The organism is Kitasatospora sp. NPDC036934 (assembly GCF_055608425.1).
In genome coordinates, this window is the sequence record NZ_JBVJQR010000033.1 from 1 (window position 1) to 57,671 (window position 57,671).

A 57,671-nucleotide genomic window follows, 5' to 3' on the forward strand; every position below is an offset into this window, starting at 1 on the left:
GAACCCGGAAGCTAAGCCTCACAGCGCCGATGGTACTGCAGGGGGGACCCTGTGGGAGAGTAGGACGCCGCCGAACAATTCTTCAGAAAAGCCCCTGATCCTTTTGGATCAGGGGCTTTTCGCATTTCCGGGCCAGTCAGATCAACCGAATCAGTCGGATCATCCCGAAAGGGTGGGTGTTGCTCCTACCACCGTCAGGTGGTCCTAGGTCTACCCCGGAATTGGGGTGCCACGGCCAGTGTCCCGAGCGGGTCGTTCGTGAACACTGAAGAGGACGATCGGTACCGGCATCAGGAGCTTGCGTGACGACAGAGACCCGTACGAGCGGCACGTCCGTGCGTGCGCAGACCCAGGAGGCCTTCCGGGCCGGTGGCCAGGGCCTGGGCCGGCTGGCCCAGGTGGTGCTGGCGGCTGTGCCGGGCTTCGTGCTCCCGGTGGGGGCGGCCGTCATCGCGGGGGTGGTGACGGCCCGGTTCCTGCAGTACTACTACCCGGTCTCCCTGGTGGCCCTCGCGGCCGCCGCGGTCGCGGGCTCCGCGGTGGCGGCCGCGTGCGTCCGCCGGACGGCGGACCGCACCCGCCGGTTCCTGGAGCGCTGGTACGACATCCGGCTGCCGGCGGTCTACCAGTCGATGCCTGAGCTGGAGCTGGACGACCGCGGGCACTGGTGGACGGGCTACTCGTACCACCGCTCGCGGGCGGTCGCGAAGTACGCGCAGCTGATCCACTGGGGCCTGCGGGACCGGACCACCCGGGCCGAGATCCTCTGGCTGATCGTGAACCCCGTCCTCGTCGCCGCCCTGGCCGGCGCGGTGGGCCTGTTGCTGGTGCTGGGCGCGGCCTTCGCGCTGGGCGGGGCGGTGCCGACCGTCGGGTTCGGCCCGATCAGCGCGCGGATGACACGCGTCACGCTGAGCCTGCTGGTCGGGGGTGGCATGGTCCTGGTCGGGATACTCCTCGCCCCGTACGCGGTGCGCGGTTACGCGGAGGCCGCCCGCCGGGTGCTGGATCAGGACGGCCGGGCGACGCACGCCCAGCTGACCAGGCGGGTGGCCGTGCTGACCGAGACCCGGGCGGATGCGGTGGGCAGCCAGGCGGCCGAGCTGCGGCGGATCGAGCGTGACCTGCACGACGGCGCCCAGGCGCGGCTGGTCGCGATCGGGATGACGCTGGGCACCATCGAGCACCTGATGGAGACCGACCAGGCGGCCGCGCGGGAGCTGCTGTCCGAGGCGCGGCAGTCCTCGGCGCGGGCGCTGCAGGAGTTGCGAGACCTGGTCCGCGGCATCCACCCGCCGGTGCTCGCCGAGCGCGGACTCGGCGATGCGGTCCGGGCGTTGGCGCTGGACGGCGCGCTGCCGACCGAGGTGTTCGTGAGCCTGCCGGACCGCCTGCCGGCCCCGGTCGAGGCGGCGGTCTACTTCAGCATCAGCGAGCTGCTGGCCAACGCGGCCAAGCACTCGGGGGCCGACCAGGTGTGGGTGGACATCCTGTACCGGGCCGGGATCCTGCGGGTGACGGTGACGGACGACGGTGTGGGCGTGGCGGATCCCTCGCGGGGCACGGGCCTGCGCGGGATCGAGCGACGATTGGGTACCTTCGACGGTGTCCTCGCCATCGACAGCACGTCGGGCGGTCCCACCACCATCACCCTGGAGTTGCCGTGCGAGTTGTCCTCGCCGAGGACCTCTACCTCCTTCGCGAAGGCCTGACCCGGCTGCTGGAAGCACACGGCTTCACCATCGCGGCCGCCGTGGAGACCGGCCCCGAGCTGCTGGAGGCGCTGTTGACCCACCGCCCGGACGTGGCGGTGGTGGACGTCCGACTGCCCCCGACGCTCACCGACGAGGGTCTCCAGGCCGCTCTCCAGGCACGCCGGGAGATCCGCGGCCTGCCGGTGCTGGTGCTCTCCCAGCACGTCCAGCAGTTGTACGCGCGGGAGTTGCTGGCGGACGGCACCGGCGGGGTCGGCTATCTGCTGAAGGACCGGGTGTTCAACGCCGGGCAGTTCATCGACGCGGTCCGCCGGGTGGCGGCCGGTGGTACGGCGATGGACCCGGACGTGATCGCCAAGCTGATGCAGACCACCTCGCGCCGTCCCGGTCCGCTGCTCGGACTGTCCCCGCGCGAGCGTGAGGTGCTGGAACTGATGGCCGAGGGCTGTTCCAACTCGGCGATCGCCGCCCGCCTGGCGGTGAGCGACGGCGCCGTGGCCAAGCACATCGCCAACATCTTCGGCAAGCTCGGGCTGGCCCCCGACGAGGACGCCAACCGCCGGGTGATGGCGGTGCTGGCCTACCTCAACGGCACGGCGGGGCAGAGCCACTGACGGCCCGACCGGCCCGACCGGTCCGGGCGCAGGCACCGGTACGGCCGGTACGGTGACACTCCAGGCTGCGGAAACGCTGAAACACGCGTACGAGTAAACTCCGGTGGGCCGAGCCCGGAGGCCGCTCAGCCGTCCGGCGGCCCGACTGGCGGGAACCGGCAGCCGAGGCGCGTACGGCAGCGCCGACATCCAGGGGTTGATAGACGTAATGGCACGCCCAACGCTCACCAAGGCCCATCGCGGCCTGCTCGGCCTGGTCGCGGCCGGCGCCTGCATCATCTCGGGCATCGGTTTCGCAGGCTCGTACAACGCGGTGCGCGAGCTGGCCCTGGAGAAAGGTTTCGGTGCCTTCTCCTACGCCTTCCCGATCGGCGTCGACGCGGGCATCGTGGTGCTCCTCGCCCTCGACCTGGTGCTGACCTGGCTGCGGATCCCGTTCCCGATGCTGCGCCAGACGGCCTGGCTGCTGACCGTCGCCACCATTGCTTTCAACGCTGCCGCCTCCTGGGGCGACCCGCTCGGCATGGGGATGCACGCAGTCATCCCGGTGCTGTTCGTCGTGGTGGTCGAGGCCTCCCGGCACGCGGTCGGTCGGATCGCGGCGATCACGGCGGACCGTCACATGGAGTCGGTCCGGGTGATGCGCTGGCTGCTCTCCCCGGTGCCGACCTTCCGGCTCTGGCGGCGGATGAAGCTCTGGGAGCTCCGCTCCTACGAGGAGGTCATCCGGCTGGAGCAGAACCGGCTGGTCTACCGGGCGCAGCTGCGCTTCCGCTACGGCCGGGGCTGGCGCCGCTCGGCCCCGATCCAGGCGCTGCTGCCGCTCAAGCTCGCCAAGTTCGGTGTCCCGCTGGACCCGTCGCTGCTGGACCGGCTGGACGAGGAGGCCCGCGAGCGGGAGGCCAAGGAAGCGCTGACGGAGCAGCAGTCCCAGCAACTCGAGGCCCAGCCCCAGCCCCAGCAGAACCACGCGGCCGCGGCCATCGCCGAGGTGGAAGCGGCTCCGGTCCAGGAGCCGCAGCAGCCGCACACGCAGCGGGCCCTGCCGCCGCAGCAGACGCAGACACGCACGCCGATGCAGCCCCAGCCCCAGCCCCAGGCCCAGGCCCTCGCGCCTCATCCGGAGCCGTCCCAGGTCGCGGATCAGCCACAGCCGCAGGCTCCCGCCTCCGCCACGGTCCCGCCGGTGCCCGTCGAGGTGGCCGGGCCGGTGCTGGCGAAGCTGGCCGCAGTGCGCCGACGCGCCGAGAACGAGCCGGAAGCCGAGCCGGAGGAGGCCCCGCAGCAGCGCGGTGAGGAACTGGACGTCTGGGTCGCGCGCCAGGTCCGTTCCGGCGGTCAGCGGCCCGATGCCGCCCCCGTCAACTCCGCGGCACCCGCCACGCCTGGCGGCCGCGCACCCGGCCAGTCCTCGCCCTGGTTCGCCGCTGCGGCCCCGGCCGTCGACGAGTCGACCCCGGAGCTTGCTTCTGCGCCCCAGCCCCAGCACCCCCAGCCGCAGGACCGGCCGGACCAGGGCCGGCAACCGACCCGTGCCGGCCAGCCCGAACCCGCTCCGGCGCCCGCGCACCTCGACGTCGACGTGGCGTACGAGGGCCTGCTCTCGTACATCGACAACCACGGCCACCAGCCCGACGCCCAGCGCCTCGCCGAGTGGCTGACCACGGAGTACGGCGTCACCGGCAAGGGGCCGGAGGGCTCGGTCCACCCCAAGGAGGTAGCCGACCTCTACCCGAAGCTGAACGCGCGCTTCCAAGCCGCCGGGAGGGACTGAGCCCGCGCTGACACCCCGCGTCCACCGCTCGGTCGGCCATTGACGGCCGTCCCCGCCGGAGCTACCGTCACCTCAACAATTTGTTGAAGTGCTGGTTCGGCATGGAGGAGCGCGGATGTCGCAGGTCGAGGTCGACGGAACCGGACCGACGGGCGGGGCCTCCTTCTCCGCCGCCGCCCGCACCGCCGTGGAGGCGCTGCTCGCCCCGGTGGACGCCGACCTGGCGCGCCGCTACCCGGGCGACTCCGGTACCCGGCAGCCGGTCCACACCGTCTACGTTCCGGCCGACGCCTTCCGCGCGGACACCGTACGGGAGTGGGGCCGCCGGGCCCTGGAGGCCTTCGACACCCATGCCGGCACCCCCGCCGAGCTGGCCCGCGCCCTCGGCGTGGCCGACGACGAACTGCTCGCCGACGTGCACGCCCGGGTGCGCGCCAAGCTGGAGCGCGAGCCGGTCGAGGACCTGCGGATCGACTTCGAGGACGGCTACGGCCCCCGCCCGGACGCCGAGGAGGACGCCGCCGCCGTCCGGGCCGCCGAACTGGTCGCCGCCGCGGTGGCCGAGGGCGCCGCACCGCCGTACCTCGGCATCCGGATCAAGTGCATGGAGGAGCCCGTCCGCGCCCGCGGCATCCGCACCCTGGAGCTGTTCCTCGCCACCCTGCTGGCGAACGGCGGGCTGCCGGAGGGACTGGTCCTCACCCTGCCCAAGGTCACCTACGCCGAGCAGGTCACCGCGCTGGTCCGTCTGTTGGAGGACTTCGAGCACCGGGCCGGGCTGCCCGCCGGCCGGATCGGCTTCGAGATCCAGATCGAGACCACCCAGGCGATCCTCGGCCCGGACGGCCGGGCCACCGTCGCCCGGATGATCGAGGCCGCCGAGGGCCGCGCCACCGGCCTGCACTACGGCACCTTCGACTACAGCGCCTCCTGCGGCGTCAGCGCGGCCCACCAGAGCATGGACCACCCCGCCGCCGACCACGCCAAGGCGGTCATGCAGGTGGCCGCGGCCGGCACCGGCGTCCGTCTCTCCGACGGCTCCACCAATGTGATCCCCACCGGCTCCACCGAGCAGGTGCACGCCGCCTGGAAGCTCCACCACGACCTGGTCCGCCGCTCGCTGGCCCGCGCCTACTACCAGGGCTGGGACATGCACCCGGCGCACCTGCCGACCCGCTACGTCGCTGTGTACTCCTTCTACCGGGAGGGCCTGGCGGCCGCCGCCGCCCGGCTGGCCGCCTACGTCGCCAAGGCGGGCGGCGACGTGATGGACGAGCCCGCCACCGCCCGGGCGCTCAGCGGCTACCTGTTGCGTGGCCTGGACTGCGGCGCCGTCGACCCGGCCGAGGTCACCGCGTTGACCGGTCTGGACCGCGCCCAGCTGGACGCCCTGGCCGGCCGCTGAGTCCCCGGCCGCGCGCCAACTAGGCTGGCGGGTGCCGCCCCCGACCACGGGGCGCGCACCGCCAGCCGTCGCCGTTCCCGGGAGAACCACCGCGTCATGTCCGCCACGCCGGAACCGACCGCCAGGCCGTACCTCACCATCCGGCGGGCCGGCAGCCACGAGACCGAGATCAAGAAGTCCCGCTTCATCTGCCACCTCGCCCGGGTCTCCGACGAGGACGAGGCACAGGCGTTCATCGCCGGCGTCCGCAAGCAGTACTGGGACGCCCGGCACAACTGCACTGCCTTCGTGGTCGGCGACGACCAGCGCCGCGAGCGCTCCAGCGACGACGGCGAGCCCGGCGGCACGGCCGGGGTGCCGATGCTGGAGGTGCTGCGCCGGCGCGGCCTCACCGATACCGTCGCGGTGGTGACCAGGTACTTCGGCGGGATCAAGCTCGGCGCGGGCGGTTTGGTGCGGGCGTACGGGAACGCCGTGTCGCAGGCGGTCGACGAGGTCGGCCTGCTGGAGCGGCGGCCGGTCGCGCTGCTCGCGGTGACGGCGGACCACGTGCGCGCCGGGCGGGTGGAGAACGACCTGCGGGCCGCCGGGTACGCGGTGAACGACCTCGCCTACGAGGCGGCCGGGGTGCGGATCGAGGTGGGCGTGCCGGAGCCGGAGGTGGCCGGGTTCCACACCTGGCTGGCCGAGGCGACCGGCGGAACCGCGGTCGCCGTGCCGGCCGGCCGCACCTACGTCGAGGTACCGGTCTGAGCCGTGGGCTCCGTGGGCTCCGCGTGCTCTGCGGGCCGCACCTGTTCCGCAGGCTGTGCCCTCCCCGCCTGGGCGGCGGGTTCCGGCCACCCGTCCGGCCGGATCGCGATCGGCCCGGTCCGGCCTCCGGTGGGGCCTGATCGACCCGCGCTGCCGCGCAACCTGGGTCGCTCCCCGTAACCGAGCGGCCGCGCCACGCGGAAGACGGCTTGAACAGATTCACTCGAACGTAGTGTCGTGGCCCGGAGTTGGAACTTCCGCTCCCGGCCGTGGCGTTTCCTGGGCAAGGATCCGGCGGAACCGGACGAAAACCATCGATGGAGGACAACGGACCCCACCCCGCACCACGGAGGTATGCGCATGACCTCAGATCACTCGCCGTCGCTCGCCGGTGCCGACCTACCCGGCCTCCGAGGCCCCGCGACGCCCTACCGGATGACCGTCACCACTGCCCTCCCGCACGCCGAGGCCGTCGCCCTGGCCGACGAACACCTCGCCTCCTGGCTGAAGCAGGAGGGCTGCGAGGAGCCCCCGCCCGCCCCCGGTGCCACCGCGGGGACGTCCCCCGTCGCCGAGCGCCTGCGCCTGGGCGAGCGCGTCCTGTTGGACCGGGACCACGGACCGCTGCGCGGCGGCCCGGGCGCCGGCCGCTACGACCGCCGTCGCCTGCGCACCCCGGCCCCGCACGGCACCCGACAGCTGACCCTCACCGTCGCCACCGGGGCCGGCGGCCCCACCTGGGTCCGGCTGGAGGCCGAGACCCACCACACCGGCAGCGGTGTGCGCACCCCCTGCCGGGTGCCGGTGCCTGAACTCGCCCGCACCCTGCTGCCGCTGCTCGACGCCGCCGACGGCCCGGCCGCCGTCCACCCCGCTCCCCGGGTGATCACGGCCGACGAGGTGGACGCCCTGATCGACGAGCTGTGCGACCCGGAGCGCCGGCTGCCCACGGTGGTCGCCAGCGTGCCGGTGAACCTCCCGCTCGACCACTGGGTCGAGGAGGTCGTCCGCCCGCTCTGCCGCCAACTCCCCGGCCTCGCCACCGCGTACGTGCTGGACCCGGGCGCCCGCACCGGGTTCAACGTGGCGCTGGAGTACCACGCCGTGTACGGCGGCGCGGTGCGCACCTACCTGCCCGAGGTCGACCCGGCCTCCCGGCAGGACGGCGCCCGACATCCGGTGCTCGCCCGGGGCCGAATAGAACAGGACCTCCGCCGCGCCGCCGGGCTGCTCGCCCGCGAGCCGCGCCGCCTCGCCGCCGACCAGCCGCTGCCGGCGCCGCTGGCCGCCGTCCCGGTGCTGCGCGTCCCGCCCCCGCAACTGCGCCCGGCCGCCGACCTGGTCGGGGAGACGGACACCCGCGGGGAAACCACCGCGAGCACCGTCCCGACCCCCACCTGCCCGACCCTCGCAGTCCCGGCCCCCACCGGCCGGACCGACCCCGCCGCCGAACTGGCCGCGCTCGCCCGCGAGGAGCAGCAGGACCGCGCCGAACAGCAGGCCAGGGCCGACGAACTGGAGCGGGTCCGACGCATCCTCCGCCTCGAACGCCGCGACCGGGGCCAGTCCAGGGACGGTCACGAGGGCCGCCTCCGCACCGGCACCCGCGGCTCCCTGGCCGGCCGTCACTGCAGCGGACCGGGCGGCGCCCCGGCAGCCGGCCGCCCCGCCGCCCAGTCCTCCGGATGCCCCGGCAAGCCCGCGACCTTCACCGAACTCCTCGCCAGGATCGGCGAGTTCCCCCTGCTCTCCTTCACCGGGGACCAGAAGAACGCGCTCGCCCTGGACGGACTCCAGTGCGCCGGAGCCGGCTGGGCCCGGCTGGCCTGGGACGGCCTGACGGCGCTCCAGGAGTACGCGGAGGCAGCCGTGCGCGGCACGGCCGGCGGGGACTTCAAGCAGTGGTGCGAGCACACCCCTGACGGCTGTCACCGCTTCCCGCCGCGCAAGGCGGTGCGCGGGGAGTCCCGGACGGTGTTCAGCCACACCAAGTGGAAGCGCGAACGGATGCTGCCGGTGCCGGAATGCGTCGACGCCTCCCGGCGCGCGTTCATGGGCGCGCACCTGCGGATCGGCGGCGGCCGCACCGCACCCCGGCTGCACTATCTGGACGACTGCTCCGGCAGTGGCCGGATCTACGTCGGCTACATCGGCCTGCACCTCACCAACACCCGGACCAACTGACGGGCTTGGCTGACCGCTGCGCCCGTTCGGTGGACAATGTCCGGCAGGGGCGGGGCCGCGGTCCGGTTTCTCGCCCCGGGCAGGTGCCGGACGAGCATGGGGGAACGACGACCGATGCAGTACTCAGCAGACGGCCAGTCCGACGGCACCGCCACCGTCCAGTTCCCCCAACCGGGCTTCCTCGCCTCGGTCTTCCGCGACCTCGGCTCCGACCAGGGCCCGGAGTCGGACGATGCCTCGGGCGGGGCCGCCCCCGAGCGCCCCGGCCCGGGGGCGACCGGGGACGGCCCGGCCGCCCCCGCCGGATCGCCGGCCTCCGGCTCCGCCGACCCGGGCCCCGCCGGTCCCGACCCCGACGAGGCCCTCGCGGCCCATGCCAGGGCCGCCGCCCTCACCCACCACCGCACGCTCACCGTCCAGGCCGAGCACGACCGGCTGGCCGACCTGCTGCGGCGGGCCGCGCTGCCCGTCTCGGCGATGGACTTCGAGAGCCAGCTGCGCCACTACGAGCCCCGCCCCTACCCGGCCGACGGCCCGGACGCCGCCGACGGTGCCGAGCCCCGCTGGGAGGACTTCGCCCCCGCCGAGCCGGCCGCCGCCGACCCGGAGAGCGGCCCGTCCCGCCGGTTGCTGGACTCCGGCTACCAGCGCGAACTCGCCCGGGCCCGGCTCACCCACCAGCGCACCCTGCGCGAGTGGCGCACCCGCCGGGCCGAAGCCGGCAGCCCGGCCGCCGGGGAGTCACGGCGCGCCCACGAGGCGGCAGAGGAGGCCCGGGCCCGCGCCGTGCGCGAGTACAACGAGAGCCTGGAGGAATGCCGGCGCGCCTACCGGCTGGCCGAGCCGGCCGCCGTGGAGTCGCTGCTGGAACGGGCACTGGCCGCCGCCGAGACCGCGACCCAGGACCTGCCGGCCCCCTGTCGGGCGGTCTTCCGCCCGCTCACCCGCACCGTCGTGCTGGACCTCGACCTGCCCCCGCTCGACCTGGTGCCCTCGCTCACCGGCTACCGGCTCGCCCCCGACGGCGACATCGTCCCGGTGCCGCGGCCGCCTGCGGACCGGGCCGCCGACTACCTGCGGCTGGTCGCCCGGCTCGCCCTGCGCTCCCTGCAGGCCGCCGACGCCGTGGACACCGACGAGATACTCGCCGGCGTCGTCCTCAACGGCTGGCTGCGCGAGCCCGGCGCGGCCGAGCCGCTCTGCCTGCTCAGCGTGGACGCCGACCGCGACGCGCTGGCCCGCACCCGGCTGCTGCCGCCGGAGACCCCGTACGAGGACCGCGACGACGAGGGCGTCTACGCCGACGCCGAGCGGGACGAGGCCCTGGTCCGGCTGCGCCAGCTCGGGGCCGCCGTCACCCCGGACCCGTACGCCCGGGCCGTCGTCCAGCCGACCGCCCGGGCCGGTGCCGCCGTCCCGGCCACGTCCGACCTGTCCGCCAACGAGTTCGCCCAGCTGGTGCGCGACCTGCTCACCCGGGGCGGGCTCGCCGAGTGGAGCGTGCGGCTGCGCGGTCCGGCCGGGCTGGTGGCCACCGGTGAGGGTGCCCCGGGCAGCGCGCTGCCCGGCCGCTGGGTGGTCTGGGCCTCCCGGGACACCGCGTCGGTCACCGCGGAGCAGATCGAGACCCTGGCCGAGGCGGTCCGCGAGGAGTCCGCCGAGCGCGGCCTGCGGCTGACCACCGGCGGCTTCGCCGACGAGGCCCTGGACCTCACCGCCGAGGAGAGCCACCGGCACATCCACCTGATCGACGGCGACGGCGTCCGCGAACTCGCCCGCACCCACCTCGGCCTGCCGCTCGCCGCCGGTCACTGATCGGCCCGGCCCGCCCCACCCGGCCCGCGCCGATCCGCCCCGGCCTGCCTCGATCCGCCTCGACGGGAGTTCACCCCGGCGGCCCACCCGGCGGGCGCCCCTCCAAGTCCGGACCAAGGCTGAGGGGACCGGGCCGAAGGGACCGCAGCCGAGGAACGGCCCGGTCAGCGGTACCCCCGGGCGATCACCGTCGAACGGACGTCCGGTACGGTCGGCGGTCGGCCCGGCCACGGGCGGACCCCAGGGGGAGAGGAATGGGCAGAGCGCTCGGCAGACCACACGTCGTCCCCGGCCACCCGGCGGACCCGGCGGGCCCGACCGGACCGGCAGGCCCGGCCGACCCGACGGCGGAGGGGGCCCGATGACCGCTGTCCTGGTCGCCGCCGGGGCGTTCCTGATGACGCTGATCGGCGGCTTCGTCGCCCAGCGCACCGGCGACCGTCGCCACCTGGTGCTGGGCTTCGCCGCCGGACTGATGCTCGGCGTGGTCGCCTTCGACCTGCTGCCCGAGGCCATCCACCAGGCACCCGGCGAGGTGCACGGCGTGCCCCAGGCGCTGCTGATGTTCGCGGGCGGCTTCCTCACCATCCACGTGATCGAGCGCGCCGTCGCCATCCACCGCAGCCACGAGGGCGAGTACGCCGCGCACACCCACGGCCACCAGCACGGCCACGCCCACCGCTCCGGACACCAGGGCGTCGGCATGACCGCCGCGCTGGCCCTGGTCGGGCACAGCGTGATGGACGGCTTCGCGATCGGCGCCGCCTTCCAGGCCGGCACCACGGTCGGCACCGTGGTGGCCATCGCGGTGGTCGCCCACGACTTCGCCGACGGCTTCAACACGTACACGATCACCCGGCTGTACGGGAACAACCGGCGCCGGGCGCTGACCCTGCTCGCCGCCGACGCGCTGGCCCCGGTCTCCGGCGCCGCGATCACCCTGGCCTTCACCATCCCGGAGCACCTGCTCGGCCTCTACCTGGGTTTCTTCTCCGGATTCCTGCTCTACCTGGCGACCTCGGACATCCTGCCCGAGGCGCACAGCCCGCACCCCTCGCGCAGCACCCTGCTGTGCACGGTGGCCGGGGTCGGCTTCATGTGGCTGGTCATCGGCTTCGCCAGCTAGGCCCCGTCCGGTCGAGCTCGCCGGGCCCGGATCGGCCGGACAGGGACCTGGGCCATGTCCGGCGGGTGCCCGGGGAGCGAGCGCCAGCAGTTCCGCATCGCCGCCAGAGCCTCGGTGATCGCCGGCCGGCGGGAGGCCTGGGAGCGCCAGAGCGCGAACACCCGCCGACTCGGCTGCGAGGCGACCGGACGGGCCGCCACCCCGGCCGGGAGCGGGCCCCGGCCGAGCCGGGGCACAACGGCCATCCCCAGTCCGGCCGCCACCAGGGCGATCTGGGTCTCGAAGTCGCCGACCTGGTACCGAACGTCGGGCTCCTCACCGGCCTCGCGAAGGGTGGTGACCAGCCAGTCGTGGCAGATGTTGCCCGGCGGCACGCTGATCCAGCGCTGCCCGCACAGCCGTTCCACCGGCACCGCGTCCAGCGCCGCCAGTTCGTCCCCGGCGGGCAGCACCAGGTCCACCGGGTCCGTCCCGAGGTCCAGCCGGGCGACGCCCTCCTGCACCGGCAGCGGCACCGTCGGCCAGTCCTGCACCAGCGCCAGGTCCACCTCGCCGCGCGCCACCAGCTCCGCCGCCGGGTACGGGTCGCTCTCCAGCAGCCGTACGTCCAGCTCCGGGCAGCGCTGCCGCAGTTCGGCCAGCACTCCGGGCATCAGCCCGCGCGCCCCGGTCGCGAAGGAGGCCACCAGAAGCCGTCCGACCGCCCGGCCGCGCTGCTCCTCCAGCCGCACCTCGGCCTGCTCCACCAGTCCCAGGACGGTCCGCGCGGTGGCGGCCAGTTCCCGCGCCGCGTCGGTCAGCACCACGCCCCGGCCCTGGCGCTCCAGCAACACCGTGCGGGTCTCCCGTTCCAGCTTGGCGATCTGCTGGGAGACCGCCGAGGGCGTGAACCCGAGCGCGGCCGCCGCCCCGCCGACCGAGCCGTGCACCGCCACCGCGTGCAGCGCCCGCAGGCGCCCGAGATCCATCATGTAGCAACCCTAAAGTGTCCGATTCAGCAATCATCGCTGGTGCTACACGTTTCCGCGCCGCCATGCTCGACCCATGACCGCCACACCCGCCGCTCCGGCCGGCTCGACCATGCGCCCGCGCCACATCGCCCTGGCCGTCCTGGTGGCCGCCGTCTGGGGCCTCAACTTCGTCCTGATCCACATCGGCCTGGACAGCTTCCCTCCGCTGCTCTTCTGCGCCCTGCGGTTCGCCGTGGTCGCCGTGCCGGCGGTCTTCTTCGTCGGCCCGCCCAAGGTCGCCTGGCGCTGGGTCCTGGCGGTCGGTCTGGTCCTCGGGGTGGTCAAGTTCGGGCTGCTGTTCCTCGGCATGCACGCCGGGATGCCGGCCGGCCTCTCCTCCCTGGTGCTCCAGGGCCAGGCCGGCTTCACCGCGCTGTTCGCCGCCGTCCTGCTGCGCGAGCGCCCGGGCCGGCGGCGGCTGCTCGGTCTGGCGCTGGCATTCGCGGGCATCGCCCTGAGCGCCGTGGACCAGGGCCTGGGCGCGCCGTTCGAGGCCTTCGTCCTGGTGGTGCTGGCGGCCGTCGCCTGGGGCCTGTCCAACGTGCTCACCCGCAGGGCCGCGCCGCCGGACGCCCTGCGCTGGATGGTCTGGGTCAGCGCCGTCCCGCCGCTGCCGCTGCTGGCCCTGTCCCTGCTGGTCGAGGGCCCGGACGCGGACCTGCGCGCGCTGCGCGGGATGACCCTGGGCGGGCTCGGCGTGATCGGCTACGTCGGGCTGCTCTCCACCCTGTTCGGCTTCGTCGCCTGGAGCTACCTGCTGCGCGGCTACGACGCCACCGCCGTGGCGCCCTACTCGCTGCTGGTGCCGGTCTTCGGGATGTCCTCGGCCTGGCTTCTGCTCGGCGAGCGGGTCACCCCGACGGCGGCCGCGGCGGCCCTGCTGGTGGTCGCCGGGATCGGGATCACCGCGCTGCGCCCGGGGGCGCCGTCCGTGCCGGCGGCCCGGCTGCCAGGAAACGGGCCTCGGCCGCGCGCAGCACTCGCAGCAGCACCTCCTCGTCCCCGGGGCTGACCTCGCCGAAGTAGTCCTGCGCCACCTCGTCCCGGACCTGTCCGATCCGCTCCACCGCCGCGCGCCCGGCCTCGGTCAGCAGGATCCGGACGGCCCGCCGGTCCGCCGGGTCGGGGCGGCGCTCGACAAGCCCGGCGTCCTCCAGCGCGTCGACCACCGTGGTGGCCGAGCGCGGGGCGATGTGCAGCTGGTCGGCGAGGTCGCTCAGCCGCATCGCGCGGTCCGGCGTCCCGCAGCCGGGCACGTGGGCGAGCGTGCGCAGGGCCCGGGCCTGGCCGGGGGTGATGCCGTACGGCTCCAGCCGCCAGCTGGTCTGCCGACGGATCCGCTTGATCGCCCTGGTCATCGCGTCCGCGAGTTCGGCGGTGGTGCCGGGGGCATCGGGCCGGGGCCCGGGGGAGGAGTCCGCCGGATCGTCGGTCGGCGTGGTGGTCATCGGCGGTCTCCTCGGCTGGCGTCGGCCCCAGCGTATCGGCCGGTTCCGGGCGGGCGGCCGACTGGGGGAAGTGATCGGAGAAATATGTTGAGCTTAACTCAGTATCTGCGTTACGGTACCGGCGAGTGAGGGCACCCTAAGTCCCCTCCCCGCCCTTGGAGCACCCATGCCCGTTTCCACCGCCCGCGTCGCCACCGACCGCCCCGCCCGCTACGCCAAGCAGCTCGCCGCCCACATGAGCCGCCGGATCGAGACCTCCTTCTCCCCGGAGACCGGCCGCGGCACCCTGGTCTTCCGCGCCGGGACCGCCACCCTGGAGGCCCAGCCGGACGCGCTGCTGCTCACCGTCGAGGGCGAGCGCGAGGACCTGCCCACCCTGGAGGACGTCGTCGGCCGCCACCTCGTCCGCTTCGGCGCCCGCGACGAGCTGGTCGTCGAGTGGCACCGCGACAACGGCGAGGCCGGCCTCGTCCACCGCAACGAGGATGACGCCCCGGAGGAGGGCGCCACCGAGGAAGGTGCCACCGAGGAAGGTGCCACGGGCGAGGGCACCACCGGGGCCTGAGGCCCTCAGCCGCCGGGCTGGGGCAACCACCGGTCCAGCGCCCACAGCACCAGGGTGGCCAGGCACCAGCTGGCCATCACGTCCAGCACCCAGTGGTAATCGCTCCACACCAGTCCCGCGCCCACCCCGAGCGCCAGCGCCACCGCGCCCGCGGTCAGCCCCCGGGCCGTCCACCGCCCCGCCGCCCGCGCCAGCAGCAGCGCCGCCACGCCGTACGAGAACGTCGCGGTCGCGGTGTGCCCGGACGGGTACCAGCCCCACTGCCCCGGTACCAGCGGATCCCCGAGCGGGCCCGGCCGCGCGAACGCCGCCTTCGCCGGGACCACCAGCAGCGGGATCAGTGCCGCGGTCGCCGCGGCCACCGGCAACGGCAGCCACCAGCGCGCCGCCCCCGCCCGGCGCCACCACCAGGCGGCCAGTCCGCCGGCCGCCAGCAGCACCAGCACGGCCGGGACCCCGCCGCCCAGGTCCGACAGCAGCCGGCCCAGCTGGTCCAGCAGGGCGCTCGGATGGTCCCGGTGGGACGACCGGACGGCCGCGCGGACCGAGCGGTCCAGACCGAGCAGCGGCCCGTCCACCGCCACCTGCCAGGACACCGCCAGCAGCACCACGGCCGCCACCACCGGCACCGCCACCGACCGGGCCACCCGGCCCAGGACGGCGGACAGCCGCCCCGGAGCAGGGGGGAGAGCTCCGGGGCGGCTCTGATGATCGCCGTTCCGTGCGCCCCGGGGGGTGTGGGTCGGACGGTCGGTCGATCGGCCTTCGGTGTGTGCCGTCCCCTCCGGGATGGCCTGGTTGTCCTCGCGGCGCCCTCGCGGACCCACCCCTCGGGGAGGCTCCGCGGACGGCTCCGCCAATGGCTGAGGCTCGCTGTCCATCTGCGATGACACTACGTCAACCACCCTTCCGCACCGAGCGCCTCCAGCGATTCCGCACATCATCTTCACCCCGCCCGGGACCGTCTGCGGACGCCGCCTCCGACGCCGCCTCCGGACGTCCGGACGGCCGTGCGAACCGGCCCCGGCGGGCCCCGGCCAAACCGAACGGCCCGTGCGGACCAGAGGTCCCCACGGGCCGTTCAGCGCTGTCCGGACATCCCTCCGGAGGGGGTTCACGACCTGGTGGACGACACCGCTCAGACGGCGGCGAACGCGGCCTCCAGGATGTCCAGGCCCTCGTTCAGCAGGTGCTCCGGCATGACCAGCGGCGGCAGGAAGCGCAGCACGTTGCCGTAGGTGCCGGCGGTCAGCACGACCAGGCCCTCGGCGTGGCACGCCTTGGCGATCGCCGCGGTGACCTCCGCGTTCGCCTCCTTGCCGCCCGGCTTCACCAGCTCGACGGCGACCATCGCGCCGCGGCCGCGGACCTCACCGATGATGTCGAATTTCTCCTGCATCGAGCGCAGCCGGCCCAGCATGATCTCGCCGATCCGCTGCGCCTTGCCGACGAGGTCCTGCTCCTTCATGGTCTCGATGGCGCCCAGCGCGGCGGCGCACGCCACCGGGTTGCCGCCGTAGGTGCCGCCCAGGCCACCCGCGTGCGCGGCGTCCATGATCTCGGCGCGACCGGTCACCGCGGCCAGCGGCAGACCGCCGGCGATTCCCTTGGCGGTGGTGATCAGGTCAGGGACGATGCCCTCGTCCTCACACGCGAACCACTGGCCGGTGCGGCAGAAACCGGTCTGGATCTCGTCGGCGACGAACACGATCCCGTTCGCCTTCGCGTACTCCACGATGGCCGGCAGGAAGCCCTTGGCCGGCTCGATGAAGCCGCCCTCGCCCTGGATCGGCTCGATGATGATCGCGGCGACGTTCTCCGCGCCGATCTGCTTGTTGATGATGTCGATCGCCTGCGCGGCGGCCTCGGCGGCGCAGTTCTCCGCGCCCGTCAGCCAGCGGTACGGGTAGGCGACCGGCACTCGGTGGATCTCCGGCGCGAACGGACCGAAGCCCTGCTTGTACGGCATGTTCTTCGCCGTCAGGCCCATGGTCAGGTTGGTGCGGCCGTGGTAGCCGTGGTCGAACACCACGACGGCGGTGCGCTTGGTGTAGGCGCGGGCGATCTTCACCGCGTTCTCGACCGCCTCGGCGCCCGAGTTGAACAGCGCCGTGCGCTTCTCGTGGTCACCCGGGGTCAGCTCGTTCAGCTGCTCGGCGACGGCCACGTAACCCTCGTACGGGGTCACCATGAAACAGGTGTGGGTGAAGGCGGCCAGCTGCTCGCTCGCCTTGGCCACCACGGCCTCGGCGCTGTTGCCGACGTTCGTCACGGCGATGCCGGAACCGAAGTCGATCAGCGAGTTGCCGTCCACGTCCTCCAGCACGCCGCCGTTGGCACGGGTGATGTACACCGGCAGGGTGGTGCCGACACCGGCCGCCACCGCACCCAGCTTGCGGGCCTGCAGCTCCTGCGACTTCGGACCCGGGATCGCGGTGACCAGACGGCGCTCCTGCGGGAGCGGCGTTACGGCGCTCATGGGGTATCTCCAGACTTCTCGGCTCGGTGCTTCGCAGGCTACGGCCGCCCTCCCCGACCGGGCATGCGCCACTCGGTAGCACTGCGCCGTCCGACTTGTCCGGCACGGCCAGCACGGGCGCCACGACTACCCGCAGACCCCACTCCACTACCCTGAGCGCGGGCGTGTCGCCGGTACGGCGGCATGGGTATGGCGGCACCGACGGCGGTCGGGCCGGGCGGGCGAGGGAGCGGGGCCGTACATGGCACAGGACGGGTCACACCACCACGTCGAACACAGCACCACCAGACCCCCCAACCCCCTGCCCCACCAACGGCCCGCAACGGCACCCGGCGGGGCCTTCGACCTCGCCGCCTGGGCCACTGCCCCGCGCCCCGAAGCCGAACCGGGCGTCTACCGGCTCGGCTACCGCCGCATCGACCCGGAACGCGCGGAGGCGGCCCGGGTGCCGACCTGGCCGCTGCTGCTGCGGGCGGGGCTCAACGTGGTGGTGGGGTGGCTGGCCTTCGTGTACGGGGTCGAGCTGGCCAAGGACGGGACCACGATCATCGGCGTCCTCCCGTCGCAGTCGGCCTTCGTCGCCCTCTCCGTGGTGCTGACCCTCAACGTCCTGGTTCTCGCCGTGGTTATCAAGGTCTTCGGCCGCATGGGCCGCTGGCCCGAGGTCTGGCGCCGCTACGTCGCCCCGCTGCTGTCGCGGACGGTGACCCAGGAGGAGCCGGCCGAGGAGGCCGGGCCGGCGGCGGAGGCGGCCCGCGGGCTGGGTCCGTGGGACGGGTTGCGTCGGGGCGGGGCGGTCGAGGCGGCGGCGCGGCTGGACGGGGAGGCGGTCGGCGACGTCGACTACGTGCGGATCCAGCGGGCCTGGGAGTCCGCGCAGGCGGATCCGGTGTTCCTGCCCGCCTTCACCGAGCAGGTGGCCGCCCGGGGCGCGGCGGCCTTCGCCCATCCCTCCGAGGCCCGTGAGCTGCCGGGGCGGGTGCGGCGGCACGATCTCCTGCTCGGCCAGGTCTGCCTTGGTGTGGCGCAGGACGTGCCGAAGAACCCGTTGAGCCACCGGGCGGCGGACTTCGCGTTGGACCCGGCGGTGCTGGGCACGTCGCTGCTGGCGGTCGGCCCGGCCGGGACGGGGAAGACGGCACGGCTGGCCCGGCCGGTGGCGGAGGCGCTGTGCCTGCAGGCGCTGGCCGGGACCGCGTGCGCGGTGGTGGTCGGGGCTTCGGACGCCGACCTCGGGCCGGACGCCTGGTACGACGTGGTGATCGCGCCCGGCGACCCGGCCTCGGTGTACGGGCTGGACCTCTACGGTGCGGCGCAGGACCCGGACGAGGCCGCGGCCCGGCTGGCCGACGCGCTGCTGCCGGACGAGCTGACCGCGCGGGCGGAGAACGCGCGGACCGCGCTGCAGCAGGTGGTCGGTCCGTTCCACGCCGCGTACGGCCGCTACCCGGGGGTGCGCGAGCTGCGGGCGCTGCTGGGCGGTGATCCGGACGCGCTGGCGGCGCTGGTGAAGGCGTTGGGCGTGGCGGGCCGGCTGGCCGCGTACGAGCGGGACCTGGACCACCGGGAGCGGCAGCGCGGCCGGGCGGACGATCCGGGGTCGCTGTTGGCGGACCGGCTGGGGCTGCTGGAGCGGCCCGCCTTCGAGGGGGCGTTCGCGACGGACGGGACGGGCCGTCCGCCGTTCGCGATGCGGGTGCTGGACCATCCGCTGCGGGTGCGGGTGAAGCTGCCGGAGCGCAGTCACCCGGAGGCCGCCCGGATGCTGTCCCGGCTGGTGGTGGGGCAGTTCGTGCAGGCGGCCGGGGCGCGTGCGGACCGTTCGCTGTTCGCGGGCCTTGTGGTGGACGACGCCTCGGCCGCGCTGGACGCCGGCTCCGTCCGGGGCCTGCAGCGGATGCGCGGGGCGAACGCGGGTGCGGTGCTGCTGCTGCGCACCCTGGTGGACCTGCCGGAGGCGCTGCGGGCGCCGCTGTTCGGCGCGGTGGGCTGCCGGGTGGCCTTCCCCGGGATCGCGCCCTGGGACGGCCGGCTGTTCTCGGAGGCCTGGGGGACTCACCTGGTGCAGGAGACCGCGGTGACCCACACCCCCGACACCTCTGGCGGGGTGATGCGGCGGGCCGGGCGGCTGGGGCGGAAGGCCTTGTCGGGGACGACGGCGCAGACGGAGTCGGTGACGACGCGGGACGTGGAGCGGTTGCGGTGGTCGCCGTCGGATCTGGCGCACGCGCTGCCGGCCGGACACGCGGTGGTGTCGTTGACGGCGGTGTCGGGGGAGCAGGTGCCGCCGTTGCTGGTGGACCTGCGGGGGTGAGCCGGGGCGGGCCCGGAAGTCGCCTTCGAGGTGGATTCGGCCGTGCCGGTTGTCCGGGGCGTCCATAATGAAGGGGAGAGACCCTCACCAGTCCCACTGCCCTCTCCTCGCCCGGCCGCAACGGCGCGGTCAGGTCGACCCCCCCTTCGAAGGTGCCATGCCCCCCACACTCGCCTCCGTCGTCCGCAACAGTTCGCTCCACTTGACGGTGCTCGCCGGTGCGGACCACCTGGAGCGGCCGGTCCGCTGGGTGCACACCAGTGAGCTGGACGACCCCACGCCGTTCCTGGAGGGTGGCGAGCTGCTGCTCACCACCGGTATCAAGCTGGGCCGTACGGCGGCGCAGCTGCAGGCATACGTGCACCGGCTGGCCGATGCCGGGGTGGTCGGGCTGGGGCTGGGGGTGGGGCTGTCGCACACCGAGGTGCCGCAGCCGCTGGTGGACGCGGCGCAGCAGCGGGGGCTGCCGTTGCTGCGGGTGCCGGAGCCGACGCCGTTCATCGCGATCAGCAAGGTGGTGTCGGCGGCGCTGGCCGCGGAGCAGTACGAGGCGGTGACGACCAGTTTCGAGGCGCAGGAGGAGCTGACCCGGGCGGCGCTGGGCAAGGACGGCACGACGGCCGTGGTGCGTCGGCTGGCGGCCCGGCTGGGGGGTTGGGCGGCGCTGTACGACGGGTCGGGTGCGCTGTCGGTGGTGGCGCCGGACTGGGCGGCGCGGCGCGCGGGGCGGCTGGCGGCGGAGGTGGACCGGCTGCGACGGCGGCCGGCGCCGTCGAGTGCCGCCCTGCAGGGGCGGTCGCCGGGGATAGACACGGCGGACGAGGACTACGTGGTGGTCCAGTCGCTGGGGGCGGACCGGCGGGCCCGGGGTTTCCTGGCGGTCGGCACCGAGGACCGGATCACGCCGACCGAGCGGTACGTGCTGAACGCGGCGGTGGCGCTGCTGACCCTCACCCTGGAGCGCTCGCGCGAGCTGCGGCAGGCCGAGGAGCGGATGGGCGCGGCGCTGCTGCGGATGGTGCTGGCGGGTGAGGTGGCGACGGCCCGGCAGGTGGCGGTGGGGCTGTTCGGCGGGATGCCGGAGGGGACGATACGGGTCCTGGTGGCCGGGGCCGGGCCGAACGCGGATGCCGCGGAGGCGCTGGTGGAGCTGGGGGACCGGGCCGAGCAGGCGGGTGCCCGGGTGGGCGAGAAGCTGCTGGTGGCGCGGGAGGAGGGCACGCACGGGCCGCGGCTGATGGTGCTGGCGCCGGACAACGGCGCGGTGCACCGGGCCTGTCTGGGCGTGGTGGAGGAGCACGAGGGCCTGTCGCTGGGCGTGTCGGCGCCGGCCGCGCTGGAGGAGGCCGGTACGGCGTACGCCCAGGCGGAGCGGGCGTTGGCGGTGGCGCTGCGCGGTGGCCGCCGCTCGGTGGACCACGAGGAGGTCGGCGCGGGGTCGCTGCTGCCGCTGCTCGGGGAGGAAGCGGTGACGGCGTTCGCGGAGGGGCTGCTGCGGCCGTTGCGCGAGCACGACCGGACGGCCCGCGGTGACCTGGTGGCCTCGTTGCGGGCGTGGTTGTCCCGGCACGGGCAGTGGGACGCGGCGGCGGCGGACCTCGGGGTGCACCGGCACACGCTGCGCTACCGGATGCGCCGGGTCGAGGAGCTGCTGGGCCGGTCGCTGGACGACACGGACGTGCGGATGGAGCTGTGGCTGGCGCTGCGCTCGGGTGAGGAGTAGGCGCCCGGCTGGACGGGGTGGAGTGGCTCCGGGCCGGAACACTCCTGGTCGGCCAATCCGGTCGGCCCGCCGTCGCACCTACCCTCGGGTTCGGGTCCCACGCCCGTGGGCCGTACGACGACGAGGAGAGGGCCGGTACCACGGTGACCACCACGTACGATTTCTGGCTCGCCGGCCGCCGGGCGAGCGGCGACGCCGCCTTCGAGGTGCACAACAGCTGGGACGGCCGTCTGGTCGGCAAGGTCAGCGTTCCGACCGAGGCGCAGGTCGAGGAGGCGCTGGACGCCGCCGTGGCCGCGCTGCCGGTGTTCGCCGCCACCCCGGCGCACCGGCGGGCCGCCGCCCTGGACCACGTGGCCAGGCGGCTGGCGGAGCGCACCGAGGAGCTCGCCCAGCTGATCACCGCCGAGAACGGCAAGCCGATCAAGTGGGCCCGCGGTGAGGTCGGCCGCGCGGTGTCGGTCTTCCGCTGGGCCGCCGAGGAGGCGCGCCGCACCAACGGCGAGACGATGCGGCTGGACACCGACCCGGGTGGCGTGGGCCGTTTCGCGGTGGTGCGCCGCTTCCCGCGCGGTGTGGTGCTGGGGATCGCCCCGTTCAACTTCCCGCTGAACCTGGTCGCCCACAAGGTCGCCCCGGCGATCGCGGTCGGCGCCCCGATCATCCTCAAGCCGGCTCCGGCGACCCCGCTGTCGGCGATGGTGCTGGGCGAGATCCTGGCCGAGACGGACCTGCCGGCCGGCTCCTGGTCGATCCTGACCGTGCCGAACGACCGGATGCCGGCCCTGGTGCAGGACGCCCGGGTGCCGGTGATCTCCTTCACCGGTTCGGACAAGGTCGGCTACCAGATCATGGACTCGGTGCCGCGCAAGCACACCACCCTGGAGCTGGGCGGCAACGCCGCGGCCGTGGTGCTCGCCGACTGGTCCTCGGAGGCCGACCTGGACTGGGCGGCGACCCGGATCGCGATGTTCGCCAACTACCAGGGCGGCCAGTCCTGCATCTCGGTGCAGCGGGTGATCGCCGACGCGTCGGTGTACGACGCGCTGGTGGAGAAGGTCGTGGCCAAGGTCGGGGCGCAGGTCACCGGTGACCCGAACGACGACGCGACGGACGTCGGCCCGCTGGTCGACGAGAACGCCGCGAAGCGGGTGGAGTCCTGGGTGGACGACGCGGTCGCCAAGGGCGCCAAGGTGCTCGCCGGCGGGACCCGCGAGGGCGCGACCTACGCGCCGACCGTGCTGGCCGAGCTGCCCGCCGACGCGATCCTCGCCAAGGCCGAGGTGTTCGGTCCGGTGCTGTCGCTGCACCGGGTGGAGGGCGTGGACGAGGCCTTCGCGGCCGTCAACGACTCGCCGTTCGGCCTGCAGGCGGGCGTGTTCACCCACGACCTGCAGACCGCCTTCCGGGCCCACCGGGAGCTGGAGGTCGGCGGTGTGATCATCGGCGACGCGCCGTCCTACCGGGCCGACCAGATGCCGTACGGCGGCGTCAAGGACTCGGGGGTCGGCCGTGAGGGCGTCAAGTACGCGATGGACGACTACACCGTCGAGAAGGTCATGGTCCTGACCGGTCTCGACCTCTGAAACCGCTGAGATCTCAGAGTGTCCGATCGCCGGAGGGCCCGGTCCGCCACGGACGCTGTGGGCGGGTGTGACTGATCGGCTGCGCTGAGTGACGCCGGTCTCCGGGACTTGTCCCGGAGACCGGCGTTCGTCGTTGTGGGGGGTGCGTGGTGTCGATGCGTGCGGGTGGGCCGGGCGAGGTGCCGACGGGGACGGTGCGCGTGGTGCGGGCGGCGTTCCCGAAGGGAAGCCTGGCGATCCGGATCCTCCGGCGTGGGTTCAGCCGTCGTGCCCGGCCACGGCGGCGACGGCCTCCGCGACGGTGGCGTTGCCGGCGACCAGTTCCAGGGTCTGCCCGGCGGTGCCGGGCTCGCGCAGCATGGCGGCCAGGACGACGGCCACGTCGGCCCGGTCGACCGCGCCGGGGCCGGTGGAGGGGGCGAGCCGGACCAGGCCGGTGCCGGGGCCGTCGGTGAGCCGCCCGGGGCGCAGCACCGTCCAGTCGAGTGAGGTACGGGCGCGGACGGCGTCGTCGGCGGCGCCCTTGGCCCGCAGGTAGGTCTCGAAGACCTCGTCGGCCGGGTACTGGGCGGTGGCGTCGGCGCCCATCGAGGAGACCATCAGGTAGCGCCGGACCCCGGCCAGTTCGGCGGCGTCGGCGAGCAGGACGGCCGCGTCGCGGTCGACGGTGTTCTTCCGGGCGGCGCCGCTGCCCGGGCCGGCGCCGGCGGCGAAGACCACGGCGTCGGTGTCGGTGAGCAGGGCGGCGAGCTGCGGGGCGGTGGCGGACTCCAGGTCGAGCAGCAGCGGCTCGGCACCGACGGCGACCAGGTCCTGGGCGTGTTCGGGGCGGCGGATGATCCCGGCGGGTCGGTCGCCGCGGTAGGCGAGCAGCCGTTCGAGCCTCAGCGCGATCTGTCCGTGGCCTCCGGCGATGACGGTACGCATGGGTCCGACGGTAGCCCGAGGGGGCGGTGGTCGTCCTGGGCAAGGTCTCGGACAGGACACAATGGGCGCATGACTTCGCTCGCCCACCCGCAGCTGCGTTTCACGCCCACCGTGGCGGACCCCTCCGGCCCCCGGGAGCTGGTGATCCTCGGTTCCACCGGTTCGATCGGCACCCAGGCCATCGACGTGGTGCTCCGCAACCCGGACCGGTTCCGGGTGGTCGCCCTGTCGGCGGCCGGCGGCCGGGTGGAGCTGCTGGCCGAGCAGGCGCTGCGGCTGGGCGTGCACACCGTGGCGGTGGCCGATCCGGCGGCCGAGCCGGCGCTGCGCGAGGCGCTGGCGGCGGGGGCGGCGGGGCGTCCGCTGCCGGCCGTGCTGGTGGGGCCGGACGCGGCGACCGAGCTGGCCGCGATGGAGTGCCACTCGGTACTGAACGGCATCACCGGTTCGATCGGCCTGCGGCCGACGCTGGCCGCGCTGCGGGCGGGCCGGGTGCTGGTGCTGGCCAACAAGGAGTCGCTGATCGTCGGCGGCCCGCTGGTGAAGGCGGTGGCGAAGCCGGGCCAGATCGTGCCGGTGGACTCCGAGCACGCGGCGCTGTTCCAGGCGCTGGCCGGCGGCACCCGGGCGGAGGTCCGCAAGCTGGTGGTGACGGCGAGCGGCGGCCCGTTCCGGACCCGTACCCGGGAGCAGCTGGCCGGGGTGACCCCGCAGGACGCGCTGGCGCACCCGACCTGGGCGATGGGCCCGGTGGTGACGATCAACTCGGCGACCCTGGTCAACAAGGGCCTGGAGGTGATCGAGGCGCACCTGCTCTACGACGTGCCCTTCGAGCGGATCGAGGTCGTCGTCCATCCGCAGTCGGTCGTGCACTCGATGGTGGAGTTCACCGACGGTTCGACGCTGGCGCAGGCCAGCCCGCCGGACATGCGGATGCCGATCGCGCTCGGTCTGGGCTGGCCGGACCGGGTGCCGGAGGCGGCCCCCGGCTGCGACTGGACCAAGGCCGCGACCTGGGAGTTCTTCCCGCTGGACAACGAGGCGTTCCCGGCCGTGGAGCTGGCCCGTGAGGTGGGCACTCTGGGCGGAACGGCGCCGGCGGTGTTCAATGCCGCGAACGAGGAGTGCGTGGAGGCCTTCCTGAAGGGCCGCCTCGCCTTCACCGGGATCGTGGACACTGTTGCCAAGGTCGTCGCCGAGCACGGACAGTCCGACGGCCGGGTGGCCGCGTCGGGAACTTCCCTGACCGTCGAGGACGTCCTGCACGCGGAGGACTGGGCGCGCGCCCGGGCCCGCGAGCTGGCGGCGGGCTGACGGCGCCGACTCCGGCGGCGGTGCCCGGCGGGACACCGGTCGTGGCACGGCACGGATCGCGGTACGACGAGACGATGAGCGGAGCGGCATGACGGAGGGCCAGCGGTGGCAACGGTTTTGACGGTGGTAGGCATCCTGGTCTTCGTGGTCGGGCTGCTCATCTCGATCGCCTGGCACGAGCTCGGCCACCTCTCCACGGCCAAGCTGTTCGGCATCCGGGTGCCGCAGTACATGGTCGGCTTCGGCCCGACCATCTGGTCGCGCCGGAAGGGTGAGACCGAGTACGGCTTCAAGGCGATCCCGTTCGGTGGGTACATCCGGATGATCGGGATGTTTCCGCCGGGCGAGGACGGCCGGATCACCAAGCGGAGCAGCTCGCCCTGGCGGACCATGATCGAGGACGCCCGTGAGGCCTCCTACGAGGAGCTCCAGGAGGGTGACGAGAACCGGCTGTTCTACACCCGCAAGCCCTGGAAGCGGGTCATCGTCATGTTCGCCGGTCCGTTCATGAACCTGATCCTGGCGTTCGGGTTGTTCCTGACGGTGATGATGGGCTTCGGCGTCTCCATGGCGGTGCCGACCATCGGCTCGGTCGCCCAGTGCGTGGTCAAGGCCGGGCAGCCCACCGACACCTGCCCCACGGACGCGCCCAAGACCCCGGCCAACGAGGTGGGCCTGCGCCAGGGCGACAAGGTGCTCTCCTTCGACGGCGACCGGATCCGCGACTACGACCAGCTCCAGGCGGACATCCGGAAGTCGGCCGGCAAGCAGGTGGCGATCGTGGTGGAGCGCGGCGGTCAGCAGCTCACCTTCACGCCCACCATCGCCGTCAACGACGTGCAGAAGTACGACGGGAACGGCGTGCCGGTGAAGGGTCAGACCGTCCAGGCCGGGTTCCTCGGCTTCACCCCGAAGAGCGACACCGTCCAGCTCGGCTTCGGGCAGTCGGTCGACCGGATGTACGACATGGCCGAGAACGGGGTGAAGTCGCTGGCCGCGCTGCCCGGCAAGATCCCCGGCCTGTGGAACGCCGTCGTGGGCGACGCCCCGCGCGACCCGGACTCGCCGATCGGCATGGTCGGCGCCGCCCGGGTCAGCGGCGAGGTGTTCTCGTTGCACGAGTCGGCCACCCAGCGGATCGCGATCTTCGTGAACCTGCTGGCCGGCATCAACCTGTCGCTCTTCCTGTTCAACATGCTGCCGCTGCTGCCGCTGGACGGCGGCCACATCGCCGGCGCGGTCTGGGAGTCGGTCCGGCGCCGCTTCGCACAACTGTTCCGGCGGCCCGATCCGGGCCCCTTCGACGTCGCCAAGCTGATGCCGGTCGCGTACGTCGTGGCCAGTATCTTCATCGGATTCACCCTGCTCGTGATGGTGGCCGACCTGGTGAACCCGGTGAAGATCGGCTAGCGCGTTCGGGTACGGCGGGTGTGCTGGGCGCCCGGACCGTGCCGTACCGTGGAGGCCGGGTGCGCGATAGTCCGCGCGCCCGGCCTCGGCCGTCCCAACGGCCGGGCGGTCGACCACACCTCTACCCCGGGGAACCCTGCGCACATGACCGCGATCTCGCTCGGTATTCCGTCCCTGCCGCTCAAGCCGCTCGCCAAGCGCCGCTACTCCCGGCAGATCATGGTCGGCAACGTGCCGGTCGGCGGCGACGCCCCCGTCTCGGTCCAGTCCATGACCACCACGGTCACCTCGGACATCAACGCCACGCTGCAGCAGATCGCCCAGCTCACCGCGTCCGGCTGCCAGATCGTCCGGGTCGCCGTCCCCTCCCAGGACGACGCCGACGCGCTGCCGATCATCGCCAAGAAGTCGCAGATCCCGGTCATCGCCGACATCCACTTCCAGCCGAAGTACGTCTTCGCCGCGATCGACGCCGGCTGTGCCGCCGTGCGCGTCAACCCCGGCAACATCAAGGCCTTCGACGACAAGGTGGGCGAGATCGCCAAGGCCGCCAAGGACGCCGGGGTGCCGATCCGGATCGGCGTCAACGCCGGCTCGCTCGACAAGCGGCTGCTGGAGAAGTACGGCAAGGCCACCCCGGAGGCGCTGGTCGAGTCCGCGCTGTGGGAGTGCTCGCTGTTCGAGGAGCACGACTTCCGCGACATCAAGATCTCGGTCAAGCACAACGACCCGGTCGTGATGATCCAGGCCTACCGTCAGCTCGCCGCCGCCTGCGACTACCCGCTGCACCTGGGCGTCACCGAGGCCGGTCCGGCCTTCCAGGGCACCATCAAGTCCGCGGTCGCCTTCGGTGCGCTGCTCGCCGAGGGCATCGGCGACACCATCCGGGTCTCGCTGTCGGCCCCGCCGGCTGAGGAGATCAAGGTCGGCAACCAGATCCTGGAGTCGCTCGGGCTGCGCCAGCGCGGGCTGGAGATCGTCTCCTGCCCGTCCTGCGGCCGCGCCCAGGTCGACGTCTACAAGCTCGCGGAGGAGGTCACCGCCGGGCTGGAGGGCATGGAGGTGCCGCTGCGGGTCGCCGTCATGGGCTGCGTGGTGAACGGGCCGGGCGAGGCCCGCGAGGCTGACCTCGGGGTCGCCTCCGGCAACGGCAAGGGGCAGATCTTCGTCAAGGGACAGGTGATCAAGACCGTTCCCGAGTCGAAGATCGTCGAGACCCTGATCGAGGAGGCGCTCAAGCTCGCCGAGCAGATGCAGGAGGAGGGCGTCGAGGCCGGTTCGCCGACCGTCGTCGCTGCGGAGTGACCGCGGGCGGTCACGGCGCGGGGCGACCGTGGGTGACCGTGACCGCCGGGCGGCCCGCACAGGACCGCAGTGAAGTCTTCCGGAGGCGGGGCCGTCCGTTCGCGGACGGCCCCGCGGCCGTAGCCGGGTGGGGCCACGGAGTAGGGTGCGGCCAGAGTCGTCTCAGTGAGGTGCTGTCTCGATGATCGATCGAGGTGTGATGCTCCCCAGCTCCTTCCAGGCCGCCCGGGCACTGGCCACCACCCGTGTGCTGGAGCCGCCCGACCTCGCGGACGCCCTGGAGATCCTGCACCGCGACCCGGTCGCCAACGCCTTCGTGGCCACCCGGGTCGAGGCCGTCGGGCTGGACCCGTGGCGGCTCGGCGGGGAGATGTGGGGCTGGTACGACGGGGACGGCGTGCTCGACGCCCTCTGCTACGCCGGGGCGAACCTCGTCCTGGTCAACGCCGGGCCGCAGGCCGTCGCGGCCTTCGCGGAGCGGGCCCGGCGGCAGGGGCGGCGCTGCTCCTCTATCGTCGGACCGGCCGCCTCGACCGCCGCCTTCTGGGCACTGCTGGAGCGGAGTTGGGGACCGGCGCGTGAAGTCCGGGGCCACCAGCCGCTGTTGGCGACCTCCTCGCCGTCGGCGGAGATCGCGCCCGATCCGCTGGTGCGGAGGGTGTGGCGCAGCGAGGTGGAGGCGCTGATGCCCGCCTGCGTGGCGATGTTCACCGAGGAGGTCGGGGTCTCGCCGCTGGCCGGGGACGGCGGGCTGCTCTACCAGGCACGGGTGGCCGAACTCGTCACCAGCGGACGGGCGTTCGCGCGCTTCACCGAGGACGGACAGGTGGTCTTCAAGGCCGAGGTCGGGGCGGTGACCCAGGGGGCCTGCCAGATCCAGGGGGTCTGGGTGGCGCCGGAGTACCGGGGGCAGGGACTGTCCGAGACCGGGATGGCGGCGGTGCTGGAGGTCGCGCTGCGGGAGGTCGCGCCGGTGGTCTCGCTGTACGTCAACGACTTCAACCTGCGGGCCCGGGCGGCCTACCGGCGGGTGGGGTTCCGGGAGGTCGGGGCGTTCATGAGCGTGCTCTTCTGAGCCCGCCCGGGGGCGGGGCCGCGTTGTGGTGCGGTTCGCCGCTGTTTCGCCGGTTGTTGGGTTCCGATCTTCGGCCGCGCCACGGGGCGGCTGGTAGTAACGTCCGGAGCATGGATCAGCTGACCGGGGTGACGATCGAGGCCATCGACCTCGCGGCCTGGGCGCCGCAGGCGCTGGAGGTCCAGGCGGTGGCGTTCGGGCTCACGCCCGAGGAGGTCGCGGTACGGCTGCACATCGTGGGGCGGCACGCCCTCCAGCCCGGGGTGATCGCGTTCGGGGCGATGAGCGGGGGGCGGCTGGTCGGGTTCGGGTACGGGATGCCGAACCAGCGGGAGCACTGGTGGAGCACCGTCATCGAGCCGTACCTGACCTCCCGGGGGTACGGGGACTGGCTGGACGGCGTGTTCGCGGTCACCGAGCTGCACGTGCTGCCGGAGTACCAGGGGCAGGGCGTGGGGTCGCGGTTGATCCGGCTGCTGTGCGAGGGGTCGGGACTGGAGCGCAGCATCCTGTCGGCGATCGACGCGGAGACGCCGGCCCGGCGGCTCTACCGGGCGCTGGGGTACCAGGACCTGGCTCGTGCGGTGCGGTTCCCGGCCACGGACCGGCTGTACGCGGTGATGGGGGCGGGGCTGCCGTTGCGGCGGCTCGGGGACAGGACCTAGACGGCGGCTCGGGGACCCGGGCACGGGGTGAGGGCCTGGGCGGGGGTTCGGGGTGAGGCTCCGGGCGGGGGTTCGGGGGCAGGGCCTGGGCGGAGGTGCGGGGGCAGGGCCTAGGCGGAGAGGTGGCCGGCGAACTCCAGGTGGAGTTCGGCGTCTTCGTGGTGGCCGGTGGTCAGGGCGCGCAGGGCCAGGTCGACGGCGCGGAAGAGGGTCCAGCCGCGCAGGCGGTCCCGGTCGACGTCGAGGGCCTCGGCGAGTTGGTGGAGTCGGCGGCGGACCGCGGCGGGGGCACCGGGGGAGCCGATCAGGGTGTCCGCGCGGTCCAGGGCGAGCCGGGCCAGGTCGTAGGCGCGTTCGCCGGTCAGCGGGCGGGGATCGATCACCAGCCAGGGGGCTCGGTCGGCGGCGAGGACGTTGCCGTGGTGGAAGTCACCGTGCAGCAGGAAGGTTTCGCCCGCGTCGTCGACCAGGGCTCCGGCGGTGGTCAGGGCCTCGTCGGCGAGGGGCAGTGCGGCGGCCGCGACGGGGTGGGTGCGGTGGGCTTCGAGGCGGGCTGCGGTGTCCGCGATCCGGTCGGCGGGGGTGGGCAGGGCGGCTCCGGGGGGCGGCGCCACCCAGAGGCGGTGCAGCAGGCTGGTGGCCTCCAGCATGGCCTTGGGCTCGGCGAGGGAGCGCAGTGGGATCGATCCGTGCAGGCGCTCCAGCAGGAGGACGCCCTCGGCGGGGTCGGCGTCCAGCAGGAGCACGGCGCCGCGGCCGGCCCAGTGGGTCAGGGCGGTGTGCTCGTGGGCGGTCTCGGAGGTGACCAGGCCGGCCTTGAGGACGGCGGGGGAGAGGTCGTCGCGGTGGACGTACGCGATCAGGCTCAGGCTGCCGCCCGGGTCCAGGGTGCGTTCGAGGGTGAGGTTCCAGCGGGCCAGGTGGGTGGTGACCGCGGTCGGCAGAGCGGTGAGCCACTGGTGGCCTTGGGTGCCGTGGGTGGCGGTGATGGCGGTGGTGAGGTGGGTGGGGATGGTGATGTTTGCTCCCGGCATGGGTCCATTGTCGGTGGTGCGGGGGGCCGCTGCGCGGGGCTGTTGTCGGGGGGGTGTTGTCGGGGGGTGGGCTTTCGGGAGGGTGGGTGGTGCCGGGGGCGGTTCCGGGGGTGGGCGCTCCGGGGGCTGGGTGATTTTCGGACCGCCGACCCTCATCGCGCGGGGTGCTTGTCGTTGGCGGTCTGAAAATCACCCGTCACGCCCCTCTCCGCACCCACCCCCTCCACCGCCCCCTTCCGCAGCGCGTCCCTCTCGCCTGGGGCGGGTGAGGGGGAGGGGAGGGTGAGGTGGGGGTGGGCGTGGGTGGGGGTGGGGTCAGGTCGGGGTGGGGGTGGGGAGGGGGTCGGGGATGCCGGGGAAGGGGGTGTCGGGGGCGCCCCAGCGGTGGGCGCGGAGGGTGCAGTCGCGGAGGGCGGTGGCTGCGGTGGGGCGGTGGGGGGTGGGGAGGTCGGCGACCAGGTCGGCGTAGACGGTGGTGAGGCCGGTTTCCAGGTGGGCGGCGAGTTTGGTGGCGGTGGTGGGGTCGGTGACCGGGAAGGGGAGTTGGTAGCCGCCGGCGGCGGGAGTGGGGGTGGCGCCGAGGGTGGTGATGAGGCGTTGCCAGGCGTCGCGTTGGGCCTGGTGGGCGGCGTAGGCGGTGCGGGCGTCGGTGCGCTGCTGGTCCTCGGGGAGGTGGGCGCCGACGACGCCGTAGCCGTAGACGGCGGCGTGTTCGGCGCTCAGGGCCTTCTGGAGGGCGGGGAGTGCTGCTCCGGGGGTGGGGGTGCCGCTTGCTGTCGGGGTGGGCTGGTCGGCGGGGGCGCCGAGGGCGGCGGCGTGCAGGGTGTTGGCGGCGGCCACCGAGGCGAGCAGGCGGGCGAGGGATGGGCTGGCTGCGCCGAGGTCGGCCAGCCGGGCCTGGGCGGTCTGGCGTTCCAGGGTGGCCAGGGCGGCGGGGGTGGGGGTGGCGCCGGGGGGTGTGGTGGTGGTCGGTGTGGTGGGGGTCGGTGTGGTGGGGGCCGGGATGCCGTCGGCGAGGGCGGCGCGGTGCTGGGCGGTCTCGGCGCGGAGGGTCTTCAGCAGGGTGGTCTGGGCCCCGGGGGTGGCCAGGAGGGTGTCGTAGGCCGCCAGCAGGGTGTCGGTGGCGGCGACGGCGCGCAGGCGGACCGGGGTGTCCGGGTCGGGGCTCTTGTCGCCGGGTGTCACGTCGGGGCCGGTGCCGGAGCTGGTGCAGGCGGTGGTGAGGGTGATCAGTCCGAGGGCCAGGAAGGTCCTTCGGCTGGGCGGCTGCATCGGGGTCACTCCGGAGCGGGTACGGGAGGGCGGCCTCCCCGCCTGCCCTCGTTGGCGTGAATCTTCGCAGAATCCCCACCTTTGCGGGTGGTGTTCGAGGGTTCGGTGCTGCGGGCGGGCCGGTGTGAGCTTGCTCGCAGTGGGTGGCGTGCGGCTGGTCGGGGGAGGTCCGGAATCGGTGGTTCGCGGCTTCACCGGCTAGGCTTTGGGCCGAGCTGCCGTGACCCGGTGTGCGCCCGACGGGCGCGGAGGGCGCGGTGCGACCTCTGACAACAGCAGACGCGGCCGAGGAGTCCACCCGGATGAGCACCACCCACACCGACCGGCTGCGCGCGTTGCTGGAGCCGCTGGCCGTCCAGGCCGGACTGGACCTGGAGGACGTCAAGGTCACCAAGGCGGGCAACCGCCGGCAGGTGCAGATCGACGTCGACACCGACGGCGGCGTGGACATGGACGCCATCGCCGAGTTCAGCCGGGTGGTCGGCGAGGCCCTGGACGCCTCGGACGTGATGGGGGACGAGCCGTACCTGTTGGAGGTCGGCTCGCCGGGTGCGGAGCGTCCGCTGGTCCTGCCGCGGCACTGGCAGCGCGCCGAGGGCCGGCTCGCCAAGATCCACCTGGTCGACGGCGGGGAGCTGGTCGCCCGGGTGCTGGAGGCGGACGAGGCCGGCGCGCTGGTCGAGGTGCAGCCGGTGAAGGGGCGTGGCCGTCCGAAGGAGCGCCGCCTGGAGTACGTCGAGGTCGATCGCGCGCGGGTCCAGGTCGAGTTCAACCGCAAGGACGACGAGCAGCTCCTGGACGAGGCCGCCGACTTCGACGAGGGGGACGACGGCGCCGAGTGAGTCGGCCGCCGTACGACCATCATGAACGTGACGAAAGACGAGGAGGCGTAGCCGTGGACATCGACATGAGTGCCCTGCGCACGCTGGTCAACGAGAAGAACATCCCCTTCGACCTGCTGGTCGAGTCCATCGAGTCCGCCCTCCTCACCGCGTACCACCGCACCGAGGGCTCGCGCCGCCGCGCCCGGGTGAACCTGGACCGCAAGAGCGGCCACGTCACCGTGTGGGCCATGGAGGACCCGGCGGAGCTGGACGAGGGCGTCGAGCCGAAGGAGTTCGACGACACCCCGAACGGTTTCGGTCGGATCGCGTCCAGCATCGGCATCCAGGTGATGATGCAGCGCCTGCGCGACGCCGCCGACGACCAGACCTTCGGCGAGTACGCGGGCAAGGAGGGCGACATCGTCACCGGTGTCGTCCAGCAGGGCAACGACCCGAAGAGCGTGCTGGTCGACATCGGCAAGCTGGAGGCCATCCTGCCGCCGCAGGAGCAGGTCCCGGGCGAGGACTACCGGCACGGCACCCGGCTGAAGTGCTACGTGGTGGCGGTGCGCCGTGGTGTCCGCGGGCCGTCGGTGACGCTGTCGCGCACCCACCCGAGCCTGGTGAAGAAGCTGTTCGCGCTGGAGGTCCCGGAGATCGCGGACGGCAGCGTGGAGATCGCCGCGATCGCCCGTGAGGCCGGTCACCGTACCAAGATCGCGGTCTGGTCGCGCCGGGCCGGGCTGAACGCCAAGGGTGCCTGCATCGGCCCGATGGGCTCCCGGGTGCGCGCCGTGATGGGCGAGCTGCACGGCGAGAAGATCGACATCGTCGACTGGTCCGAGGACCCGCGCGAGATGGTCGCCGCCGCGCTGTCCCCCGCGCGGGTGACCAGCGTGGAGATCGTGGACCTCGCCCAGCGTTCCGCCCGGGTGATCGTGCCGGACTACCAGCTGTCCCTGGCGATCGGCAAGGAGGGGCAGAACGCCCGTCTGGCCGCGCGTCTGACCGGTTGGCGGATCGACATCCGGCCGGACACCGAGGGTCAGGCCGAGTCCCAGTAGGAGAAATGCAGGGGCCGCGGCCCGGTAGTGAGTGTTGTTCCTGGCGCCCCCGCCGGTCCTCCGGGATCTGCGGGGCGGCGCCATGTCGCTTCGGAGGGGTAGACTTGCCTTCGTCTGGCCGGACGCACGTCCGAGCACGCCCGGAACGCACCTGCGTGGGCTGCCGCAAGCGCGCGGCCAAGCACCAGCTGTTGCGTGTCACGGCGGTCGAGGGCGTCTGCGTCCCCGATCCCCGTGGTGCACTGCCGGGCCGAGGCGCTCACCTGCACCTCGATCCGGCCTGCCTCGACCTCGCGGTCCGCCGTCGGGCGTTCCCCCGGGCCTTCCGGCTCCAGGGGACGCTCGACACGGAGCGGCTCCGCGGGTTCATCGAGGAGCGGGCGGGCGGAGCCTCCTAGGCGGGCCGCCTCCCGCGACAACCGCCGCTCATCGCGGCGGAGAACCACCGCAACAAGCACAGCGCTCGGGCAGCCGCGCGCCGTGCCACCAGTCAGGTACCTCGCGATGTGGAAGTAGGTCGAGATTGCGATGAGCACTCGATGAGTACGCGATGAGTACGCGATGGGTACGCCCATGAAGTAGCGACAGTCCGGCGGACGAGACCCCCGGACTCATAGACAGGAGTGAAGTGGCTAAGGTCCGGGTTTATGAACTCGCCAAGGAGCTTGGCTTGGAGAGCAAGGCCGTCATGGCCAAGCTGACCGAGCTCGGTGAGTTCGTCCGTTCGGCGTCCTCGACGATCGAGGCGCCGGTCGTGCGCAAGCTGACTGACGCGCTTGGCGTGGCCCCCACCGGTGGTGGCGCTGCCAAGCCTGGCCCGCGGAAGCCCGCGGCGCCCCAGCCCGCGGCAGGCGCCGCGGGTGCACCCAAGCCGGGTGCCCCGACCCCGGGTCCGCGCCCCAGCGCGACCCCTGGTCCCCGTCCGACCCCGGCCGCCGCGGCTCCCGCCGCCCCGGCCGCCCCCGCGGCTCCGGCCGCTCCCGCCGCCTCGCGCCCGGGTGCGCCGACTCCGGGCCCGCGCCCGGCCGCGCGTCCCGCCGCCCCGGCGGCCCCGGCTGCTCCCGCGGCCGAGTTCTCCTCGCCGGCTCCGGCCGGTGCCGACGCCCCGCGTCCGGCCACCCAGGCCCCGCGTCCGAGCGGCCAGGCCCCCGCAGGTGGCGGCGCCCGTCCGGGCCCGCGTCCGGCCGGCCCGCGTCCGGGCAACAACCCGTTCACCTCGGGTAGTGCGACCGGCATGGCTCGCCCCGGCGACCGCCGTCCGGGCGCGCCGGGTGCCCGTCCGGGTGCTCCGGGTGCGCAGGGCGGCGACCGTCCGCGTCCCGGTGGTGACCGTCCGCGTCCGGGTGGTGCGCCGGGTGCCGACCGTGGCGCCCCGCGTCCCGGTGGTGACCGTCCGCGTCCGGGTGGTGCGCCGGGTGCCGACCGTGGCGCCCCGCGTCCCGGTGGTGACCGTCCGCGTCCGGCCGGTGGGCCGGGTGCCGGTGCTCCCCGTCCGGGTGGCGCCCCCCGTCCCGACGGCATGCCGCGTCCGGCCGGTCCGCGCCCCGGCGCGCCGTCCCCGTCCGGCATGCCGCGCCCGAACCCGGGCATGATGCCGCAGCGTCCGGCCGGCCCGCGTCCGGGTCCGGGTGGCCGTGGTCCGGGTGGCCCCGGTGGCCGTCCGGCCGGTCCCGGTGGCGGCGGCGCCCGTCCGGGCTTCCAGGGCCGTCCGGCCGGTCCGGGCTCGCGTCCGGCCGGTGGCGGCGGCTTCGGTGGCCCGCGTCCCGGTGGCGGCGCTCCCGGTGGCGGCGGTGGCTTCGGCCCGCGTCCCGGTGGCTTCGGCGGTCGTCCCGGCGGCCCGGGTGCCCGTGGTGGCACGCAGGGTGCCTTCGGTCGTGGCCCGGGCGGTCGCCCGGCGCGCGGTCGCAAGTCGAAGCGGGCGAAGCGCCAGGAGTACGAGGCCATGCAGGCCCCGTCCGTCGGCGGTGTGATGCTGCCTCGCGGCAACGGCCAGACCGTTCGCCTGTCGAGCGGCGCCTCGCTGATGGACTTCGCGGAGAAGATCAACGCCAACCCGGCCGCGCTCGTCTCCGTCATGTTCAACCTCGGTGAGATGGTCACCGCGACCCAGTCGGTCTCCGACGCCACGCTGCAGCTGCTGGCGGACGAGATGGGCTTCGTCCTGGAGATCGTCAGCCGGGACGACGAGGACCGCGAGCTGCTGGAGTCGTTCGACATCGACTTCGGTGCGAACGAGGGCGACGAGGACCAGCTGGCCCCGCGCCCGCCGGTCGTCACCGTCATGGGTCACGTCGACCACGGTAAGACCCGACTGCTGGACGCGATCCGCAAGTCCAACGTGGTGGCCGGCGAGGCCGGTGGCATCACCCAGCACATCGGTGCCTACCAGGTGGCGACGATGGTGAACGGCGAAGAGCGCCCGATCACCTTCCTCGACACCCCGGGTCACGAGGCGTTCTCCGCCATGCGTGCCCGTGGTGCCAAGTCCACCGACATCGCGATCCTGGTGGTCGCGGCCAACGACGGTGTCATGCCGCAGACGGTCGAGGCGCTGAACCACGCCAAGGCCGCCGGTGTGCCGATCGTGGTCGCCGTCAACAAGATCGACGTCGAGGGCGCCGACCCGACCAAGGTCCGCGGTCAGCTGACCGAGTTCGGCCTGGTGGCCGAGGAGTACGGCGGCGACACCATGTTCGTCGACATCTCCGCGCGCCAGGGTCTGAACATCGACCAGCTGCTGGAGGCCGTGGTCCTGACCGCGGACGCCTCGCTCGACCTGCGGGCCAACCCGGAGCAGGACGCGCAGGGTATTGCGATCGAAGCCCACCTGGACAAGGGCCGCGGCGCCATGGCGACCGTCCTGGTCCAGCGCGGTACCCTCCGCGTCGGCGACTCGATCGTCGTGGGCGACGCCTACGGCCGCGTCCGCGCCATGCTGGACGAGAACGGCAACAGCCTCGCCGAGGCCGGTCCGTCCCGCCCGGTGCTGCTGCTCGGTCTGACCTCGGTGCCCCGCGCCGGCGACAGCTTCATCGTCGTCGACGAGGACCGCACCGCCCGCCAGATCGCCGAGAAGCGCTCGGCCCGCGACCGCAACGCCGCCTTCGCGCAGCGTCGGGTCCGGGTGTCCCTGGAGGACCTGGACAAGGCCATCGCCGCCGGCTCCATCGAGCAGCTCAACCTCATCATCAAGGGTGACGTCTCCGGTTCGGTCGAGGCCCTCGAGGACGCCCTCGTCAAGCTGGACGTGGGCGAGGAGGTCGAGCTCCGGGTCCTGCACCGCGGTGTGGGTGCCATCACCGAGTCCGACGTGGACCTGGCGATGGGCTCGGACGCCATCATCATCGGCTTCAACGTGCGCGCCGAAGGCCGTGCGCGCGCCGCGGCCGACAAGGAAGGCGTGGACGTCCGGTACTACTCGGTCATCTACCAGGCGATCGAGGAGATCGAGAACGCCCTCAAGGGCATGCTCAAGCCGGAGTACGAGGAGGTGCGCCTCGGCGCCGCGGAGATCCGCGAGGTCTTCCGCTCCTCCAAGTTCGGCAACATCGCCGGTGTCCTGGTCCGCGACGGCGTCATCCGCCGCAACGCCAAGGCCCGCCTGCTGCGCGACGGCAAGGTCGTGGCGGAGAGCCTCACCATCGAGGGTCTGCGCCGCTTCAAGGACGACGCGACCGAGGTCCGCGAGGGCTTCGAGGCCGGTGTCACCCTGGGGTCGTTCAACGACATCAAGGTCGAGGACATCATCGAGACCTACGAGATGCGCGAGAAGCCGCGCGCCTAGTCGGTGTCAGCCGGGGCCGGTCGACGGATGGTATTTCCGTCGACCGGCCCCGGTCTCGCTGTGTAGGGTCCTGGGAAGCCGGCCCGGTTCCGGACCGGCTTCCCGAGGCCTTCCAGGTCGGCGAGACCTGTCATACATGTTCGTGGGAACACTCACCTTCGACCTGCTGCTGGGCGACGTCCACTCGCTCAAGGAGAAGCGTTCGATCGTGCGGCCCATCGTGGCCGAACTGCAGCGCAAGTACAGCGTGTGCGCTGCCGAGACCGGGAACCAGGACCTGCACCGCCGGGCCGAGATCGGCCTCGCGGTGGTCGCCGGCGAAGCCGGGTACGTCACCGAGGTCCTGGACAGCTGTGAGCGGTTGGTCGCCGGCCGCCCCGAGGTGCAGCTCCTCTCCGCGAGGAGGAGGTACCACAACGACGACGACGAATGAGGGCTGTGGAGCCGGCCGGCGGAAGTCGCCGTTCTCACACAGATCAGGACCGAGAGCGCCCGCAAGGCCGGGCGCGGGCCGGTACTTTGGGGCATGGGCCCCGACGGGTGCGCAGCTCGCCCGGGTACCGGGCCCACTGCACGAGGAGGCAACGTGACCGACACCGCAAGGGCGCGCAAGCTCGCCGACCGCATCCAGGTGGTCGTCGCCCAGACCCTGGAGCGGCGGATCAAGGACCCGCGACTGGGGTTCGTGACCATCACCGACACCCGGGTGACCGGAGACCTGCGCGAGGCCACCGTCTTCTACACCGTCTTCGGCGACGAGACCGAGCGCGAGGCCACCGCGGCCGCGCTGGAGAGCGCCAAGGGCGTGATCCGCTCCGAGGTCGGCAAGATCGGGGTGCGCTTCACCCCCACCCTGACCTTCGTCGCGGACGCGCTGCCGGAGAACGCCCGGAACATCGACGACCTGCTCGACCGGGCCAAGGCCATCGACGCGGCGGTGCGCACCACCGCCGCGGGCGCGACCTACGCCGGTGACGCGGACCCGTACCGGGTGCCCGCGGCCGAGCGTGACGACGAGGACGAGTAGTCATGGCGGGTGAGCCGGCGCAGGCCGCCTCGCGAGCCGGAACGACCACGGGGGCGTCCTCCACCAGCACGGTGGAGGGTGCCCTCGCGGCGCTCCCCGGCCCGCGGGCCGAGGAGAGCGGCTTCGAGCTGCTCTGGCAGCAGGTGGTGGCGGAGATCGGGCGGGCCCGTTCGATCGACCTGATCTGCCACATCTGCCCGGACGGCGACGCGCTCGGCTCCTCGCTGGCGGCGGCCCTGGCACTGCGCGCGCTCGGCAAGGAGGTGCGGGTCTCCTTCGGCGACGACCCGCAGATCGTGCCCGAGTCGCTGGCCTTCCTGCCCGGCCAGGAGCTGATCGTGCCGGCCGCCGAGGTGCCGGACGTGCCCGAGCTGGTGCTCTGCTTCGACGTCGCCGCGCAGAGCCGGCTGGGGCTGCTGCACGACAAGGCCTTCGCCGCGCCCGTCCTGGTGGTCTTCGACCACCACGCCTCCAACCCGGGCTTCGGCACCCACCAGTTGATCGACCCGGCCGCGCCGGCCACCGCCGTCCTGGTGGACGAACTGCTGCGCCGGCTCGGCGTCGAGCTCGACCAGTCCCTGGCCACCTGCCTCTACACCGGGGTCGCCACCGACACTGGCTCCTTCAAGTACCGGGCCACCACGCCCGCCACCCACGAACTGGCCGGACGGCTGCTCGCCACCGGGATCCGGCACGACCTGATCTCCCGGCAGCTGTGGGACACCTCCTCCTTCGGCTACCTCAAGGTGCTGGCCGCCGCGCTGGACCGGGCCGTCTACGAGCCGGACGCGGCCGACGGGCTGGGCCTGGTGTGGACCTGGGTGCCCTACCAGGACCTGGCGCTGTTCAGCGTCACCGTCGAGGAGATCGAGGGGCTGATCGACATCCTGCGCCGGCCGGCCGAGGCCGAGGTGGCGCTGGTGCTCAAGCAGGACCCGGACGGCACGCTGCGCGGCTCCTCCCGCTCCAAGGGGGCGGTGGACGTTGCCGCAGCCTGCGCCGAGCTGGGCGGCGGCGGGCACGTCTTCGCGGCCGGGTTCAGCGCCCGGGAGGAAGTCGCCGCCGTGGTCGAGCGGTTCCGGGGCGCGCTGCGGCCCCGTCCCTGACCTGACCGTCCTGCGGTGGGCGACTTCCGCCCGTCCGTACGCCTGCCCGTCCGTACGCCCGCCGCTCGTATGACCGCACGTCCGTACGACCGCACGTCTCAGAGAAAGAACCCGATGAAGCGCAAAGGCACCGGCCCCGACGGCCTGGTGATCGTCGACAAGCCCGAGGGCATCACCTCGCACGGGGTCGTCGCCAAGATGCGGTGGCTGGCCGGGACCAGGAAGGTCGGGCACGCCGGCACGCTGGACCCGATGGCCACCGGGGTGCTGGTGATCGGTGTCGAGCGGGCCACCCGGCTGCTCGGCCACCTGATGCTGACCGCCAAGACCTACGAGGCGACCATCCGGCTCGGCCAGACCACCGTCACCGACGACCGCGAGGGCGAGATCACCGCCTCGGCCCCGACGGACGGTGTCACCCGGGAGGCGATCGACGCCGGGATCGCGGCGCTCACCGGCGAGATCATGCAGGTGCCGTCCAAGGTCAGCGCGATCAAGATCGACGGCAAGCGGTCGTACGCCCGGGTGCGCGAGGGCGAGGACTTCGAGCTCGCGGCCCGGCCGACCACGATCCACTCCTTCACCGTCCAGGCGCAGCGCGAGGCCGTCGCCGAGGACGGCACGCCGGTGATCGACCTGGACGTGACCGTCGAGTGCTCCTCCGGCACCTACATCCGGGCGCTGGCCCGCGACCTTGGCGCCGGGTTGGGCGTCGGCGGGCACCTGACGGCGCTGCGGCGCACCAAGGTCGGGCCGTACGGGGTGGAGTCGGCGCACACCCTGGAGGAGCTGGAGAGCGCCGTCAAGGGCGAGGACGGCGCGCCGCTGGAGGTGCTGCCGATCGCGGCGGCCGCGGCGGCCGCCTTCCCGCGCTGGGACCTGGACGAGGACTCGGCGGAGAAGCTGTCGCACGGCGCCCGGCTGAAGGCGCCCGGGCTGGGCGCGGACGGGCCGATCGCGGTGTTCGGGCCGGACGGGCGCTTCCTCGCGCTGGTCGAGGAGAAGGGCGGGCAGGCGAAGCCGGTCGCGGTGTTCGTCGGCTGAGCAGGGCGTGGTCGGAACCCCCGTCGGGACGTGCTCCCGGCGGGGGTTCCTGCTGTGCGGGGAGTCGCCGGTGCGGGGTTCACCCGCGGGTTCGCCTACGGGGGTTCACCTGTCCGGGCCTTTCACTCGAACCGGGGGGTCACCCGAACCGGGGGCGTCACCCGTGCGGGGGAGCGCGCGAGGTGAACCGCCGTGGTGAACGGCGCGGGCGCGGTCGGAGCGCCCCCTCGGCGGGCAGGATCCCGGCGGCGAGCGGGCGACGGGCCCGCTCGACGGTCGAAGGGGCGTTCATGCCGGGGTTCGCGGAGGGTGATCCGGGGCGGTACCTGCTGCGGATCCGCGACCTCGACGGAAGGCTGCACGGCTTTGGGTTCGCCGCCGACCCGCAGGGCGGGGTGCTCACCGCGCACGAAGCCGTGGCGGGCCTGGACCGCGTGGTGCTGCACACCCCCGGCGGACAGACCCGGGTGCTGGGCCCGGAGGCCGTGCTGCCGCTGCCCGAGCACGGGCTCGCCCTGCTGCGCACCGACGCCGTCGGCGGGCTGCCGGTGCCGCCGCTGCCGGTGGCCGCGGTGGGGGCCGGGCACGAGGTGCTGCTGCCCGCGCTCACCGGCGAGGACGGCCGGGCGGTCGTGCTGCGCTGCGGGCTGCTGGGCGTCGGTGGCGCGGCCTACGGCGGGCACCGGCTGGCCGGGGTGCTGGTGCTGGACGTGCCGGCGGTCGGCGGGGTCCTGGTACCGGCCGGCTCACCGGTGCTGGACGCACGCAGCGGTGCCGTGGTGGCGCTGGCCGTGCCCGGCCTGCGCGGCTCGCAGCCCGGCGGGGCGCCGTACGGCCGTTCGACGTGCGACCGGTCGCAGTACGGCGAGCAGTACGGCGGGGCGCTGTCGGCGGTGCCGGCCGGTGGCGGGGCGGTGGTGGCCGAGGCGCTGGCCGGGCTGCTGGCGCGCAACGCGGCGGCGGTGCCCGGGTACGGCCCGGCGCTGAACCTGGCCGGGGTGCTGCGGCTGGCCGCCGCCCAGCTGGCCGCCGCCGGGGCCGGTCCGGGCCGGGTGGCCGGGCTGGCCGCCGACCGGGTGGACCGGCCGGACGGCCCGGCCGGGGACGAACCGGAGGCGACCGTCACCGCCCTGGTCGGTGCCCCCGGCAGCGGGCGCTCCACCGAACTGGCCGCGCTGGCCGTCCGCCGCTCCGACGGCGACCGGCCGCTGCCCACGCTCTGGCTGCGCGGCGCCGACCTGCGCGCCGGGGACCGCTCACTCGCCGAACCGGTGGAGCGGGCGCTGGCCGCCGTCGCGGCCGAACTGGGCGTCCCGGCGCCCGCCCCGGAACCGGTCGCGGCGCTGTGCGCGGCCGCCGGACGCCCGCTGCTGGTGGTGCTGGACGGCCCCGAGGAGGCTCCGGCCGAGCTGGACCCGCGCTGGCTGCGCGGCGCCGGGCAGTGGCTGACCGGCTGCGGGGCGCGGCTGCTGACCGCCTGCGGCGAGGAGGTCTGGGAGCGGCTGGCGGCCGAGCCCTGGGGGAGCGGCGCCCCGGACGCCGCCCGCCCGGCCGAACCGGGGCCGGACGGCGACCTGGCCAGCGCTCCCACCGTCCGGATGGACGGAGCCGGCCCCGGCGCCCCGACCCTGGCCGGGCACCGGCTGGGCCCGCTGCCCGTCGAGGCGGCCGAGCGGGTGCGGCGCCGCTACGGGCTGCCGCCGGGCCGGCCGTCCGCCGCCGAGGACGCCCGGCACCCGCTGGCCGTCCGGCTGGCCGGCGAGCTGTGGGCACAGGGCCTGCACGACGGGCCGGCGCGGCGCGGGGAGCTGTTCGGGGCCCACCTGGACCTGTGCTGCCTGAGGGTGGCTCAGCGGCTGGCCGAGGACGACCGGCCGCGCCGCCCCGGCGCCCACCGCCGGGGCGCCGTCCGGCCCGCCGCACCGCGCCAGCGCCGGGTGCGCCGGCTCGCGGCGGCGGTGGCCGGGCGGGTGCACGAGGCGGCCCGGCGGATGCTCGGCGAGGAGCCGGGCGGGCTGGGCCGGGAGGCCTTCGAGGGGCTGTTCCCGGTCGACGGCGGCTGGGCCGGCGCGGTGCTCGCCGAGGGGCTGTTCGTCCCCGCCGGGCCCGGCTACCGCTTCGCCCACGGGGAGTTCGCCGACTGGCTGCAGGGCCGGCACCTGGACCTGGACGCGGCGCTGCGGATGCTGCTCGGCGAGGCCGAGGACACCCCGCCAGGGCCGGAGGGGCCCGGCCCGGCCGTCCCCCGGCACCGGATCGGTCCGGTCACCGCCGCGCTGCGCCGGGTCGCCGAGACCTGGGGCGCGACCGCCCTGGACCCGTGGCTGCACCGGATCTGGCGCGCACTGGACCTGCGCCCGCCGGGCAGCGAACCCGCCTGGTGGGCGGCCCGGTTGCTCACCGCCGGGCTCGCCGCCAGCCCCGACCCCGCCGAACACCGGGCGCTGCTCGACCAGTTGGCCAGCCGGATCGCCGAACGGGCGGCGACCGCCGGGAGTTGGGAGGTTCTGGACGGGCTGAGCCGCTTCGGACCGGCGTTCTGGACCGGCCTCGGCCTGCCCGTCGAGGCCGAACTCGCGCTGCTGCGCCGCCTGGTAACCGCCGACGGCCCCGGACAGCAGTTCCTCGGCGCGGTGGCCGGGCGGCTGCGCGCCGACCCGGTCGCGTTGTTCCCGCTGCTCTGCGCCTGGTTCGAGGACCCGGGCGGGCTGCCGGGCCGACCCGGTCGGACGGTCGCCGACCTCGCCCACGACCTGCTGCACGCCCACCGCCGGCTAGCCCTGGACGAGTTGGCCGACGCGCTGGCCGACGCCGCCCATCCGAGGGCGGACGCGCTGCTCGCCGTGCTCGCCGCCGAGGAGCCGTCCGCGCTCTGCCGCGCGGTGGACCGCTGGAGCCACGACCGGCGGCCCGAGCGGCACGTCGCCGCCGCCGTGCACGCGCTGCGGACCGCCCCGTACGCCGGCGGTCCCGGGGCCGAGCTGTTGCGGTACACCGCGCTGACCCTGCTCGCCCGCCAGGACGAACCCGGCCTGCACGGCGCCGCGCTGGCCCTGCTGGTCGGCGACCCGGCGACCCGGGCCGGGCACCTGGAGGCCGCGCTCGCCCGCCACCGCGCGGGCGGCGACCCCTTCCTCACCGCGCGCGCCCTCGCCCCGGCCCTGGAGAGCGACCCGGAGCCCGTCCTGGCCGCGCTGGCCGACGGCCTGGCGCTCCCCGGCGCGGCCCCCGCCGAGACCCTGCGGGTGCTCGCCGACGCCGGGTCGCCGGTGGCCGCCCGGCGCAGTGCCGACCTGGCCGCCCGGCTGCTGCGCCGGCACCCGGAGCTGGCCGGGCCGGTCGCCGTCGACTACCTCGGCCGCCGGCTGCGGCACGCCGCGATCGACGGCCCGGCCGCCCGGCTGGAGCTGCGGATGCTGCTCGGCGGGGCGCTGGCCGCCCGGGAGGCCGCCGTGCGCCGGCCGTTCGCCGAGGTGCTGTCCGTCCCGGTGGCCGACCCGGCGGCGGACGCGCTGCGCTGCGAGCTGCTGGACACCCTGCTCGCCACCGAGACCGACCGGGTGGTGCTGACCGCCGCCGTGGAACGCCTCGCCGAGCACTGTGCGGCCGAGAACCCGGCCCGGGTCCGCGCCGTGCTGGCCCGGGCGACCCCGGGCCTGGCGGGCGCGGACGAGCTGCTGGTGCACTGCGCCGGGCGCTCGGCGGCCTTCGCCCGGCTGCTCGCCCGGTGGCCGCGCGACGCCGCCCCGACCGCCCCGGACGGCCCCCGGCTGGCCCGGATGCGGGCCCTGGTGGCGGCCGGACGGGACCCTCAGTACGCCGCCGCCGAGGCCGAGCGGGCCGTACCCGCGGGGGCGCTGCGCGCACCGGTGCGCGCAACCCCCATTCCGGTGCCTGAGCCCGGCCAGACGCATGGCACGCTATAGGGGTTCGGTTGTGAGCGTTTGAGCGTGCCGAGGGTACGCACCGTACGGAACAAGGAGCAGTCGGGTGCAGCGCTGGCGTGGCCTGGAGGAGATCCCCGGTGACTGGGGACGCAGCGTCGTCACCATCGGCTCGTTCGACGGGGTGCACCGCGGACATCAGCTGATCATCGGGCGGGCCGTCGAGCGGGCCCGCGAACTCGGCCTCCCCTCGGTCGTGGTGACCTTCGACCCGCACCCGCGCGAGGTGATCCGCCCGGGCAGCCACCCGCCGCTGCTCGCGCCGCACCCGCGCCGGGCCGAGCTGATCGCCGAACTCGGCGTGGACGCGGTGCTGGTGCTGCCGTTCACCACCGAGTTCTCCCAGGAGTCCCCGGAGACCTTCGTCCAGCAGGTGTTGGTGGACGCGCTGCGCGCCCGGGTCGTCATCGAGGGCCCCAACTTCCGCTTCGGGCACAAGGCGGCCGGGGACGTCGCGCTGCTCACCGAGCTGGGCCGGGCGGACGACTACCAGGTCGAGGTGGTGGACCTCCAGGTGTCCGGCACGGCCGGGGACGGTGAGCCGTTCTCCTCCAGCCTGACCCGCCGCCTGGTCGAGACCGGGGACATGGCGGGCGCCAACGAGGTGCTCGGCCGCCCGCACCGGGTCGAGGGCGTGGTGGTGCGCGGCGCGCAGCGCGGCCGCGAACTCGGCTACCCGACCGCCAACGTGGAGACCGTGCCGCACAGCGCCGTCCCCGCCGACGGGGTGTACGCGGGCTGGCTGACCGCCGACGGCGAGAGGATGCCGGCGGCGATCTCGGTCGGCACCAACCCGACCTTCGACGGCACCGCCCGCACCGTCGAGGCGTACGCGATCGACCGGGTCGGCCTGGACCTGTACGGGCTGCACGTTGCCGTGGACTTCCTGGCCTACCTGCGCGGGATGGAGAAGTTCGACTCCATCGAGGCGCTGCTGGACCGGATGGCCGACGACGTCAAGCGGGCCCGGGAGCTGACCGAGGTCTGACCGAGGTCTGATCCCGGCCGTACGGGGAAGGGCCCGCCGACTCGGCGGGCCCTTCCGTCGTCACTGCTGGGGCGGCTGCGGCGGGTAGCCGTAGCCCGGGCCCGGCTGCTGCGGCCAGGGGGCTCCGGGGGCGGGCTGCTGGGGGTAGCCGTACCCGGGCGGGGGCGGCGGGGCCTGGCCGGGCTGCGGGGCCCACGGCGCCCCGGGGGCGGGCTGGGCGGCCTGGCCGGGGTAGCCCTGCTGCTGGGGGTCGGCGTACGGCTGGGGCTGGCCCGGCTGCTGGTAGCCGGCCTGCGCCTGCTGCTGCCAGCCGGCCTGCTGGGCGGCTGTCTGCTGGGCCCGGACGATGTCCTCGCCGACCAGGGTGGCCAGCTCGAAGTACGCCTCGCGGACCTTGGGCCGCATCATGTCGAGGTTGACCTCGGCACCGGCGGCCAGGCTCTCGTCGAAGGGCACCACGATGACGCCGCGGCAGCGGGTCTGGAAGTGCGCGACGATGTCCTCGACCTTGATCATCTTGCTGGTCTCGCGCACCCCGGAGACCACCGTGATGCTGCGCTGCACCAGATCGGCGTAGCCGTGCGCGGAGAGCCAGTCCAGGGTGGTCGAGGCGCTGGAGGCGCCGTCCACGCTCGGGGTGGAGACGATGATCAGCTGGTCGGCGAGGTCCAGCACCCCGCGCATCGCGCTGTACAGCAGGCCGGTGCCGGAATCGGTCAGGATGATCGGGTACTGGCGGCCCAGCACCTCGATGACCTGGCGGTAGTCCGAGTCGTTGAAGGTGGTCGAGACGGCCGGGTCGACGTCGTTCGCCAGGATCTCCAGGCCCGAGTTCAGGTCCTGCGAGGTGAACTGACGGATGTCCATGTAGCTGCGCAGGTGCGGGATCGCCGTCACCAGGTCGCGGATGGTCGCGCCGGTCTGGCGCTTGACCCGGCGGCCCAGGGTGCCGGCGTCCGGGTTGGCGTCGATCGCGATCACCTTGTCCTGGCGCTCGCTGGCCAGGGTCGCGCCGAGCGCGGTGGTGGTCGTGGTCTTGCCGACGCCGCCCTTGAGGCTGATCACGGCGATCCGGTAGCAGCTCAGCACCGGGGTGCGGATGATCTCCAGCTTGCGGGCCTTCTCGGCCGCCGCCGCCTTCCCGCCGAACTGGAACCGCGGCTGCTGGCGCTGCTGCTTGGGCTGGCTGCGCAGCAGCCGGTCCGAGGACAGCTCGACGGCGGCGGTGTAGCCGAGCGGGGCGCCGTGGGCGGTCTGCTGCGGGGCGGCGGCCTGCTGGAACGCGGCCGGCGGCGGCGCGGCGGCGCCCTGCGGCGGCCAGGGCTGGGCGGGGGCGGGCTGCTGCTGGGCGGGCTGGCCGGGGTAGGGCTGCCCGGGCTGGGGCTGGGCGGCAGGCTGCTGGTAGGCGCCGGGCTGCGGCCAGCCGCCCTGACGCGGGTCGACCGGGGCGGGCGGCGCGGGCTGGGGCTGTTCGGGCTGCGGCTGGACGGGCTGGACGGGCTGGACGGGTTGCGGCTGTGCGGGCTGCGGCTGGACGGCCTGCGCGGCGGCCGCGTGCTGGGCGGCCCAGGCGGCCTGCGGATCCCAGGCGGCCTGCGGGTCCAGCGGGGCCTGGCCCGGCACCGGCTGGGCCGTCGGCTGCTGCGCGAACTGCTGCGGCGGTACCGGCTGCGCGGGCTGCGGGGCCGGGTACGGCTGCGGCGCGCTCGGCTGGGCCGGTGCCTCCGCCGCCGGCGGCCAGGGCTGCGCGGCGGCGGGTGCCTGCGGCTGCTCCGGCGTCACGGGCGGGGCCGTCATCGGGAACGGGACGTGCTGGGCCTCGGCCTGTACGGGCGGCGTCGGCGGTACGGGGGCGGGCGCGGGCGCCGGCTCGGCCACCGGAGGCGGGGTCGGGGTGGGGGCCGGGACCGGAGTCGGGGCGGGCGCAGGCGTCGGCACGGGCGCCTCGCCGACCGTCGGAGCCGGAGCCGGAGCCGGGGCCGGGGTCGGGGCCGGTGCAGGAACCGGTGGCGGCACCGGAGGACCGGGAACGCCCGGTTCGGCCGGGGCGCCGGGGCCCGCGGCCGCCGGGGCCGGGTCGGCCGGCGTCGCCGGGCCCGACTGCACGTACCAGGACGGGGGAGTGTAATCGGGCGCGTCGGACCAGTCGTCGTCGTCCTCCGCCGCGTTGTCGCCGACGTAGACGCCGTCCCGATCGCTGCTCACTAGGGCTCCCTCGTGTTCGCCGCCGCTTGTTCAGCGGTGCCGTTGCCGCAACAAAGACTAGGCCGTTCGGCTGCCCCTGTTGAAGGCGGCTTCGGTTCCGGACCGGGATCGACCGGCCCGGGAGCGCCCCTCAGTCCATCCGGCGCGGCCCGCCGAGCACCTGCTGCTCGGCCTGCCCGGCCACCGCGCGGACGTACTGACGCCGCATCCGGGTGGCCCACAGGGTGAGGTCGTCGCCGAGGGCGGGCAGCGCGGCCACGTCCTCCGGCGGCAGCGACAGCACTCGGCCGACCAGCTCCGCCTCCTGGGGCATGATCCGCTGCACGCCGACCAGGTCGGCCGCGTTGAGCACCCGGGAGGCGTTCGGGCCCAGGTACGGGAGCAGCGTCAGGGTGGTCTGCCAGGGCGCGGCGGAGAGCCGGGTGCGCGGCGGGCGGGCGCCGAGGTCGCGCACCACCAGCACCGGGGAGGCCACCGAGGCGCCCTGCGGGCCGAGCCGTCCGACCTGGTGGACCGTCACGCAGGGCTGGCCGCCGCCGGCGGCCTGCGCCATCGGGCCCCAGAGCTGGGCGCGGGCGGTCTCCACCGCGACCCGGGCGCCGATCGCGGCCGCCCGCAGCGCGATGATCTGGGCCGTCCACACGCCGCCGACCAGCACCAGGTCGTAGGCGCTGGGGCGGAACAGGCCGAGCACCGCGGGCAGCCCCTGCGGGTCGACGCCGATCACCACGCCGTCGTCGCCGACCGGGAAGGCCAGCGCGGCGAGGTCGGCGGCCTCCAGTACGTGCTTCTCCCGGCGCGGTCCGCGCAGCCCGAAGCCCGGCAGGATCCGCGGGCGCGGCCGCCGCTGTTCGGCGCCGGGCGTCGGACCGGGGGCGGGATAGGTCTGGTACGCCATCAGGAAGTTCCTCCCAGCGGCAGGGTGGCGAGCATGCCGGGGGCCTGTTCGAGGTCGAGCCGGACGAGGCCGAGCCCGGCGCTCTGGGCCCGGGCCTCCACCTGGCGGCCGACGTCACCGACCTCGCCCTCGCTGCGGCCGGTCACCCGCAGGTGGCCGCTGACGGTCACCGAGCCGCCGGTGCCGTGCCCGGCGGTGAGGCTGAAAGTGCTGGCCAGCGCGGGGGAGCCGGTGATCAGGTTGACCAGGTCCGGTGCGCCGATCCGGCCGGCGCCGCCGCCGGGGCGGGTCAGCTGCGGCCAGCGGGAGATCGCGTAGGTGCTGTGCCAGCGGTCGTCGATCCGCCAGAAGCGGTTGCCCTCCTGGGTGCGGCGGGTGGTGCCGCCGCCGCTGCCGGTGCCCTGGCGTCCGGCGACCGCGATCGGGTTGGCGCAGGTGGCGATGGCCAGGGCGGCGATCAGCTCGCGTTCGTCCAGCACGGTCGCGTTGAACCCGGCGCTGTTGAGGCGTCCGGCGAGCTGGTCGGTCACCCGCTGGAGCGCCTTGCGGGCGCCCTCCTCGCCGCCGCCGCGGGCCCGGACGGCGGTGGCCGCGCGCTCCGGGTCGAGCTTGAGGGCGACCCAGGTCAGCCGCAGCCCGGGGGTGGAGGTGCCGTCCGGGAGCTCGCGGTAGGCGCGGGCGGCCAGCGACTGCTCGGGCAGGTGCTGGGCCGGGGCGGGCTGGGTGTGCTGGACCAGCTGCACCGACTCCAGGGTGACGTCGTCCACGGTGAGCGCCGAGCAGATCACGTCCAGCGGCAGCGGCAGCGCGGTGCGCACCGGGCGCAGCGGCTGGTCCTTGGCCTGGACGAGCAGCACCGAAGTGAGGAAGGTGCCGTCACCGACCATGCCGGTCTCGCGCCGCACCGGGCGGCCGCCGAAGTCGGCCTCGGTGGCGTGGGTGCAGGTGCGCAGTGCCGGTTCGAGCTCCAGCGCGGGCGCCAGGGCCGGGTCGGTGCCGGGCGGCGGCAGCAGCGACTTCGCCTGCCGGCGGCGGGACTTGAGGGCGGTGCGGACCCGGAGCAGCTCCGGGATGGTGCGGCCGCGCAGCGGCACGAGCGCCAGCACCAGCAGGACCAGCGAGACCGCGCCGAAGCCGGCCGCGACCGGGCGGCTGATCGTCCAGCCCACCGCGACCAGGGCGGCGGCGACCTCGACCAGGACGAGCTGCTGGAGCTTCAACCGGCCGCCGAGCAGCCCGGGTCGGGGGTTGACGCGCACCTGGACGGGGCCGCCGGGGCCGGCGGGCGCCGCCGGTCGGACGGCCGCGGTCCCGGCGGGCGGGCCGCCGCGTCGGGCCCGCCCGGGCCGGCGCGACCTCCCTGCGCCCGCGTCGCCGCGGCGTTCTGGAGCGGTCTGGCTTGGCATCCCCCGGTGGCCCTCTCTGATCCGTCGGCGCGGCCCGGCTGGCTGGTTCGCGGACCGTACCCGTACCGTACTCACCGTCTGCTGCCGCATCGTAGAGGGTTCGGGCCGGGTCCCGCCCGGCGGGTGCGGACCACGGGGCAGGTCGGGCCGACGGGAGGCCGACCGCGGCCGGCACAGGTCTGACAGAGGGGGACGACGAGGATGGCATCGCGTCGGGACGAACTGAACGCGTACACCTTCGCCCGCAAGCGCACGGTGGGGGCGTTCCTGCTGCCCTCCGGCGGCGGCAGTGACGAGGACGCGCCGCGCCCGGTGAAGGCGGTGCTGCCCAGCGTGCTGGTCGGGACGCTGGTGGTGGCCGGGTTCGGGCTCTGGGGGGTGTTCAAGCCTGCCGCGCCGCTGCAGTGGGACAGCGGGAAGAACATCATCCAGGGCAAGCAGTCGACCACCCGCTACGTGGTGCTGGTCGATCCGGATGGCAAGACCAAGCGGCTGCACCAGGTGCTCAACATGTCCTCGGCACGGCTGGTGCTGCCGGTCGACGCCAAGGTCGTGGTGGTGGACGACGGGGTGCTGGACCGCTACCCCAACCACGGCCCGACCATCGGTATCCCGTACGCCCCGGACAAGTTGCCCGGCAAGGACAGCGCCGGCCAGCCGATGAAGTGGGCGGTCTGCGACCGTCCGGGGTCGGACGAGAAGCAGGAGACCGTCAACCAGGCGGTGTTCGTGGCGGCCGGCGCGGACGCGGCGGCGCTGGCGGCCAAGGACCGGATGCTCGGCCAGGACCAGCTGATGCTGGTGCAGCAGGCGGACGACCAGCAGGTCTCGGCCTCGGGGCCGGGCCAGCCGGCCGCGGGCGCCGCGAAGGTGTACCTGGTCGACGCCCAGGGCCGCAAGCACGAGATCGGCTCGACGCAGTCGGACGACAAGGAGCGCAAGGCGCTGGTCACCGCGGTCTTCGGGCCCAACGCGGTGCCGCAACGGGTGAAGCGGGAGTGGCTGGACACCCTGGTGACCGCCAGCGCGATCACCTTCCCCGACGTCCAGGGGATGACCGACACCCCGAACCCCAACTCCAGCGTGAACCTGGGCAACGCGGCGGACCGCCGGATCGGCCGGCTGGTGCACTACCAGGACCGCAACTACGTGGTCGGCAAGGACAGCCTCTTCCTGATCACCCCGTTCCAGGCGGAGCTGATCCGGCAGAACCCGGCGTACCAGGTGCTCTACAAGTACGACCAGGACAAGCGGCCGCGCAACGACGAGATGACCCCGGACGACCAGTTCAAGAACAACACCGACGTCCGGCTGCCGAAGACCCCGGACGACTGGCCGCTGAAGTCCGGTGCGCCGGTGAACAACTGGCAGGACCGCCAGGACGCCCGGCTGGTCGTCTGCAGCACCTTCGACGGCATGGCCGAGGACGGCCGCACGCCCAAGCGCAGCGTCTGGGCCGGGACGTCCTACCCGGCGGCGTACAACAACGGCGCGGGCGCGGCGTATGTGACGCCCGGTCACGGCCTGTTCTACCGGGCGGTGGACAACGCGGCCGGCGGCAACGGCGGCAACAACACCAACGGCGCGAACGCCGCGGCCGGGGGCGGCTCCGGCACCGACTTCCTGATCACCGAGACCGGCCTGCGCTACTCCGTCCCGGCCAACGGCGACGGCGGCCACGGCCCCACCCCGTCGCCCGGCTCCAGCGGCTCCCCGAAGCCGACGGCCGCGCCGCCGAGCACCCCGAACCCGGGTGCCGCGAACCAGCCGACCCAGAACCCGGACGAGCAACCCGGCGGCAACCAGGCCCGACTGGGCTACCAGAACGTCCAGCCGCTGCCGGTCCCGAAGGAGTGGTCGAACCTGGTGCCGGCCGGCCCGCCGCTGACCGCGAAGAGCGCCGCGCAGCCGCAGAATGCCTGATCAGCCAAGCCCGGCAACGGAATTGGTCCCAGTGTCATGGTCTGGTAACTACTCGGCACTCGATGTTGGGTGAGTTGGGTGTGCCGACTACAGTGCTGCTGGACATCACACGGGTGATGCGGCGGCGGGCCCTCGGGGCCCTCCGTGCACACAATGTTTTTCTCATGGGGGACGGTGGATCATGAGTGACGGCCAGTTCACGGTGACCGCGCAGGAGATGATGGACTTCGCCGGGAAGATCGAGACGGCGATCGGCCAGATCGAGGCGGAGCGCAGCGCGCTCCAGACGACGGTCGACAACATCACCAGCGGCTGGAAGGGCCAGGCTGCGGACGCCTACAAGGCCCTGCAGACGAAGGTCAACGATGACGTCAAGGCGCTGAAGGAATCGCTGCACGCGATCAAGAACGCCATCGAGCTGACCACCAAGCACTACGCGAGTGCCGAAGAGGAGCAGAAGTCGCTGTTCGGCCCCCAGAGCTGACCACCGCTTCCACGCTGATCACCGCTCCGTTCCGACCCTCCGCCCTCCGGGGCGACCGCCGATGAACGCGGGGCGCTCCGCATCCTCGTCAAGGGAGACATTGTGACCGACCACATTCTCGTCAACTTCCAGACCCTGCACCAGGCGTCCCAGGACGTGCAGACCTCGGCAAACAAGATCGAGCAGATGCTCTCCGACCTGCGCAAGGAGGTCACCAAGATCTCCCACGGCTGGCAGGGCCAGGCCCAGCAGGGCTACAACGCCCAGCAGACCAAGTGGGACGGCGCCGCCCAGGACCTGAAGGACACCTGCGCCAAGATCTCCAGCTCGCTGGAGAGCGCCGCGCAGAGCTACCACGCGACCGAGAAGAAGAACGCCGGTCTCTGGCAGGGCTGATCGCAGGTTCCCGGACGGGAACGGCAGGGGCGGGTACCCGGATTCCGGGCACCCGCCCTTCGGCGCGCGGCACGGTACGCCGCGGCACGGGGTGGCGAACACGAGGGGTGGCAGGGTGTCCGGACGCGGGTTCCGTAGGACGGCCGCGGCGCTGGCCGCGCTCGTGGTGCTGGGCGGCCCGGCCGGGGCCCCGGCGTTCGCGGACGGCGGGCCCGGACTGGCCGCCGCCGGCGACTGCCCCAAGCCCGCGCCCGACGTGCCGACCGTGCCGTGGTCGCTGCAGCGGATACTGCTGGACGAGCTCTGGCAGGGCGGGAAGACCACCGGTAGCGGGGTGACGGTCGCCGTCATCGACACCGGGGTGGACGACACCAACCCCCAGCTGGCCGGCAAGGTCGACGCGGGCAACAGCCTGCTGTTCGACAAGCAGAACAACAAGCCGGTCGACGGCACCTCCAAGAACGACACGGTCGGCCACGGCACCAAGGTGGCCGGCATCATCGCCGCGAGCCGCAGCGACAAGACCGGCTTCGTCGGGCTGGCCCCCGACGCCAGGATCTACGCGATCCGGCAGAACGACAGCGAGGGCAACGGCGACGTCTCCAGCCTCACCAAGGCCATCAACGATGCGATCGACCACCACGTCAAGGTCATCAACATCTCGCAGGACGTGCGCGGAGCGGGGGACGCCCAGTTCGGCGGCTACGCGGACCTCAAGGCCGCCATCGACCGGGCCGAGCAGAGCAAGGTCGTGGTGGTCGCCTCCAGCGGCAACGACGGCAAGGAGGGCGACACCTACCCGGGCGCCTTCCCGACCGTGCTCTCCGTCGGCGCCTCCGACCGCAACAACGAGCGCGCCCCGTTCTCCCAGTACGGCTCCTTCGTGAAGGTCGCCGCGCCCGGCGTCGACATGCTCTCCACCGTGCCCGGCGGCGGCCAGTGCGTCGACAACGGCACCAGCTTCGCCGCCCCGTACGTCTCCGGGCTCGCCGCGCTGCTGATCGGCGCGCACCCCCTGTGGACGCCGGCCCAGGTGCGGGCGTGGATCGAGCAGTCCGCCCAGCGCACCGAGGCCGGCCCGAACCAGTTCATCGGCTGGGGCGTGGTGGATCCGGTCAAGGCCGTCACCAAGGCGCCCGAGAACCCGCCGTCCGCCCCCGCCCCGGACGCGCCGGTGCAGCTGGCCGCCGCCCCGATCGTGCCGCGGCCGGTCGGCATCGGCGAGACCCAGGCCGACCGCGACGGCCGCACCGCCACCTACGTGGTCGGCGTCGGCGCCCTGGTGGTGGCCTTGCTGATCGGCGGCGGCGTGGTGCTCCGCGACCGGCGCCGCGGGAAGAACCCGTAAGCCGCTTGTAACACCACGGCCGGTCCACCGCATCCATCAGGTGTCGGGGGCACACGGACGCGGGGGAGCGACGGGCGATGGGATGGATCGGTGGTGGCCGCGAGGCCAAGGACGCGGAGTTCCTGGAACTCGTCTCCAGTCGTACCGGCCACCTCTACCGCTCGGCCTGTCTGCTCACCAGCGGCGACACCCACTACGCCGAGGACCTCGTACAGGAGGCCCTCAGCCGGATGTACGTGCTCTGGCGGCGCAGCGCCTTCACCGGCGGCCGGAACAGGATCGACAACCCGGCGGCCTACACCCACACCGTGATGGTGCGCACCTTCCTCGCCCAGCAGCGCCGCCGCTCCAGCGGCGAGCGCCCGACCGAGGCCCTGCCGGAGCGGGAGGGTCACGACGCGGACAGCAGTCTGCGGCTGACCCTGCTCGACGCGCTCGGGCGGATGCCGGCCAAGGACCGGGCGGTGCTGGTGCTGCGCTACTGGGAGGACCGCAGCATCGAGGAGACCGCGGACGTGCTGCGGCTGTCCTCCGGCGCGGTCCGGACCAGGACGAGTCGGGCGCTGGCCCGGCTGCGCACCCTGCTCGGCGATTCGCTGGCCGAGCTCGCCGCCCGCTGAACGCCCCGGGCACCACCGCTGACCACTACTGGCACTTCCGCGACGCAAGGAGACGGTGATCCGCCATGTCCGAGCCGGACAAGTTCGAAGACGATCTTCTCTTCGCCATCACCCGCACCGGTGAGGGCTTCCGCCCCGACCAGGCCGACCAGGCCGGGCTGGTCGCGGGCGGCTACCAGCGCGGCCGCAGCCGCTGGCGCCGCCGGTCCACCGCCGCGGTGGTGGGCGGCGCCGCCGCGCTGGCGCTGGTGGGCACCGGGGCGGTCTACCTGACCGGCTCGGCCTCCCGCGCCGGTGACGGCACGGGCACGGTGACCGCCGCCGGGCCGGCCGCCGCACCCGCGGGTTCCGCCGCCGCGGGCTCCGGGGCCGGGGGCTCCGGGGCCGCGACGACCCCGGCCGCCGACGCCAAGCCGTCCGCCAAGCCGATCACCGACGACGAGATGCTGGCCACCTTCCAAGCCCTGCTGCCCCAGGGCCGGACCACCGACGGCAAGGGGTCCGGCACCGCTCAGCAGCCCGGCAAGCCGTGGGGCGGCGGCATCGCCGCGACCGCCTCGCTGGTCTTCGACGACGGCCAGGGCAAGGCCGCGATGGGCGTCTCGGTCGGCCGCCTGGCCCTGAACGATCCCAACCGGGCGCAGAACGTCTGCCCGAGCAAGAACACCGTCCCGTACGACGCCTGCACCTCCACCAGCCTGCCGGGCGGCGGCTCGCTGACCGTTCTCCAGGGCTACGAGTACCCGGACAAGCGGGCCACCACCAAGTGGTGGAACGCCAAGCTGATCGGCCAGGACGGCCGCCAGATCGAGCTGTCGGAGTGGAACTCCGCGGCCGAGAAGGACTCGCCGGACAGCCGCCCGAACCCGCCGCTGTCGCCGGAGCAGCTCACGGCGATCGTCACCGACAAGTCCTGGGACGCGGTCGTCGCGGCGATCCCGGAGCCGAAGCCGGTCAAGGTGCCGGACACCTCGAAGGAGTACAGCGCCCAGGAGATCCTGGACCTCACCGCCAAGCTGCTGCCGGGCGGGCTGACCGAGTCGGCCTCCCAGGCCGACGGCTTCGGCTACGCCAACTTCGTCCTCGACGACGGCCGGGGCAAGTCCCTGGTGCAGCTCAACGTCCAGGACTGGAGCCGCGACGACCAGACCAAGGCGGAGCTGTTCGCCGGCGCCCGGACGCTGCCTGACGGCACCAAGATGGTGATCCGCGACGGGAGCGACAAGCCGGGCGTGGGCATGTGGACCGTCGACACCCTGCACCCGGACGGCTTGCGGGTGGTGATCAGCTCGTTCAACAGCGGCACCCAGCAGGCCCCGGCGACCCGCAAGACGCCGGTGCTGACCAACGACCAGATGCAGGCGATCGCGGCCGCCCCGGTCTGGAAGCTGAAGAAGTAGCGGGCGGACGTACGGATGCGGCGGTGCCCCGGGCTGGGGGGAAGGCCCGGGGCACCGCCGTGTGGGGGTGGGGTGGGGGATCGGGGGTCAGTCCCGCTGGTCCTCGGGGAGGCTGATCACCCAGCGGGTGTCCTGCCTGGGGCGCAGGTAGAGCAGCCAGTAGAGGGTGGCGGCGGCGGTGATGCCACCGGTCCACAGCAGGGGTTCGGCGTCGAGCTGGGTCATGACGTAGACCAGGACGACGATCAGCAGCGCGGGGACGGCCGGCCACAGCGGCATCCGCCAGGCGGCGGCGTGCTTGTGGTGGCCGCGGCGGGAGAGCAGCGAGGCGATGGCGACCAGCAGGTACATCGCGGTGACCGCGACGCCGGTGATGTTGCTGAGCAGCTCGCCCTTGACGAAGCAGAGCGCGGCGCCGGGCAGGCCGACCGCGAGGGTGGCGATCCACGGGGAGCCGAAGCGGCCGAGGGTGCCGAAGGCCTTGTTGACGGGCTCGGGCCAGGCCTTGTCGCGGGCGGAGGCGAACAGCACCCGGGAGTTCTGGATGACCATGACGATGCCGGCGTTGATGATGGCCAGCGCGATGCAGAGGCTGATGAAGGTGCCGACCGCGGAGTTGCTCCAGGCGGTGACCATGCCGGAGATGTCGCCGGAGGTCAGGGTCTGCAGGTCGGGGGCGCCCAGGGTGATGGCAGCGACCGGGATCAGGATGATCGCGCTGGACAGGCCGAGGGTCCACAGCACGGTGCGGGAGACGGTGCGGCGGGGGTTCTCCAGCTCCTCGGAGAGGTAGACGGCGGTGGAGAAGCCCTGGGTGGCGAACAGGGCGATGCCCAGGGCGCCGATGATGGCGCCGATGCCGACCGGGCTGGCGGCGCCGCCGTCCGTGGAGACCAGGCCGTGCAGCAGGCTGGGGTGCGCGGAGTTGGCGTGGGCGAAGCCGAGCACGGAGACCACGCCGGCCGCGATGACCTCCAGGACCAGGAAGATGCCGGTGATCCAGGCGTTGGCGCGCAGGTCGAGCAGACCGGCCAGGGTGGCGGCGAGCATCACGGCGGCGCCGGCGATCGGCTTGTCGACGTGCAGGACGGGCGCCAGGTAGTCGGCGGTGCCGAGGGCGATGACCGAAGGGACGATCATCACCACGATCAGCGACTGGATGAAGACCAGCCAGCCCGCGAGGCGCCCGGCCAGGGTGCCGACCATCGCGTACTCGCCGCCGGCGCTGGGGATCAGGGTGCCGAGCTCGGAGTAGCAGAACGCGACCGCGACGCAGAGCACCGAGCCGATGGCGATGGCCAGGGCGGTGGCGCTGCCGATGCTGGAGAACAGCTCCGGCACGATCACGAAGAGTGTGGACGCGGGAGTGACGCAGGACAGCGTGAGCAGGGTGCCGCCCACGACGCCGATCGAGCGCTTGAGCTGCTGGGGCGCTGCTGTTCCGTCCGCCGTGGCGGTGACGTTCTGTGGCGGGCGAAGCGTGTCGGTCATGTGGCTTCCGATCGGCTCTGTGCGGTCCTGGGATGGGAGCGGTATCGCCTCCGCTGGCTGGTTGCTCGGGTCCTGTCGGTCGCTCCCAAGGCCGCAATGGAACCTTGGGCGTATTGATTGCGTCAACGCCGGAACTGCTTCGGAATCCGTTGCGGTGAACGGCATAAACATGCGATCCGATGATCACTTACGGTCATCACGCTGGT

General features: G+C 74.0%; 45 protein-coding genes and 1 rRNA gene. 35 read left to right on the plus strand and 11 right to left on the minus strand.

Annotation, left to right across the window (positions count from 1 at the left end):
* From rrf to ACZ7BZ_RS33165, 9 genes are all read left to right on the plus strand, one after another.
* A 5S ribosomal RNA gene (gene rrf, locus ACZ7BZ_RS33125) occupies positions 1-76 on the plus strand; the annotation flags it as partial.
* Between the two features lie 226 nt (positions 77-302).
* Entirely contained in the window at positions 303-1,712 is a 1,410-nt protein-coding gene (locus tag ACZ7BZ_RS33130) for a sensor histidine kinase (protein WP_470361584.1), read from the plus strand.
* Positions 1,664-2,329, plus strand: coding sequence for a response regulator transcription factor (locus ACZ7BZ_RS33135; RefSeq protein ID WP_470361585.1), 666 nt, complete (start codon positions 1,664-1,666; stop codon positions 2,327-2,329). Before ACZ7BZ_RS33130 ends, ACZ7BZ_RS33135 begins: the two co-directional genes overlap by 49 nt.
* Positions 2,330-2,537: 208 nt before the next feature.
* The gene (locus tag ACZ7BZ_RS33140; RefSeq protein ID WP_470361586.1) at positions 2,538-4,103 is read left to right on the plus strand and encodes a DUF2637 domain-containing protein; all 1,566 of its coding nucleotides are present in this window, start codon (positions 2,538-2,540) and stop codon (positions 4,101-4,103) included.
* Between the two features lie 115 nt (positions 4,104-4,218).
* Positions 4,219-5,508: a DUF6986 family protein gene (locus ACZ7BZ_RS33145; RefSeq protein ID WP_470361587.1), complete on the plus strand. Its 1,290-nt coding sequence runs from the start codon at positions 4,219-4,221 to the stop codon at positions 5,506-5,508.
* A gap of 96 nt (positions 5,509-5,604) precedes the next feature.
* Positions 5,605-6,261 (plus strand): YigZ family protein, encoded by a 657-nt coding sequence (locus tag ACZ7BZ_RS33150; protein ID WP_470361588.1) that lies wholly within the window; start codon positions 5,605-5,607, stop codon positions 6,259-6,261.
* Between the two features lie 360 nt (positions 6,262-6,621).
* Positions 6,622-8,445 (plus strand): hypothetical protein, encoded by a 1,824-nt coding sequence (locus tag ACZ7BZ_RS33155; RefSeq protein ID WP_470361589.1) that lies wholly within the window; start codon positions 6,622-6,624, stop codon positions 8,443-8,445.
* A gap of 114 nt (positions 8,446-8,559) precedes the next feature.
* Positions 8,560-10,260 carry a restriction endonuclease gene (locus ACZ7BZ_RS33160; protein ID WP_470361590.1) on the plus strand — a complete coding sequence of 567 codons (1,701 nt, stop codon included), beginning with the start codon at positions 8,560-8,562 and terminating at the stop codon, positions 10,258-10,260.
* A 361-nt stretch (positions 10,261-10,621) separates the two neighbouring features.
* Positions 10,622-11,386 carry a ZIP family metal transporter gene (locus tag ACZ7BZ_RS33165; RefSeq protein ID WP_470361591.1) on the plus strand — a complete coding sequence of 255 codons (765 nt, stop codon included), beginning with the start codon at positions 10,622-10,624 and terminating at the stop codon, positions 11,384-11,386.
* On the opposite strand, the gene ACZ7BZ_RS33170 is transcribed toward ACZ7BZ_RS33165, so the two are convergent.
* The gene (locus ACZ7BZ_RS33170) at positions 11,383-12,357 is read right to left on the minus strand and encodes a LysR family transcriptional regulator (protein ID WP_380461470.1); all 975 of its coding nucleotides are present in this window, start codon (positions 12,355-12,357) and stop codon (positions 11,383-11,385) included. The genes ACZ7BZ_RS33165 and ACZ7BZ_RS33170 overlap by 4 nt on opposite strands.
* Before the next feature lie 109 nt (positions 12,358-12,466).
* Here ACZ7BZ_RS33170 and ACZ7BZ_RS33175 point away from each other — a divergent pair, with 109 nt between their 5' ends.
* Positions 12,467-13,408, plus strand: coding sequence for an EamA family transporter (locus ACZ7BZ_RS33175; protein WP_470361619.1), 942 nt, complete (start codon positions 12,467-12,469; stop codon positions 13,406-13,408).
* Here ACZ7BZ_RS33175 and ACZ7BZ_RS33180 read toward each other — a convergent pair.
* The gene (locus ACZ7BZ_RS33180) at positions 13,299-13,844 is read right to left on the minus strand and encodes a MarR family winged helix-turn-helix transcriptional regulator (protein WP_470361592.1); all 546 of its coding nucleotides are present in this window, start codon (positions 13,842-13,844) and stop codon (positions 13,299-13,301) included. The genes ACZ7BZ_RS33175 and ACZ7BZ_RS33180 overlap by 110 nt on opposite strands.
* A 166-nt stretch (positions 13,845-14,010) precedes the next feature.
* On the opposite strand from ACZ7BZ_RS33180, the gene ACZ7BZ_RS33185 reads away from it, so the two are divergent.
* Complete coding sequence (locus tag ACZ7BZ_RS33185; RefSeq protein ID WP_470361593.1) at positions 14,011-14,409, plus strand: DUF2218 domain-containing protein; 399 nt, start codon at positions 14,011-14,013, stop codon at positions 14,407-14,409.
* A 5-nt stretch (positions 14,410-14,414) separates the two neighbouring features.
* On the opposite strand, the gene ACZ7BZ_RS33190 is transcribed toward ACZ7BZ_RS33185, so the two are convergent.
* Positions 14,415-15,056, minus strand: coding sequence for a phosphatase PAP2 family protein (locus ACZ7BZ_RS33190; RefSeq protein ID WP_470361594.1), 642 nt, complete (start codon positions 15,054-15,056; stop codon positions 14,415-14,417).
* A gap of 491 nt (positions 15,057-15,547) precedes the next feature.
* The gene (gene gabT, locus ACZ7BZ_RS33195; protein ID WP_380461474.1) at positions 15,548-16,888 is read right to left on the minus strand and encodes a 4-aminobutyrate--2-oxoglutarate transaminase; all 1,341 of its coding nucleotides are present in this window, start codon (positions 16,886-16,888) and stop codon (positions 15,548-15,550) included.
* A 241-nt stretch (positions 16,889-17,129) separates the two neighbouring features.
* Between gabT and ACZ7BZ_RS33200 the strand changes: the two genes are divergently transcribed.
* From ACZ7BZ_RS33200 to ACZ7BZ_RS33210, 3 genes are all read left to right on the plus strand, one after another.
* Entirely contained in the window at positions 17,130-19,202 is a 2,073-nt protein-coding gene (locus tag ACZ7BZ_RS33200) for a type IV secretory system conjugative DNA transfer family protein (protein WP_470361595.1), read from the plus strand.
* A gap of 157 nt (positions 19,203-19,359) precedes the next feature.
* A complete protein-coding gene (locus tag ACZ7BZ_RS33205; protein WP_470361596.1) occupies positions 19,360-20,925 on the plus strand; it encodes a PucR family transcriptional regulator in 1,566 nt (521 codons plus the stop codon).
* A 143-nt stretch (positions 20,926-21,068) separates the two neighbouring features.
* Complete coding sequence (locus ACZ7BZ_RS33210; protein WP_470361597.1) at positions 21,069-22,511, plus strand: aldehyde dehydrogenase family protein; 1,443 nt, start codon at positions 21,069-21,071, stop codon at positions 22,509-22,511.
* A gap of 258 nt (positions 22,512-22,769) precedes the next feature.
* Here the strand turns inward: ACZ7BZ_RS33210 and ACZ7BZ_RS33215 are convergent, their stop codons facing one another.
* On the minus strand, positions 22,770-23,438 hold the full coding sequence (locus ACZ7BZ_RS33215) for an NAD(P)H-binding protein (RefSeq protein ID WP_470361598.1): 669 nt from the start codon (positions 23,436-23,438) through the stop codon (positions 22,770-22,772).
* A 69-nt stretch (positions 23,439-23,507) separates the two neighbouring features.
* Between ACZ7BZ_RS33215 and dxr the strand changes: the two genes are divergently transcribed.
* The 5 genes from dxr to ACZ7BZ_RS33240 all read left to right on the plus strand — a co-directional run bounded on the left by dxr (position 23,508) and on the right by ACZ7BZ_RS33240 (position 29,207).
* On the plus strand, positions 23,508-24,752 hold the full coding sequence (gene dxr, locus ACZ7BZ_RS33220; protein WP_470361599.1) for a 1-deoxy-D-xylulose-5-phosphate reductoisomerase: 1,245 nt from the start codon (positions 23,508-23,510) through the stop codon (positions 24,750-24,752).
* Positions 24,753-24,857: 105 nt separating this feature from the next.
* Positions 24,858-26,162 carry a M50 family metallopeptidase gene (locus tag ACZ7BZ_RS33225; RefSeq protein ID WP_470361600.1) on the plus strand — a complete coding sequence of 435 codons (1,305 nt, stop codon included), beginning with the start codon at positions 24,858-24,860 and terminating at the stop codon, positions 26,160-26,162.
* 144 nt (positions 26,163-26,306) lie between these two features.
* Positions 26,307-27,467, plus strand: coding sequence for a flavodoxin-dependent (E)-4-hydroxy-3-methylbut-2-enyl-diphosphate synthase (gene ispG / locus ACZ7BZ_RS33230; RefSeq protein WP_030290407.1), 1,161 nt, complete (start codon positions 26,307-26,309; stop codon positions 27,465-27,467).
* Between the two features lie 199 nt (positions 27,468-27,666).
* On the plus strand, positions 27,667-28,542 hold the full coding sequence (locus ACZ7BZ_RS33235; RefSeq protein ID WP_470361620.1) for a GNAT family N-acetyltransferase: 876 nt from the start codon (positions 27,667-27,669) through the stop codon (positions 28,540-28,542).
* A 110-nt stretch (positions 28,543-28,652) separates the two neighbouring features.
* Positions 28,653-29,207, plus strand: coding sequence for a GNAT family N-acetyltransferase (locus ACZ7BZ_RS33240; protein ID WP_380461481.1), 555 nt, complete (start codon positions 28,653-28,655; stop codon positions 29,205-29,207).
* Positions 29,208-29,317: 110 nt separating this feature from the next.
* Here the strand turns inward: ACZ7BZ_RS33240 and ACZ7BZ_RS33245 are convergent, their stop codons facing one another.
* The gene (locus ACZ7BZ_RS33245; protein ID WP_470361601.1) at positions 29,318-30,241 is read right to left on the minus strand and encodes an aminoglycoside phosphotransferase family protein; all 924 of its coding nucleotides are present in this window, start codon (positions 30,239-30,241) and stop codon (positions 29,318-29,320) included.
* Positions 30,242-30,556: 315 nt separating this feature from the next.
* Positions 30,557-31,513: a ferritin-like domain-containing protein gene (locus tag ACZ7BZ_RS33250; RefSeq protein WP_470361602.1), complete on the minus strand. Its 957-nt coding sequence runs from the start codon at positions 31,511-31,513 to the stop codon at positions 30,557-30,559.
* Between the two features lie 302 nt (positions 31,514-31,815).
* Here ACZ7BZ_RS33250 and rimP point away from each other — a divergent pair, with 302 nt between their 5' ends.
* From rimP to ACZ7BZ_RS33300, 10 genes are all read left to right on the plus strand, one after another.
* Complete coding sequence (gene rimP / locus ACZ7BZ_RS33255; protein WP_380460507.1) at positions 31,816-32,355, plus strand: ribosome maturation factor RimP; 540 nt, start codon at positions 31,816-31,818, stop codon at positions 32,353-32,355.
* Positions 32,356-32,408: 53 nt separating this feature from the next.
* Complete coding sequence (gene nusA, locus ACZ7BZ_RS33260) at positions 32,409-33,401, plus strand: transcription termination factor NusA (protein ID WP_380460506.1); 993 nt, start codon at positions 32,409-32,411, stop codon at positions 33,399-33,401.
* Between the two features lie 155 nt (positions 33,402-33,556).
* Positions 33,557-33,799, plus strand: coding sequence for a YlxR family protein (locus tag ACZ7BZ_RS33265; protein ID WP_317621212.1), 243 nt, complete (start codon positions 33,557-33,559; stop codon positions 33,797-33,799).
* A 230-nt stretch (positions 33,800-34,029) separates the two neighbouring features.
* Positions 34,030-37,185 carry a translation initiation factor IF-2 gene (gene infB, locus ACZ7BZ_RS33270; RefSeq protein ID WP_380460504.1) on the plus strand — a complete coding sequence of 1,052 codons (3,156 nt, stop codon included), beginning with the start codon at positions 34,030-34,032 and terminating at the stop codon, positions 37,183-37,185.
* Positions 37,186-37,321: 136 nt separating this feature from the next.
* Complete coding sequence (locus ACZ7BZ_RS33275) at positions 37,322-37,618, plus strand: DUF503 domain-containing protein (protein WP_030311386.1); 297 nt, start codon at positions 37,322-37,324, stop codon at positions 37,616-37,618.
* 153 nt (positions 37,619-37,771) lie between these two features.
* Positions 37,772-38,212, plus strand: a complete 441-nt coding sequence (gene rbfA, locus ACZ7BZ_RS33280) for a 30S ribosome-binding factor RbfA (protein WP_380460502.1) — start codon at positions 37,772-37,774, stop codon at positions 38,210-38,212.
* Positions 38,213-38,214: 2 nt separating this feature from the next.
* Positions 38,215-39,318 carry a DHH family phosphoesterase gene (locus ACZ7BZ_RS33285; RefSeq protein WP_470361603.1) on the plus strand — a complete coding sequence of 368 codons (1,104 nt, stop codon included), beginning with the start codon at positions 38,215-38,217 and terminating at the stop codon, positions 39,316-39,318.
* A gap of 114 nt (positions 39,319-39,432) precedes the next feature.
* Positions 39,433-40,362, plus strand: a complete 930-nt coding sequence (gene truB, locus ACZ7BZ_RS33290) for a tRNA pseudouridine(55) synthase TruB (RefSeq protein WP_470361604.1) — start codon at positions 39,433-39,435, stop codon at positions 40,360-40,362.
* A gap of 290 nt (positions 40,363-40,652) precedes the next feature.
* A complete protein-coding gene (locus ACZ7BZ_RS33295) occupies positions 40,653-44,288 on the plus strand; it encodes a serine protease (RefSeq protein ID WP_470361605.1) in 3,636 nt (1,211 codons plus the stop codon).
* A gap of 64 nt (positions 44,289-44,352) precedes the next feature.
* Complete coding sequence (locus ACZ7BZ_RS33300) at positions 44,353-45,294, plus strand: bifunctional riboflavin kinase/FAD synthetase (RefSeq protein WP_470361606.1); 942 nt, start codon at positions 44,353-44,355, stop codon at positions 45,292-45,294.
* Positions 45,295-45,354: 60 nt separating this feature from the next.
* On the opposite strand, the gene ACZ7BZ_RS33305 is transcribed toward ACZ7BZ_RS33300, so the two are convergent.
* From ACZ7BZ_RS33305 to eccE, 3 genes are all read right to left on the minus strand, one after another.
* Positions 45,355-47,499 (minus strand): MinD/ParA family ATP-binding protein, encoded by a 2,145-nt coding sequence (locus tag ACZ7BZ_RS33305; protein ID WP_470361607.1) that lies wholly within the window; start codon positions 47,497-47,499, stop codon positions 45,355-45,357.
* 130 nt (positions 47,500-47,629) lie between these two features.
* Positions 47,630-48,397 (minus strand): hypothetical protein, encoded by a 768-nt coding sequence (locus ACZ7BZ_RS33310; RefSeq protein ID WP_465750943.1) that lies wholly within the window; start codon positions 48,395-48,397, stop codon positions 47,630-47,632.
* Positions 48,397-49,656: a type VII secretion protein EccE gene (gene eccE / locus ACZ7BZ_RS33315; protein WP_380460488.1), complete on the minus strand. Its 1,260-nt coding sequence runs from the start codon at positions 49,654-49,656 to the stop codon at positions 48,397-48,399. The genes ACZ7BZ_RS33310 and eccE overlap by 1 nt, the downstream gene beginning before the upstream one ends.
* A gap of 348 nt (positions 49,657-50,004) precedes the next feature.
* On the opposite strand from eccE, the gene ACZ7BZ_RS33320 reads away from it, so the two are divergent.
* The 6 genes from ACZ7BZ_RS33320 (at position 50,005) to ACZ7BZ_RS33345 (ending at position 55,974) form a co-directional block, all read left to right on the plus strand.
* A complete protein-coding gene (locus tag ACZ7BZ_RS33320) occupies positions 50,005-51,726 on the plus strand; it encodes a type VII secretion protein EccB (RefSeq protein ID WP_470361608.1) in 1,722 nt (573 codons plus the stop codon).
* Between the two features lie 181 nt (positions 51,727-51,907).
* Positions 51,908-52,210 carry a WXG100 family type VII secretion target gene (locus tag ACZ7BZ_RS33325; RefSeq protein ID WP_380460484.1) on the plus strand — a complete coding sequence of 101 codons (303 nt, stop codon included), beginning with the start codon at positions 51,908-51,910 and terminating at the stop codon, positions 52,208-52,210.
* A 102-nt stretch (positions 52,211-52,312) separates the two neighbouring features.
* The gene (locus tag ACZ7BZ_RS33330; RefSeq protein WP_470361609.1) at positions 52,313-52,606 is read left to right on the plus strand and encodes a WXG100 family type VII secretion target; all 294 of its coding nucleotides are present in this window, start codon (positions 52,313-52,315) and stop codon (positions 52,604-52,606) included.
* Positions 52,607-52,721: 115 nt separating this feature from the next.
* Positions 52,722-53,954: a type VII secretion-associated serine protease mycosin gene (gene mycP / locus ACZ7BZ_RS33335; protein ID WP_470361610.1), complete on the plus strand. Its 1,233-nt coding sequence runs from the start codon at positions 52,722-52,724 to the stop codon at positions 53,952-53,954.
* 77 nt (positions 53,955-54,031) lie between these two features.
* Entirely contained in the window at positions 54,032-54,574 is a 543-nt protein-coding gene (locus ACZ7BZ_RS33340; RefSeq protein WP_470361611.1) for a SigE family RNA polymerase sigma factor, read from the plus strand.
* A gap of 65 nt (positions 54,575-54,639) precedes the next feature.
* A complete protein-coding gene (locus ACZ7BZ_RS33345; RefSeq protein WP_470361612.1) occupies positions 54,640-55,974 on the plus strand; it encodes a hypothetical protein in 1,335 nt (444 codons plus the stop codon).
* 87 nt (positions 55,975-56,061) lie between these two features.
* Here the strand turns inward: ACZ7BZ_RS33345 and ACZ7BZ_RS33350 are convergent, their stop codons facing one another.
* The gene (locus ACZ7BZ_RS33350) at positions 56,062-57,465 is read right to left on the minus strand and encodes an APC family permease (protein ID WP_470361613.1); all 1,404 of its coding nucleotides are present in this window, start codon (positions 57,463-57,465) and stop codon (positions 56,062-56,064) included.
* Positions 57,466-57,671: the final 206 nt, after the last annotated feature.

What these genes read in the sequence shown, in the direction of transcription:
- ACZ7BZ_RS33140 (WP_470361586.1), top strand. Translation starts at nt 2,538, where the DNA reads ATGGCACGCCCAACGCTCACCAAGGCCCATCGCGGCCTGCTCGGCCTG.
- ACZ7BZ_RS33145 (WP_470361587.1), top strand. Translation starts at nt 4,219, where the DNA reads ATGTCGCAGGTCGAGGTCGACGGAACCGGACCGACGGGCGGGGCCTCC.
- ACZ7BZ_RS33150 (WP_470361588.1), top strand. Translation starts at nt 5,605, where the DNA reads ATGTCCGCCACGCCGGAACCGACCGCCAGGCCGTACCTCACCATCCGG.
- ACZ7BZ_RS33155 (WP_470361589.1), top strand. Translation starts at nt 6,622, where the DNA reads ATGACCTCAGATCACTCGCCGTCGCTCGCCGGTGCCGACCTACCCGGC.
- ACZ7BZ_RS33160 (WP_470361590.1), top strand. Translation starts at nt 8,560, where the DNA reads ATGCAGTACTCAGCAGACGGCCAGTCCGACGGCACCGCCACCGTCCAG.
- ACZ7BZ_RS33165 (WP_470361591.1), top strand. Translation starts at nt 10,622, where the DNA reads ATGACCGCTGTCCTGGTCGCCGCCGGGGCGTTCCTGATGACGCTGATC.
- ACZ7BZ_RS33170 (WP_380461470.1), bottom strand. Translation starts at nt 12,357, where the DNA reads ATGATGGATCTCGGGCGCCTGCGGGCGCTGCACGCGGTGGCGGTGCAC.
- ACZ7BZ_RS33175 (WP_470361619.1), top strand. Translation starts at nt 12,467, where the DNA reads ATGCGCCCGCGCCACATCGCCCTGGCCGTCCTGGTGGCCGCCGTCTGG.
- ACZ7BZ_RS33180 (WP_470361592.1), bottom strand. Translation starts at nt 13,844, where the DNA reads ATGACCACCACGCCGACCGACGATCCGGCGGACTCCTCCCCCGGGCCC.
- ACZ7BZ_RS33185 (WP_470361593.1), top strand. Translation starts at nt 14,011, where the DNA reads ATGCCCGTTTCCACCGCCCGCGTCGCCACCGACCGCCCCGCCCGCTAC.
- gabT (WP_380461474.1), bottom strand. Translation starts at nt 16,888, where the DNA reads ATGAGCGCCGTAACGCCGCTCCCGCAGGAGCGCCGTCTGGTCACCGCG.
- ACZ7BZ_RS33200 (WP_470361595.1), top strand. Translation starts at nt 17,130, where the DNA reads ATGGCACAGGACGGGTCACACCACCACGTCGAACACAGCACCACCAGA.
- ACZ7BZ_RS33205 (WP_470361596.1), top strand. Translation starts at nt 19,360, where the DNA reads ATGCCCCCCACACTCGCCTCCGTCGTCCGCAACAGTTCGCTCCACTTG.
- ACZ7BZ_RS33215 (WP_470361598.1), bottom strand. Translation starts at nt 23,438, where the DNA reads ATGCGTACCGTCATCGCCGGAGGCCACGGACAGATCGCGCTGAGGCTC.
- dxr (WP_470361599.1), top strand. Translation starts at nt 23,508, where the DNA reads ATGACTTCGCTCGCCCACCCGCAGCTGCGTTTCACGCCCACCGTGGCG.
- ispG (WP_030290407.1), top strand. Translation starts at nt 26,307, where the DNA reads ATGACCGCGATCTCGCTCGGTATTCCGTCCCTGCCGCTCAAGCCGCTC.
- ACZ7BZ_RS33235 (WP_470361620.1), top strand. Translation starts at nt 27,667, where the DNA reads ATGCTCCCCAGCTCCTTCCAGGCCGCCCGGGCACTGGCCACCACCCGT.
- ACZ7BZ_RS33240 (WP_380461481.1), top strand. Translation starts at nt 28,653, where the DNA reads ATGGATCAGCTGACCGGGGTGACGATCGAGGCCATCGACCTCGCGGCC.
- ACZ7BZ_RS33245 (WP_470361601.1), bottom strand. Translation starts at nt 30,241, where the DNA reads ATGCCGGGAGCAAACATCACCATCCCCACCCACCTCACCACCGCCATC.
- ACZ7BZ_RS33250 (WP_470361602.1), bottom strand. Translation starts at nt 31,513, where the DNA reads ATGCAGCCGCCCAGCCGAAGGACCTTCCTGGCCCTCGGACTGATCACC.
- rimP (WP_380460507.1), top strand. Translation starts at nt 31,816, where the DNA reads ATGAGCACCACCCACACCGACCGGCTGCGCGCGTTGCTGGAGCCGCTG.
- ACZ7BZ_RS33275 (WP_030311386.1), top strand. Translation starts at nt 37,322, where the DNA reads ATGTTCGTGGGAACACTCACCTTCGACCTGCTGCTGGGCGACGTCCAC.
- ACZ7BZ_RS33285 (WP_470361603.1), top strand. Translation starts at nt 38,215, where the DNA reads ATGGCGGGTGAGCCGGCGCAGGCCGCCTCGCGAGCCGGAACGACCACG.
- truB (WP_470361604.1), top strand. Translation starts at nt 39,433, where the DNA reads ATGAAGCGCAAAGGCACCGGCCCCGACGGCCTGGTGATCGTCGACAAG.
- ACZ7BZ_RS33295 (WP_470361605.1), top strand. Translation starts at nt 40,653, where the DNA reads ATGCCGGGGTTCGCGGAGGGTGATCCGGGGCGGTACCTGCTGCGGATC.
- ACZ7BZ_RS33310 (WP_465750943.1), bottom strand. Translation starts at nt 48,397, where the DNA reads ATGGCGTACCAGACCTATCCCGCCCCCGGTCCGACGCCCGGCGCCGAA.
- ACZ7BZ_RS33320 (WP_470361608.1), top strand. Translation starts at nt 50,005, where the DNA reads ATGGCATCGCGTCGGGACGAACTGAACGCGTACACCTTCGCCCGCAAG.
- ACZ7BZ_RS33325 (WP_380460484.1), top strand. Translation starts at nt 51,908, where the DNA reads ATGAGTGACGGCCAGTTCACGGTGACCGCGCAGGAGATGATGGACTTC.
- ACZ7BZ_RS33340 (WP_470361611.1), top strand. Translation starts at nt 54,032, where the DNA reads ATGGGATGGATCGGTGGTGGCCGCGAGGCCAAGGACGCGGAGTTCCTG.
- ACZ7BZ_RS33345 (WP_470361612.1), top strand. Translation starts at nt 54,640, where the DNA reads ATGTCCGAGCCGGACAAGTTCGAAGACGATCTTCTCTTCGCCATCACC.
- ACZ7BZ_RS33350 (WP_470361613.1), bottom strand. Translation starts at nt 57,465, where the DNA reads ATGACCGACACGCTTCGCCCGCCACAGAACGTCACCGCCACGGCGGAC.